The following is a 56306-nucleotide window of genomic DNA, read 5'->3' as shown; positions in this document are numbered from 1 at the left end:
ATCGCACTGCGTCGGATCGGTGAGATCGCAGGGGATGACGATCGCTTCGGTGCCGGCCGCGCGGACATCGCCGGCAACCGGTTCGATGGCCGCGGTGTCACGGCCGATGAGCGCGAGGCGCGCGCCTTCCATGGCGAAGGCGCGGCTGATGGCGGCGCCCATTCCCTTGGCGGGGCCGGTGATGACGCCGACCTTTCCCTTCAGGTTGAGTTGCATTGCGAGTGTCCCGGACTTGGCATCGATGGAAACGCGCTCCGCCACACGGACGGAGCGCGCGTTGCTCAGAACAGCTTGTGCGGCAGTTCCGAAGCCGGCGGCAGGAAGGCCGGCGTGAAGATCTCGTCGACCTTCGGCGTGCGTGGCAGGCTGTTGGCTTCGACCAGGATGTCGATCGACTTCTTCAGGCGATCCATGTCGACATTGCCGAGGCCGATCTTGGCGATCTCCGGATGGTTCATCTCGTCCGTGAGCGTCGCGTCGAAGCGTTCACGCTCGACCGGAATCTTGATCAGCGGCTCACGCTTGGCGACGGCGGCGACGGCGGCGTCCGGATCCTTCAGCGCGTCCTTGAGGCCTTTGTTGATGGCGCGGATCAGGCCCTTCACGGCTTCCGGATTGTCCTTCGCCAGCTTCTTGGAGACGATGATGGCATTGGAGTAGAGGTCCATGCCGTAATCGCCGTAGTTGATGTAGCGCAGCTTGTCGTCGCCGACGCCGATCAGCTTGGCCGAGAAGCGGATGGTGTTGACGTAGCCGAACACGCCGTCGACTTGGCCCTGCATGAGCATCTGCTCGCGCAGGTTCGGCTGCATGTTGGTCACGTTGACCTTGCTGCAATCGATCTTGGTGATCTTGCAAAGGGCAGGGAACAGCTTGAGCGCACCGTCATTGGCCGCGCCGCCGAGCGTCTTGCCCTCGAAGTCCTTCGGCGTCTTGATTGGGCTGTCGGCCTTCACCGCGACGGTGAAGGGCGGGCGGTTGTACATCACATAGACGGCGATCGGCGCGTCGTCCGGCTTCTTGGCGGCGAGTTCGATCAGCGCGTTCACGTCGCCGAACGCCACGTCATAAGTGCCGTTGGCGACCAACGGCACGCCGGCGCCCGAGCCGTTGCCCTGGTCCATGACGACCTCGAGGCCCTCGGCTTTGAAGTAGCCGCGATCGTCGGCAAGGAAGAACCAGCCCTGGGGGCCCTGATACTTCCAGTTCAGCACCATCTTCAGTTTGGTCGTCGCCGCCGCCGGGGCGCTGAGCGCCACCGGAATACAAAGCGTGGCGGCCAAAGCCAGCAGGCCGTTGCGAAACAGCTTCATGAGAGAGGCTCCCGAGGATTTAGAGACGTGATTGGGTCCGGCTGGTGCAGAAAACTGTTGCCTCATTTCTAGGCGGGGTACGCCGATGACGCGGTCATGGGGCATCCGAGAATCCTGCAAGTATCTGTAGGAATGTAAGTTTCCGCTCTTGGGCGGACCGGAAGGACCCTGCTGTGCAAGCCCTGTGCCTTTCCCCCATATCGCGCCGCAGCAGAACCCTAGCGGGCGCGAGTGCATCAATCTGCCGCTAAAAATTTGCTAGAGTGGTGCCGAAAAGGCAGCGCTCGAAAAATGGACGCTTGAAATGAAGCACTTGCGAATTTTCCACTATGTCGACGAGGTCGCGCGCTGTGGATCGATCCGCAAAGCGGCCGAACAGCTCAACGTCACCTCATCGGCGGTCAACCGGCGCATTCTCGATCTCGAGGAGGAACTCGGCGAACCGATCTTCGAGCGGCGTGCGCGCGGCGTGCGACTCACGGCGGCCGGTGAGGTTTTCATCAACTTCGTGCGCGAGCACGAGGGCGATGTGGAGCGCATGAAGTCGCAGATCGAGGACCTCAAGGGGTTGCGCCGCGGTACGGTGCGTTTCGCCTGCAGCCAGGCCTTGGCCCACGACTTCCTGCCGCGCGAGGTCGCTGCGTTTCGCAAGCAATACGCGTCGGTCAGTTTCGACGTGAAGGTGCTCGATCACGAGAGAGCGGTGGCGGCGCTCGCGGCCTACGACGTCGATCTGTTGTTAGTCTTCAGGCCGCCCTACCTCGCCAACCTCCAGCCGCTGATGACGCTCGAGCAGCGGTTGGTGGCGATTATGCACGAGCGCCATCCCTTGGCGGAGAAGAAGACGTTGCGTCTGCGCGACTGTCTGCGTTATCCAGTGGCGCTGCCCGAGCGCGGCTTCGGCGGACGCCAACTGCTCGATGAGTTCTGCGCGCGGAGCGGTCTACGCTTCCAGATCGCGGCCGAGTCCAATTCCTTTGAATTTCTGCGCAGCCTCATCGGCCACGGTGACCTGATCACGTTTCAGATCCAGATCGGTGCGCCGGCGGAGAACGATAAATTCGGCATGGTTACGCGCGACATCGACGATCGCGATCTACCGACGGCCAATCTCGTGCTCGGCCAGCTGCGCGGACGCAATCTGCCGGTACCCACCGCGGTATTTGCGGACCGGTTGGCGCGCTCGCTCGAGGCGGCGCGCGCGAAGATCGGCGTTTGAGGCGTTCGGTGGCTGGAACTGCCCGGCTGTGGCTGGCGCCTGCTACGCCAGCATAGCGTCGTGCCTGTCACACCGGCGTCATTGAGAGCGATGACTTTGCCTCCCTCGCTCCTCCATCGCAAAGTCGCCGATGAATTTCTCCCAGCGGTTCTCGTTCTTGTTTTCGGCGCCGAGCTTCGACGCCGACGATCTTGAAGGCCTGCGTGTCCAACAGATCATGGCCGCGATCGAGCGGCTCGGCTTCGAGGTCGTACGCGCACGCCGGATCGAGGACGCCGAAATCGCCGTCCAGACCGATGCGGCGATCGGTTGTCTGGTCGTCGATTGGGGAAAGAAGGGCCTTGAGGGCAAGGCGGCGTCGCTCATCAATGTCATGCGCCGGCGCGGGCTGGAAATGCCCATCGTGTTGCTGGTGCGGCGCGCGCGTTTCGAGGACGTGCCGGTCGAGGTGCTAGACTTCATTGACGGTTATGTCTTCCTCGCCGAGGAGACGCCGGAGTTCATCGCCCGCAATCTCGTCAGCCGACTCACGCAATACGCGGAGACGCTGAAGACGCCATTCTTCGGCGCCTTGGTCGATTATGCCGAAGAGGGCAATCAACTCTGGACCTGCCCGGGGCACAATGGCGGCGTATTTTACAGCCGCAGCCCAATCGGCCGCATTTTCAAGGAACATCTCGGCGACGCGGTCTTCCGCGACGATCTCGACAACTCCATCCTCGAACTCGGCGATCTGCTCACGCACGAAGGCCCCGCGTTGCGGGCGCAAAAGGAGGCTGCCGCCATCTTCAAGGCGGAGCGCACGTACTTCGTCCTCAACGGCACGTCGGCATCCAATAAGATCTCGCTGTCGGCGTTGATCGCCGATGGCGATCTCGTGCTGTTCGACCGCAACAATCACAAGGCGGCGCATCATGGCGCGCTGCTGCTCGGCGGCGGCATCCCGATCTATCTGCCGACCGACCGCAACGCCCACGGTTTGATTGGGCCGATCGACGTCGCGGCGCTGGATGAGAACGCGATCCGCGAGGCCATCCGCGCCAATCCGTTGGTCAAGGATCCCGAGGCGTGGCGGAAGCCGAGGCCGTTCCGCGCCGCGGTCATCGAGCAATGCACCTATGACGGCACGATCTACAGCGCGCAGGAGATCCTCGCGCGCATCGGGCCGCTGTGTGACTACATCCTGTTCGATGAAGCCTGGGCCAGCTTCATGGCCTTCCATCCGATCTATGCCGGCCGTTTCGCCATGGGGCTCCAGGGGCTCGACGATGCCTCGCCCGGCATCATCGCGACGCAATCCACGCATAAGCAGTTGGCGAGTTTCTCGCAAGCCTCGCAGATCCACATTAAGGATAGCCATATCCGTGGGCAGCGACGGCGTGTCGAACACCGTCGCTTCAACGAGAGCTTCCTTCAGCACGCCTCGACGTCGCCGTTCTACCCACTGTTCGCCTCTCTCGACGTCGGCGCGCAGATGATGAAAGGGCGGTCTGGCGAGGTTCTGTGGGACGACACGATCCGGCTCGGCATTGAACTGCGCAAGAAGCTGCGCGCGGTGCAGCGCGAGTTCGAGCGCAAGGAGCAGGACCCGGCGCGGCGCTGGTTCTTCGATCCGTTCGTGCCGGACGTCGTGCGGCTGCCCGACGCGGCGCGAGAGGGCGGCGTGCACGAAGTCGCTTGGGAGAGCGTGTCGACCGATGCGCTGGCGAGCCACGCGCACTTTTGGGAATTCGCGCCGGGCGCCGCGTGGCACGGCTTCAAGTCCGCGGCGCCCGGATTTGCCATCACCGATCCGAACAAGTTGACGCTGCTCACGCCGGGCTTCAACCGCTCCACCGGAGAATATGAAGCGCACGGCATCCCCGCGCCGATCGTCGCGCAATTCCTGCGCGAGAACCGCGTGGTGCCGGAGAAGAACGATCTCAATTCGTTGCTGTTCCTGCTCACGCCGGGGGTCGAGGCCAGCAAGGCCGGGACTCTGGTCAGCACGCTGGTCGCCTTCAAGCGGCTGCACGACGACAACGTTCTGCTCGATCAAGCCATCCACGAATTCGTCGCCGTCCGGCCCAAGCGCTATCGCGGCGTGCGGCTGCGCGACCTCTGCACCGAAATGCATTCGTTCTTCCGCTCGTGCGGTGTCAGCGCCTTGCAGCAGGCGCAATTCGCCGCCGAGCATCTACCGGAGCCGGCGATGACGCCCTACGAAGCGGGGCGGGAACTTGTCCGCAACAATGTCGACTATCTGCCGATCGACGAGATCGAAGGGCGCATCGCCGCCACCTTGTTCGTCGTTTATCCGCCCGGCATTGCGACCATCGTCCCCGGCGAGCGGCTCGGCCCAAAGGCGCGGCCGATGATCGACTATCTCAAGACGTTCGAGCGCAGCAGCAATCTGTTCCCCGGCTTCGACACCGAGATTCAAGGGCTCTATCGCGAAGTCGACGCGGCCGGAAACACCCGGTTCTATACCTATGTCGTCCGCGAATAGGTCGCGGCAACGGCTCGCATGACGCCGACTGCGCCGCCGATCACCGTGCGTCCGTCACGGGACGACGATGTCGACGCGATGCTGGCGATCTATCGCCACCATATCGCGCGCGGCGTCGATCCGCGTTACGCGCATGAGAGCGAGCCGATGCAGCCGGACGATATCAAGCGCCGGCGCAAGACCATGCGCAAGAACCGCCTGCCGCATGTCGTGGCCGATCGCGGCGGCGTCGTGGTCGGCTACGCCTATGCGGTGATGTTCCGGCGCCGGCCGGCCTATCGCTTCACGGTGAAGCATTCGATCTACGTGCATCCCGACCACCTGCATGCCGGCATCGGCCGGATGCTGCTCAGCGCCATCGTCGATGCCTGCGCTGCTGCCGGATACCGGCAGATGATCGGCTATATCGATGCGGCGAACGAGCCGTCGCTCCGGCTGCATGAGGCTGCCGGCTTCCAGCGCGTCGGGTATCTGCCGTCGGTTGGCTACAAGTTCGGCCACTGGACCGACGTGGTCATGGTCCAGCGCTCGCTTGGGTCCGGCGGCGCGTCGGCGCCCGATGTCTGGCCGACCGCGCCGGCGGGCGATGATTAGATCGCCGACAGGCCTTCAGCTCTTGGCCGCGGCCATCACAAGCATGGTCAGCCACTCGACGGCTGCCGCGGGCTTTTCCGAGCCTTCCCGCTCGATCGTGACGTCATAGCGGATCGAGATCTGCCCACCGCCGCGGTGGCTCAACTCCGCGAGCACAAAACGGCCGCGCAGGCGCGAATTGACCGGCACCGGCGAGACGAAACGGACGCGATCGAAGCCGTAATTGATGTTCATGGCGGCGCCGCGGATCGTCGGCACGGCTTCGTAGGACATGGTCGAGATCAGCGACAGAACGAGCATGCCGTGGGCGATGGTCGAGCCGAATGGCGTCTGCGCCGCTCGCGCGGGGTCGACATGGATGAACTGGTGGTCGTCGGTGACGTCGGCGAACGTGTCGATGAGGCTCTGATCGATCGTGCGCCATGACGACACACCGATTTCCTGACCGACGCGGCCGCTATACTCGTCCAGATCGATTTCCTGTGCCATGCGGCCCCATCATTGCAAACGCCGGAACCCGGATCCGGCGCGGCACAGATACAGGGCCGCGGCGGCGCTGTCAGCCACGGCTAAGGTAGCAACCTCCGCGCGCATCCTTGGAAATAAAACCCGCTTTCATGGGCGTCCCGCCTGCGGCATAAGGCACGGCAGACAACGGAGGCAGCATTGAGCGTCGAGATCAATAAGCAGGGCGATGTCGCGGTCATCACCATCAACAATCCGGCGGTGAATGCGCTTGGGCATGCTGTCCGGGCCGGGATCGCCGATCAGATCGCCGCCGCCAACGCCGACGCCGCCGTTGCTGCCATCGTGCTGACCGGCGCCGGGCGCTTTTTCAGCGCGGGCGCGGACATCAGCGAGTTCGGTAAGGCCTCGCAGGAGCCGATCCTGCCGGCCGTATGCCAGGCGATCGAGGACTCGGCCAAGCCGGTTGTCGCGGCGCTTCCCGGTCCGGCGCTCGGCGGCGGCTGCGAGCTGACGCTGTCCTGCCATGCGCGCATCGCGCTGGCGACCGCCGAAGTCGGGCTGCCGGAGGTCAAGCTGGGGCTCATTCCCGGCGCCGGCGGCACGCAGCGCCTGCCGCGCCTGATCGGCGCCAAGGCCGCGTTCGCCATTATGCTCGACGGCGAGCCGCTCAAGGCCAAGAAAGCGCTCGACGCCGGCATCCTCGATGCCGTGGTCGAGAGCGATGTGGTTGCCGCCGCCGTCGCCCATGCGCGCAGCCTTGCCGGCAAGCCCCTGCGCCGCACGGGCGCCCTGACGATCCCGGCCGAGCAGCGCGAGGCCTTCGAAGCCGCGGCCACGGCCGCGCTCAAGAAGGATCCGGAATCGCCGAACGTGCCGGCGCTGGTCGATTGCGTGCGCGCGGCCTTCGACAAGCCGTTCGCCGAGGCGATGGCGTTCGAGCGCGAGCAATTCGTGAAGCTGCTCAAGAACGAGCGTTCGATCGCGCTGCGCCATGTGTTCTTCGCCGAGCGCGGCGCCGCGCGCGTTGCCGATGCGCCGAAGGACACCAAGGCGCGGAATGTCGGCAAGGTCGCGATCATCGGCGCGGGCACCATGGGTGGCGGCATCGCCATGTCCTTCGTCGCCGCCGGCGTGCCGGTGATCCTGATCGAGAACGATAAGGAAGCGCTGGAGCGCGGCGTGTCGCGCGTCGCCGGCAATTACGACTTCTCGGTCTCGCGCGGCAGCATGACCGAAGCACGCAAGGCCGAGCTCATGGGCCGCATCGATGGCCGAGTCGGTCTCGAGGCGGCCGCCGATGCCGACCTCGTCATCGAGGCCGTGTTCGAGGAGATGACGGTCAAGAAGGACGTGTTCGGCAAGCTCGACAAGATCGCCAAGAAGGGCGCGATCCTCGCCACCAACACGTCTTATCTGAATGTGGATGACATCGCCGCGGCGACGGCGCGCCCCGCCGATGTGGTCGGCCTGCACTTCTTCAGCCCGGCCAATGTGATGAAGCTCCTGGAGATCGTGCGCGCCAAGCACACCGCCCCGGACGTGCTGGTGACGGCGGTCGCGCTCGCGCGCAAGATCGGCAAGATGCCGGTGGTCGTCGGCAACTGCCACGGCTTCGTCGGCAACCGCATGCTGGCGCGCCGCTCGCAGCAGGTGGAGCGGCTGCTGACCGAAGGGGCGCTGCCGCAGCAGGTCGATGCCGCGCTCAGGACCTTCGGTTTCCGCATGGGGCCGTGCGCCATGAGCGATCTCGCCGGCCTCGACATCAGCTGGCGCATGCGCAAGGCCACGGGGCAGAAGGCGCCGGTCGCCGACGCTTTGTGCGAAGCCGGCCGCTTCGGGCAGAAGGCGGGCCGTGGCTATTACCTCTATCAGGATGGCCGCACGCCGACGCCGGATCCGGAAGTCGAGCAGTTGCTGGCGAAGGTGTCGGCGGCGCAGGGCGTCACGCGCCGCGCCATCAGCGAGGAAGAGATCACGCAGCGGCTGATCTATCCGATGATCAACGAAGGCACGCGCATCCTGGCCGAAGGCATCGCCGCGCGGTCGGCCGACATCGATGTCGTCTGGGTGCACGGCTACAATTTTCCGCGCTGGCGCGGCGGGCCGATGCACTATGCCGACCAGGTCGGCTTGAAGCACATCGCCGAGCGTCTCGAAGCCTACAGCAAGGCGACGGGCGACGAGAGCCTGGCGCCGGCGCCGTTGCTGCGTGAACTCGCGGACAAGGGCGGTTCTTTCGCCAAGGGAACGCCGGGCGGCTGACGGCGGGGCGGCGCTAGCCCCTCGCTTCAAGCGAGGCGAGGAATCGGTTGCATGGCGGACATGGTTCGGGACATCCAGGGCGTGCGCGTGCTTATTTGCGCGAACGATGGCCCGCCTCTGTCGCAGGAACGCGACGCCAATGCATTCATGAGCGCGGCCTGGGAGCAGAATGCGGCCCTGGTGGCGATCCCGACGTCGCGGCTGACGGACGATTTCTTTCGTCTCAGCACCCGCCTCGCGGGCAGCGTGATCCAGAAGTTCGTCAACTACCAAGTCCGCTTGGCGGTTGTCGGCGATATCTCGGCGTGGGTCGATGCGAGCGCCGCGTTTCGCGATTTCGTCTATGAAGCAAACAACGGGCAGGCCGTCTGGTTCGTCAACGATCTCGCAGGGCTTGATCGCTTGCTTTCATTGCGGAAAGCCTAGGCTCAGGACCTAAGAGTCCCTAGCTCGCACCATGTGCGGCGATCGAGATATTTTCCCAGTCCTTCCAGGTCTTGATGCGCTGTTCGTACGCATCCTTGAACCGCGGAATCGTGGTGGCCCCGAGAACAAGACGAAGCGGTGGCTGCTCGGCGTCGACGACCTTCAGAATCGCGGCGGCGGTTGCGGCCGGATCGCCCTGGTCGGAGGGTTTGAACCCAGCGCGGATAGCCTGACGGACGCCATCATAGGCATCGATGCCGGACGCAAATTTCACTGAGGCCCCAAAGCCTGTCGCAAAACTTCCCGGCTCGATGATCGTGACCTTGATTCCGAGACCTGCCACCTCGCCCGCCAATGCTTCGGAAAGGGCCTCCACGGCAAACTTCGTTGCGGTGTAGGCGCCCCCGGTCGGGAAACTGAGGATGCCACCAATGCTCGAGACCGTCAGGATGTGCCCGGCCGCCTGTTGCCGGAGAATCGGCAAAACGGCTTGAATGACCGACAGCGTCCCAAACACGTTTGTCTCGAAGTTTGCCTTTGCGGCATCGATGTCGAGCTCCTCGATCGCCCCCATGTAGCCATAACCGGCAGCGCTGATCACGACATCGATCCGACCGAAGTGTCGGTGGGCCGCGGTGACGGTGTTGAAGACGGCGGAACGATCGGTGACGTCGAGCGACTGCGCCAGGACATTGTCGCCATAGGCTTCGACCAGATCTGCAAGATCATCGACATTCCGGGCTGTGGCCACGACCTTGTCGCCACGGGCAAGCGCCGCCTCGGACCATATGCGGCCAAAGCCACGCGACGCTCCTGTCACGAACCAGATTTTTTCCCGCGACATTTCCAACTCTCTCGTTATAATTTCGCACTCAGTGCGATAATATTTACACTGAGTGCGATAATGTCAAGTCCCGCTTGGATGAGGGTCGAATGATGGACGGGAAGCCCGAGGGCTTGCGCGAGCGCAAGCGCAAGGAGACCCTCGAGCGGATCGCTCGCACGGGGCTGACGCTCTTCATCGAGAACGGCTATGACGAGACGACGCTGGAGGCCATTGCCGCGGCAGCGGGAATTTCTCGCAGAACGTTCTTTTATTACTTCAAATCGAAAGAAGATGTGCTGCTGGCGCATGACCGCAGCAACTTCATGGAAGTCCTGCGGCCCGCCATCCTTGCCGAGCCATCGGACACAAGGCCTATCGACGTAGCACGCAAATGTCTGCTGGCCTTCGCCTCACAATACGAAACGAAAGAGTCAATTATAGTCGATCGGCTGCTTCGCTCGACCGAGGCCCTGCGATTGCGCAAGGAAGCTCATTTTGTTGAGTTCGAGCATGAGCTCGCGGAAATATTTTATACGAAATGGCCGGCGGCGGAGCGCCGTGACAGTCTTCGTGTCGCGGCGATGCTTGTGATGGGAACGCTACGCTTGGCGCTCGACGCTTGGCGCGAGAAGGGCGGCAAGAGGTCGCTGGCCGGCCAGATCGCCCGCAGCTTCGACCTCCTCGAAAGTCTTATGTCACCGGTTCCATAAAGTCCTGGTTTGACGGGGCCGAGCCTATTCATTCCGCGACAAGAGACTATTCGAAGCCGAACAGTCTAGCCGGGTTCTCGACCAGCATCTTGTGCCGCGTCGTCTCGTCCGGGGCGATCTCAGCGATGAGGTCGACCAGCTCGCCGTCGTTCGGCACGGCGAAGTGGTTGGGATGCGGCCAGTCCGAGCCCCACACCACGCGTTCGGGCGCGTGTTGCGCCAGCGCGCGCGGAAACGCGATGGCGTCCGCATAAGGATAAGGCTGATGTTTGGTGATGCGGTCGGTACCGGAGAGTTTGACCCACACATTGTCGCGGTCGAGGAGGCGCTTGAGCGCGGTGAAGGCCTTGCCATCCAGACCTTCGGCTATGTCGATGCGGCCGATGTGGTCGATCACCACCGGCGCGTCGATCGAGGTGATAAAGTCGTATTGCTCCAGCACGCCCTCGCCGCCGACATGAATGGCGATATGCCAGCCGAGCGGCGCCACCTTGGCGATGATCGCCCGAATATCGTCGTACGGCATCGGCTTGCCGAGGTGTGAGAAGAAATGGAAGCGGACGCCGCAGATGCCGCCGGCGTCGAGCCGTTCGATCTCGGCCTGCGGCGTCGTGGGTTGCAAAAGAGCGACGCCGCGATAGCGCCCGGGCGCGGCGGCAATCAGGTCGAGCACCACGGCATGGTCGCTGCCATGGAATGCCGATTGCACGAAGACACCGCGTTCGAAGCCGAGCAGCTTATGCAGGGCGAACAACTCCGCCTTTGGCGCGTCGTGCGGCGTGGAGGTACGGTTCTCGGCAAAGGGAAAAATCGCCTGCGGCCCGAACACATGGAAATGCGAGTCGCAGGCGTGCGGCGGCGGGATGAATCGCGGCTTTTTCGGATTGCGGTCGTGTGACGGAGAGGCAGGAGCTTGGGACGTGGCGATCATCTTTGTTTCTCGTGTCAAAACGCGTCTCACCGTTCGTCCCCGCGCATGCGGGGACCCAGGGCCGCATGCGCAAACTCTGCGTTCCTGGCTCTGGCTTGCGCGGGAACGAACGGAGTATGCGGTGGTGTTATGAGCCACGCTCTTAGTCGCAGCGCGCGGTCATGCCGCCATCGACCACGATCTCGGTGCCGGTGACGAAGCGCGCCTCGTCCGAGGCGAGGAACAAGGCGGCGTAAGCGGTGTCGCGGCCGTCGCCCATGAAGCCGAGCGGGATGCGCGATACGCGCGTTTTCAAGAGCGTATCGACGTCGCCGCCGGTGCGCTGGCCCGCGAGCCGCGCTTCTACCATCGGCGTGTGCATCTGCCCGGGTACGACCGTGTTCACGCGGATGCCCTTGCTTGCATACTGTACGGCGGTGACGCGCGAAAAATGGATGATGCCGGCCTTGGCGGCGGCGTAGCCGACCTGCGGCGAGCCAGTGAAACGCAGGCCCGAGGTCGACGAGGTGTTCACGATGGCGCCGCCGCCTTGCGCGACCATCACGGGGATCACGCGATGGCAGGCGAGATAGACGCTCTTGAGATTGAAATCGATCTGCCGGTCCCACGCTTCTTCGGCGAGTTCGGCGGCGCCGCCGGGCGCAGAGCCACCGACATTGTTCACGAGAATATCGACGCGGCCGTATTTCTCGCGGCAGGCACCGACCATCTTGGCCACCTGGGCATCGTCGAGAACGTCGCAGGCATATGTCGTGATGTCGGCGGCGGTGCCGGCGAGGGCCACGGTCTCAAGCATCGAGTCCGGATTCTTGTCGACCGCGAACACCTTGGCGCCTTCCTGCGCAAAGATGACGGCGGCCGCGCGCCCGTTGCCCCAGCCGGGGCCGACACAGCCGGCCCCGGTGATGAGCGCGATTTTGCCGTCGAGGCGACCAACCATTATTTGCTGGTCTCGACGCCCGCGTCCTTGATGACCTTCGCCCACTTCTTGGTTTCGCTGTCGATGAAATCGCGGAAGTGTTCCGGGCTGTCGCCGACCAGCTCGGCGCCTTGCAGCTTCATCTTTTCGATGACGTCCGGATCCTTCATCGCCTGGACCGCCGCTTTGTTGAGCGTGGCGATGATCTGCGGCGGCGTCTTTGCCGGCGCGACCATGCCGTACCAGTTCTCGGTCTGAAGGTTCGGCATGCCGACTTCGGTCGTCGTCGGCACGTCTTGCGCGCTCGGGGCCCGGTGGGGCGCGCCGATCGCGATCGGCTTGAGGTTGCCGGCCTTGATCTGAGGCAGCAGCACCGGCAGATCGAGGAACACCATCTCGACCTGGCCGCCGACGAGGTCGTTTACGGCGGGCGCCGCGCCGCGATAGGGCACGTGCGCGATCTGAATGCCGGCGGTCAGCTTGAACAACTCGCCTGCCAGGTGCGGCAGGCTGCCCGGACCCGACGAGGCAAAATTGAGTTTGCCGGGTTTCGATTTCGCGAGCGCCACCAGCTCCGCCATGTTGTTGGCCGGCACGTTCTTCGCGACGACCAGCATCTCCGGCACGGTGGCGACGAGCGTCACGGGCGCGAGATCCTTGAGCGTCTCGTAGGCGACCTTCTCCATGCTCGGCGAGATGGCCAGCGCACCGGCGCTGGAGACCGCGATGGTGTAGCCGTCGGGTGCCGCCTTGGCGACGAAGTCGGTGCCGAGCACGCCGCCCTGGCCGCCGCGGTTGTCGATGACCACGGTCTGTTTGAGAATTTCCGACATCTTCTGGCCGACGGTGCGGGCGATGATGTCGTTCGGGCCGCCGGGCGGGAAGGGAACGATCAGCCGGATCGGCTTGTTGGGAAAGTCCTGCGCGGCCGCAAGCGATGGCCCCGCCAGCATGCTCAATCCGATCAGTAGCAGTTTCAAGGCGCGCATGGTTCGTCCTCCCTCGAAGCGCGGCGTAAGGCCGCCGCTGTTGCGCTTTTCAGATGCACCATAGATGACCCGCCCGTCCGAATGAAGTTGACGGCCGATACTTTCTCGGCATGGCGATCTGAGGGGGCCTGGAAGCAGGTGCTTTGCCGCGATCAGCAGAGCTGCGCGCCGGCCCACACTTTGTCCCGCACCAAAGCGCGGCAGACTTCGTGCATCAGCAGGCTTGCTTCCTGCGTCAGCTTCGGCAGCGTCGTGTCGCGCAGCGTCACGATGGTCACCTGCGTGGACAAGGTTGGCCGCAGGATTGGATAGGCCGAGAGCTGCTTGCGTGCCAGTTCGTCCTGCACGGCCGCATAAGTGAGGATGGTGTAGCCGAGGCCCTTCTCGACCAGGGCTTTGGCGAAGGCGACGCTGTCCGCCTCGATCTTGATGCGCAGGCGCACACCGTGCTCGAGCGCGGCGTGTTCAACCAAGCGCCGGTTGTTGTGCGCCATGTTCGGCAGGATGAGCGGCAGATCGCCAAGATCGCGGATGCGGTAGCTCGCCGGCGGCTTGCGCTTGCTGGCAAGGTGCGGCGGCGGGCCGATGACGAACATGCGTTCGGTGACGATCGGGCTGATATTCAAGGCTTCCAGATGCGGCGGATTGTGCAGGATGGCCACATCGATGCGCTTCTCGATCAGCCATTCCTGCAGCGACGACGTGACGCCCTCGCGCATGTGCAGCGTCGTGCGCGGCCAGGCTTGGTGGAAGCTCTCGACGAAAGGCGGGATGAGGAGTCGCCCGGCCGCCGGCGGTACGCCGACGGTGATGCGGCCGCCGTCATGCGCGCGATTGCCGCGGATTTCCTCGCCGGTCTCGTGCACCAGCCGCGTGATTTCCTCGGCGCGCTCCAGCAGCAGTGCGCCGGCCGTGGACAGGCGTACGCCGCGCCCGTGGCGCGCGAACAGCGGCACGCCGAGTTCGTGTTCGAGTTTCTTGATCTGCCGGCTCAACGCCGGCTGTGCCAGGCGGAGCTCGGTGGCGGCACGGCTGACGCTGCCGGCCCGCGCGACGCGCATGAAGTTTCGCAGCTCGCGCAATTCCATTTCGGACCCCGCCCAGAAGCTATACTTTCATGGCATAGCTTAGGGCAAATGCGCGCGCGGCAAAAGCCGGAGGCGGCGGGGCAGGCGATCGAGATAGTGCGGGCGGCATGAAGCCGCCCGCGTTGTGCTAGGTCAGTCGACGCGGGCGCCGGAGTCCTTGACGACTTTGCCCCACTTGGCCGTTTCAGCCTTGAGGAAGTCGCCAAAGGCGTCGCCGCTGACGTTGCCTGGCTCGGCGCCGAGATCGGCGAGCTTCTTTGCCATGTCGGGATTCTGCAGCGCCTTTTCGACGCCGGCGATGATGGTCTTCGTCACATCCGCAGGCGTTGCCGCCGGCGCGACGAGGCCGAACCAGGCCGTGGCTTCGAAGCCGGGCACGCCCGCTTCGATCATCGTCGGCAGCTCCGGGAACAGCTTCGAGCGCGTCGCGCTGGCGACGGCGAGCGCGCGCACCGTACCGGCGGCGACCTGCGGCTTCATTGCCGGCATGTTGTCGAACATCATCGGGATGTGGCCGGCGATCAGGTCGTTCATGGCCGGCGCGGCGCCGCGATATGGCACGTGCACGATGTCGATCTTGGCGAGGTCCTTCAGCAACTCGCCGGCCAGATGGTTGGTCGAGCCGTTGCCGGACGAACCGAAGTTGATCTTGCCCGGCTGCTTCTTGGCGAGGGCGATAAGCTCGGCGACCGTTTTCGCTTCGACCTTGGGATTGACCGCAAGCACGATCGGCACCGAGGCGATCAGTGCGATCGGCTTGAGGTCCTTGGCCGGATCGTAATTGAGCTTGCTGTACAGCGTCTGGTTGACGACCAGCGGACCGGGCGCGGCGAGCAACAGCGTGTAGCCGTCGGCCGCGGCACGGGCGACCACTTCAGCGCCGACATTGCCGCCGGCGCCGGCGCGGTTCTCGACGACGACGGGCTGGCCCCATTGCTCGGTCAGGTTCTGCGCCAAGAGCCGCGCGATGACATCGTTCGACCCGCCGGCCGGGAAGGGTACGACGATGCGCACGGAACGCTCCGGAAAGGCGGCCTGGGCGGAGCTGGGAAGACCGAGCGGCGCGAGCGCCAGAACGGCCAGCGAGGCGAGGAGAGTGCGACGGAGCATGGCGTTCCCTTATCGATTAATTGCAGATCATCGATTTTAATTGACAGTTTCGGACCCTGGCGTCAAATCGGGCCTCGGTCGATGCCTAAAGGAGCCTTAAGTGAACGAGGCCGCGAATTATTCCGCTGAGCTGCAACATACGTTGCAGTGTGCGATGCAAAACAAGCGAGCCTCCCGATGAATGCCGAGACGGTGCGGCCGATGCACGCATGTCCAGGACCCGATCGTCATCCAAAGGTGCCGGCGTTCAAAATGCCGCGCGGCGCTTGCGATACGCACGTCCACGTGTTCGGGCCGCAGGCGCAGTTTCCGTTCAGCCCGCAGCGCAGTTACACACCGGAAGACTGCACTTACGAAGACCTTACCCAATTGCATAAGACGCTGGGCATCGACCGCGTTGTCATCGTCCATGGGGGGGCGCACGGCACCGACAACAGTGTGACGCTCGCCGCGCTCGATCGCGATCCCATCCGTCAGCGTGGTGTTGCGGTGATTCCGTCCGGCCTGCCGCGCGCCGAGCTCGAAGACATGCACCGGCGCGGCATGCGCGGCTGCCGTATGTCGACCGTGGTGTCGGGCGGCGCGAGTTTCATGCATCTCGAGAGGCTTTCTGCGGAGACCTTCGATCTCGGCTGGCATCTGGTGCTGCACTTCAACAAGTCGAGCGAACTCGTCGATGTCGCGCCGCAGCTTGAAAAGGTGCGCAGCAATTTCGTGCTCGACCACCTCGCGCGCATCACCGGGGCAGAAGGCGTCGGCTCGCTGGCGTTCAAGGCGCTGATGAGCCTGCTCGACACGGACCGTTGCTGGGTCAAGCTCGCCAGCCTCTACCGCCTTTCGTCCGAGCCTTACCCGCATCGCGACATGCTGCCGATGATCGAGAAGGTGGTGGCGGCGCGCCCGGACCGGATCCTGTGGGGCTCGAACTGGCCGCATCCGATCTGCCCAGTGGCGATGCCGAACGACGGCGATCTGGTCGATCTTATTCCGCTGTGGTTTCCCGACGCAGGGACGCAGCATCTTGCGCTGGTCGAGAATCCGGCGGAATTGTATGGTTTCGGTCCCGTGGGGGCGTGAGCGATGGCTGAGACGCGTAATCCGGTGGTGCCGGCATCGACGACCTTGTCGTCGAGCCTGGTCGCTCGTTTGCGTGAGTCCATCATGAGCGGCGATCTGACCCCCGGCTCGAAACTCAATCTCGACCGCATGCGCGAGTCCTATGGCGTCAGTCTCAGCCCCTTGCGCGAAGCGCTATGCCGGCTGGAGAGCGAGGGCCTCGTCACTATTCTCGACCAGCGCGGTTATCGTGTCGCGCCGGTGTCGCCCGCGAACCTCGCCGAAGTCATCCGGCTGCGTGTCGAGCTCGAGAGCATGGCGCTGAAGGAAGCGATGCAACACGGCGACACGGCCTGGGAGGGCCGGATCGTCGCGGCCCTGCATCAGCTCAACCGCTGCAAGCGGGGCGCACGTTCCGCCGAAGAACAGGAGGTCTGGGAAACGGCGCACCGGACTTACCATGCCGAATTGATCTCGGCCTGCGGCATGCCGCTGCTGCGCCAGTTCTGCGCCACGCTGCACGATCAAAGCGACCGCTATCGTCGCATTTTTCTGAAGAAGCATGCGCCCGACCGAGACGTTCCGGCCGAGCATGCGGCGATTGCCGACGCCGTGATCGGCCGCCGCGTGCGCGAGGCGACACATCTATTGCGCGATCATATCGAACGCACCGGCCGTAACGTGCAGGCCGCGCTTAGCGACGCCTGACGGCCAGTTTTCATAATCAGACATAACGGGCGTTCGGCGGTCATGCTGCGGCGTGCATTGCGCCGTCGCGACGAACGCCGTATTGATGGCGTCAATAAATAAAACATCTGCGGAGGAATCGATGCTGAGGAGCGTGACGGCCGTTGCCGCCGTGATTTTTGCCGTCTCGACGGTGCAGGCGCAGACTTACCCCGATCGGCCGGTGCATGTGTATGTCGGCTACGCCGCCGGCAGCGGCCCCGATATCCAGGCACGCACGGTGTCGCAAGCGCTCGGCACGGCGTTGGGCCAATCGTTCATCGTCGAGAATCGCACCGGCGCCAATGGCACGATTGCCGCGCGGGCGGTCGTGCAGGCCGCGCCTGACGGGTATACGATGCTGTTCTCGTCATCCTCCATTGCGCCGACGCCCTACATCTACAAAAATCTCGGATACAACCTTCTTACCGATCTCAAGCCGGTTGCCACGATCGGCGAGCTCGACGGCGTTTTCATGCTGGTCGACGCCAAGTCGCCGTTCAAGTCGGTGCCGGAGCTTATCGACTACGCCAAGAAGAATCGCGTTCTCTATGGTTCACCGGGCGTTGGCAACGAACTGCATCTGAAGGCCGAGCTGTTCAACCAGCAGGCCGGTATCAAGATGGAACATGTGCCGTATAAGGGCGCCTCGGAAGTGATGACTGGGCTTCTCAGTGGCGCGGTGCAGGTGATGTTCGTCACGCCGCCGTCGGTGATGGGCTTGCTGAAGGAGGGCCGTGTGCGGGCTTTGGCCTTCACGGGTACGAAGCCATTCGCCGCTTTTCCCGACGTGCCGCTGATGTCGAAATATCTGCCGAACTATGTCAGCGGTTCGTGGGGCATGTTCTTCGCGCCAGCAAAGACGCCGGATGCGATCGTCGACAAGCTCAACGCCGCGATCCATGCCGCGCTGCTCAAGCCGGAGGTCGCGGCGATCATGCAACGGGATGGCTATATGCCGGATACCCGGAATGCGGCGGCCACTCAGGCCTTCTTCCGCCAGAAGGTCGAGGATACCGCGGCGACCGTGAAGGCCGCAGGCATCGTCCCGCAGTAGCCGGCGCGTCACGCCCGGCCTTGGGCCAGGCATCCACGTTTCTCGACGTGTTCAAGGCACGTGGATGGCAACGGAAATCGGGCGTGCCCGATTTCCGCATATTGAATCCGGCCAGTCGGGAAGCCCGACTTGCTGCGACAAGCCCGGCTATGACGGCGAGGGTCAGCCCTCCGCGTGCAGCGGCTTTCCATTTGCCGTCACCGGCTTGGCGCTGACCAATACGAAGGCGATAGTGCAGACGTCCGGGCCGCGGTTCACCCAGTTGTGGATCGTGCCGCGCTGTACCAGGACATCGCCGGCCTTCAGCGTCACCACGACGCCATCGTCGAGCTCCATATCGATCGATCCTTCGATGACCACGGCATAATCGATCGAGTCGGTGCGGTGGTTGCGCGGTGTCACGCCCGGCTCGTAGCGCACGATGCGGAACACGGTGCCGTTGTCGACGGTGGTTTTGAACGAGGCCTTGGTCGGGTCGTTGAAGCCGTCATTGTCGACCGGAAAGCCCTTGGTCGACCACACGACACAGGACGATGCGCCCGGCCGGTTGGAGATGACATTGCTGGCCATTTCGTCGACCTCGACCTTGGCGCGGCCGTCGCTCGTATGGCCGGTGACAACCCGGCGAATCTGCAGGCTCATATCGCTTCCTTCCTAGGGCTTCTTGGTTAGTTGGTTTCGACGCGGTTGAGGAACGCGGCGAATATCTTGGCCAGTTTCGGCTCGGCATCGCGCCATTCCTGGCGGTCCCATTCCTGGCGGAGGTTGTCGTCCGAACGCCGTTCGACGACGTCTTCATGCAGCTCGCTGTTCGGAATGAGCCGCGCCGCCTTGCGGGCAGTGACCGGCGTATGGATCACGTCGTTGCCGGCGACGAGGCAGGCCGGCGCCTTGATGGCATTGAGGTCGGCCTCGCTGGCGCCGACGATCGGCAGCTTGGCCGATTCCAGGAATTTGGCACGCCATTTCGTCATCACGTCGATGAAGGAATTGACGTCTTGCGTCAGCAGGCGCTCCTTGTTCGACGGCCGGGCCGTGATGCACTCGGCGAAGTGCTCGCTGTCGGCGATCGCCTGCATGCCACCCGCGCGGGCGAGCTTGATGTACTGGCCGTAGTAGTTTTCCGACAGTTTATCCACGGCCTCCTGGCCGCCGGTCAGGCGCCACAGCAACAGGCCGCGCAGGCCGTCGGGATGCCGCATGGCATACATAATCGCGAGCCGCGCCCCGGCCGATGAGCCGCCGACATACATCGGCAAGGCGCCGAGTTGTTTGCCGAGTTCGTAAAGGTCGTCGGCCCAGACTTCGTGTTCGGAGCCCGAGCCGTCGAACGCGACATCGGACGCGCCGCAATTGCGGCGGTCGTGCAGCAGGACGCGGTAGCCGTTGGCGGCAATGGCCTTGGACAGGTCGACCAGTTCGCCGTAAGGGCGGCGGCTGCCAGGGGTCAAGGCGATGAAAGGGCCCCCATCGCCGATGATTGCGTAGTTGATGCGAACGCCGCGAACGAGCGCTTCAGGCATTTCCACTCCCGACCTGTTATAAGCGTTATTGTCAGGAAGCTTTCTGCAACAACGCGAGCAAGCCGGCAAGCAACTGCCGCGGGTTAGGGGGGCAGCCGGAGATGTGCAGGTCGACCGGCACCACATCCTTGACGCCGCCCTCGACCGCGTAGCTGCCGGCGAAGAGGCCGCCGTCGGCAGCGCAGCCGCCGACGGCCACCACCCATTTCGGATCGGGCGTCGCCTCGTAGGTGCGTCGAAGTGCGTCGCGCATATTCTTGGTGACCGGGCCGGTGACCATCAGCACGTCGGCGTGACGCGGCGAGGCGACGAAGCGTAGGCCGAAGCGCTCGAGATCGTAGAAGGCATTGCTCAACGCGTGAATTTCCAGCTCGCAGCCGTTGCAGGAGCCGGCATCGACCTGGCGGATCGATAGCGAGCGGCCGAGACGCGCGCGCGCGGTCCGGTCGAGGCTCGCGGCCAATTCTTTGAGTGCCGCTTCGTCCGGCGCCGGCGGCGCTTCGGTCAGGGGGCCATGCAGGCTGTCGAGCAATGTCCGGCGCATAGCCTATTTCTCCGCTCGTCCCTGCGCGCAGACATCGGGTGTTCTCGATGTCTGCCATACTAAGTGCCCAAGTCGGTAACAGCCAATTTGGGTTGGAGACCTAGAGGCCACGAACTCAGGCGGTGCAAGGAAGAGCTGGATTCCCGCTTTCGCGGGAATGAGCGGAGTGTGTTGCTCGGCCTTCATTACAGATCGTGCCCCGAATAAGAGCAGTTGAACGATTTATTGCAGAGCGGGAAGTCGGCGACGATGTTGCCTTCGATCGCGGTTTCCAAGAGCGGCCACTGGAACCAGGATGCATCGCGCACATGGCAGCGCGCCACGCGGCCGGCATCGTCGAGCCGCAGCCACACCAGCACGTCGCCGCGGAAAGCTTCGGTCATCGCCAAGCCTTCGCAAGCGCCCTTGGGCTCGACCGTCGTCGCGAGCGGGCCGTCCGGCAAACGGTCGATGATCTGTTCGATCAGCTTGAGGCTCTGTTCGACTTCGAGAATGCGAATCCAGACGCGTGCATTGACGTCGCCGTCCTCGCGCACCGGCACGTCGAAATTCAGCACGTCATAGGGCGCGTAGCGCAGCGCGCGCCGCGCATCATAGGCGCGGCCGGAGGCGCGGCCGACATAGCCGCCGGCGCCGAACTGCCGTGCGTAGTCCGGTTTGACGATGCCGGTGGTGACGGTGCGGTCCTGCAGCGACGCGGTGTTGTCGTAGAGCGCGACCAGGCGCGGGAACACATCGCGGATCGTGGCGAGCAGGCTCCGTAACGCGGTGATGCCGTCCGGCGCGATATCGCGGGCGACGCCGCCCGGCACGATGACGTCGCGCATCAGCCGGTGGCCGAAGCAGGCGTCCGCCGCGCGCAAGGTGCGCTCGCGTAAGACGCCCATATGCGCCAGCATCAGGGCGAAAGCGGCGTCGTTGCAGATGGCGCCGATGTCGCCGAGATGGTTGGCGAGGCGTTCGAGCTCGGCCATCAGGGCGCGCAAGTAAGCGGCGCGCGGCGGCGCCTCGGTCTGCAAGGCTTGCTCGGTGGCGAGCGCGAAGGCGTAAGCGTAAGCCACCGTGCTGTCGCCGGAAGTGCGGCCGGCGAGCTTGGCCGCCTGCGCCAGGCTCGCGCCCTGCATCAGGCCTTCGATGCCTTTGTGCACATAGCCGAGGCGCTGCTCGAGCCGCACCACGTGTTCGCCATTGGCGGTGAAGCGGAAGTGTCCGGGCTCTATGATGCCGGCATGCACCGGGCCGACGGCGATCTCGTGCAGGCCTTCGCCTTCGACGGGGAGGAATTGATAAGGCACGGCGGGCGTTGCCGGCGTACGCGCGCCGAGCGGCTGCGCCACCTCCCAGAACCCTAGGTCCAACCACGGCCGGCTGTCGATCGCGCCATCGGCCTTGAGGCCGAACAGGCTGCCGATGGCCCGCTCCAGCCGGATGGCCGGCGGATGTTTGGCGCCGACGCTGGGGAAGCGGCCATCGCGGCACGTGTAGCTGATGACGGAAATGTCGCTGTCGTCTTGGCTCGTTGCCATCAGCACGTCGCCGCCATCGGCCCAGAGGCCGAGCAAGGTCGTGCTGCCGTCGGCCAGGCGGTCGATCGCTTCGCGCCAGCCTTCTTCGGTCACTTCAATGCGGGCGTGGATCATGCCGTCACCCCAACAACCGTGCGACGTTCTCGAAGCCCGACACCAGCGCCGGCGGCAGATAGATGCCGGCGCAGGCGACGATACCGAGATGCGCGAACAGCGGCACGTAGGACGCATGCGCCGGCCCCGTCGGCCCGCGCGGCGCGCCGAAGGCAACCTGACTCAATCGCAGGAACAAGCCGCCGAGCGCGATCAGGATGCCGAGGCCGAGCAGCACCGCCAGCACCGGTTCGCGCGCGAAGGTCGACGACACCACCAGGAATTCGCTCATGAAGATGCCGAGCGGCGGCAGGCCGGCGATCGCCACCACGCCGGCGACGAGGCTCCAGCCGAGCACCGGATGCGTCACGGTGAGGCCGCCGAGATCGGCGATCTTCTGCGTGCCCTTGACCTGCGCGATGTGGCCGACCGCATAGAAGATCGCCGACTTGGTCAGCGAATGCATGGTCATGTGCAACAGGCCGGCGAAGTTGGCGAGCGGCCCGCCCATGCCGAACGCGAACACGATGATGCCCATGTGCTCGATCGATGAATAGGCGAACAGCCGTTTGATGTCGCGGCGGCGATACAGCATGAAGGCGGCGAACAAGCAGGAGATTAGCCCCATGGTCACCATCAGCGGCCCGGGCGCGATCGCCGCGGGGGCCAGCGCCAGCAGCATCTTGAAGCGCAGCAAGGCGTAGAGCGCGACGTTGAGCAGGAGGCCGGACAGCACCGCCGAGATCGGCGTCGGGCCTTCGGCATGGGCGTCGGGCAGCCAGGCATGGAGCGGCGCGAGGCCGACTTTGGTGCCGTAACCGAGCAGCAGAAAGACGAAGGCGACGTTCAGCAGCGGCGCGTCGAACTTCGCGGCGTGCTGCACCAGATTGGTCCACACCATGGCGCCGAGGCCTTCGCCAATCACCGGGCCCGCCGCCATATAGATGAGGATGGTGCCGAACAGAGCGAGGGCGATGCCGACGCTGCCGAGGATGAAGTATTTCCACGCCGCTTCCAGCGCCTCGTGCGTGCGGTAGATGCCGACCATCAGCACGGTGGTCAGCGTCGCCATTTCGATCGCCACCCACATCAGGCCAATATTGTTGGCGGTGAGCGCGAGGTTCATCGCGAACATCAGCACCTGATACATCGCGTGATAGAAGCGCAGGAAATTCGGCGTCAGCCGGCCGATCTCGATCTCATGGCCGATATAGCTCGCGCTGAACATCGAGGTCGTGAAGGCGACGAAGGTCGTCAGCACGATGAATATCTTGTTGAGGTCGTCGAGCAGCAGATAGTCGCCCGAGGTCGGCTGGACGACGAACAGCGACAGTGAGGTCAGGAACGTGAGCAGCGCCGCGACGACGTTCAGCCGCGCCGTCAGGCGATAGCCGGGCAGAATGGCAAGCACCGCCGCCGAGACCGCGGGGATGACGAGCAGGGCGGTAAGCGCGTCGAAAGTCATCGGCGCTCTCCCCGGAAGCGGTCGAGCGCCTGCACGTCGACGGTGTCGAAGCGCTCGCGGATGCGGAACAGGAAGATGCCGATGACGATGAAGGCGATCAGCACCGAGAAGGCGACGCTGATCTCGACGACGAGCGGCATGCCCTTGGCGCCGGTCGCGGCCAGCACGAGACCGTTTTCCAGCGACATGAAGCCGATCACCTGGGAGACGGCATTGCGCCGCGTCACCATCATCAAGAGGCCGAGCAGCACGACGGACAGCGCAAAAGCAAGATCCTCGCGCGCCAGCGGATCGGCCTCGGCGGTGACGCGCAGCATCACCACCATCGACAGCGCGACGAGCCCGATGCCGGCGAGCATGGCGAGGCCGACGCCGACCACATTGTCGATCTCGCGGTGGATGCCGAGCTTGATGACGATGCGCCGCAGCGCGACGGGAATGATGATGGCCTTGAAGACGAGGGCGATCACCGCGGTGATGTAGAGGTGCGGCGCGTGCTGCACATAAGCCTGCCAGGCGACGGAGGCGGTCAGCACCAAGGCATGCACGGCGAAGGTATTGATCAGCGCCGACAGCCGGTCCTGGTAGAGCTGCAGGAAGCTCACCAGCACCAAGGAGCCGGCCAGCATATGCGCGATATCGAAGGAGATGCCGTGCATCAGAAGCTCCTCGACACAAAGCGCAGCAGCGTCGCCAGCAGCGCCAGCATCAAGGCGGCGCCGAGGAACTCCGGCACGCGGAAGACGCGCATCTTGGCGATCGACGTCTCGAACACCGCGAGCAGGAAGCCGCCGGCGGCGAGCTTGGCGGCATAAGCGCCGACACCGAGCAGCAGCAAGCCGGCGTTGGCGTCGGCGCCGCCGATGCCCCACGGCGCGAACAGGCAGGCGATCAGCGACACATACAAGAGAAGCTTGAGCATCGCCGACAATTCGATCAGCGCCAGATGCCGGCCGGAATATTCCAGCACCATGGCCTCGTGCACCATGGTCAGTTCGAGATGCGTTGCCGGGTTGTCGACCGGAATGCGCGCGTTCTCGGCAATGGCGACGATGACCAGCGCGATCAGGCCGAGGCCGAGCGACACGCGCAGGCCGACCTCGGGCGAGTTCATGAAGGCCGCCATGGTGGAGAGCTGCGTCGAGCCGGCGATCAGCGCGATGGCGAAGACGATCATCAGCATGGCCGGCTCGGCGAGCGAGGCGATCATCACCTCGCGGCTCGAGCCGATGCCGCCGAAGGCGGTGCCGACATCCATGCCGGCGAGCGCCAGGAAGAAGCGCGCGCTGCCGAGCAGCGCGATGATGGCAATGAGATCGGCGGTCCAGGAGAACATCAGGCCGCTGCGGAAAGTCGGTACCAGCGACGCCGCGACCCAGGTGGCGGCGAAGATGAGATAGGGGATGGCGCGGAACAGCCAGGAGGCGTTGTCCGCCAGCACCACGTCCTTGCGCAGGAGGCGGATGAGATCGCGGTAAGGCTGCAGCAGCGACGGGCCCTGCCGGCGCATCAGCCGCGCTTTCACCTTGCGCACAAAGCCTGTGAGCAGCGGCGCCAGGAGCAGCACCAGCAGCATCTGCGCGCCCTGGAAGGCGAAATCGGCGATCACGGCCATATCGCGAGCACCAGAAGAAGCAGCACGAGCGCGCCAAAGACGAGCGAGAGATAGCGGCGGATGGTGAGGAACTGCAGCAGGTTCAGCCGCTCGGCGGCAAAGGCGACGAAGGCCGCGATCGGCGCATAGAGCGCGTCCCAAACGGGATCGCGCAGCGTCACGGTGAGCCGCGCGGGCGCGGTCGAGCCGGGCGGCGGCATCTCGCCCGTCTCGCGCGCGCTGAAAATGAGCGTGCCGAACACGCGGCGGATCGGTTGCGCGAAGCTGTCGGCGGAATATTGCGTGCGGGGGCCGGCGTCCGGATAGCCGCAGCCCCAGGCCGGGCCGCGGCGGATCTTGTCGGAGGCGAGGCGGTGAATGGCGAAGGCGCCGAGCACGCCGCTCACCGTCATGAACACGAAGACGAGGAGGCCGTTATAGGAGCTGCGGCTCTCAGCGATCGGTACGATCGACAGCCATTCGATGCTGCCTTGCGCCGGCATGGGATGGCCGACCACCATCTGCGTCACCGGCGCCAAGCCATCGATGAACAGTCCGGGCAGGATACCGGCGACGAAACACAGCGCGGCCAGCGCGTACATCGCGGCGAGCGAATTGCTGTCGGTCTCGTGCGCCGCGACGGCGGCATCGGAGCGCGGGCGGCCGAGGAAGGCGATGCCGAAGACGCGCACGAAGCAGGCGGCGGCGAGTGCGGCCGATAGCGCGAGCAGCGCCCCGACGGCCGGCACCATCAGCTTCAAGCCCCAGGAGGGAAGCTGCGGGCTCAGCAGAATGGCCTGGAACGTCAGCCACTCGGAGACGAAACCGTTGAGCGGTGGCAAGGCCGAGATGGCCGTGGCGCCGATCAGGACCACGAAGGCTGTCTGCGGCATGCGGTGGATGAGGCCGCCGAGCTTTTCCAGATCGCGCTCGCCGGTCGCGGCGAGCACGGCACCGGCGCCGCAGAACAACAGGTTCTTAAACAGAGAGTGGTTGAAGACGTGCAGCAGCGCCGCGGTGAAGGCGAGCGCGGCAGCCGCCTCCATCGCATGCGCCTTGAACGCCAGGGCGAGGCCCAAGGCCACGAAGACGATGCCGATATTCTCGATGGTCGAGTAAGCGAGCACGCGTTTGAGGTCGCGCTGCATCAGGGCATACAGCACACCCATCACCGCGCTTGCTGCGCCGAGCGCCAGCACCGGCATGCTCCACCACCACGCGGGCGCGCCGACGAGATCGAAGACGATGCGGATGAAGCCATAGACCGCGACCTTCGTCATCACGCCGCTCATGAGCGCGGAGACGTGGCTGGGCGCGGCCGGATGCGCGAGTGGCAGCCAGGCGTGCAGCGGCACGAGGCCGGCCTTCGAGCCGGCGCCGAGCAGCGCCAGGATCAGCACCAGCGCGGCAATGCCTGTTGAGGGATGCGCCGCGCGGATCGTGTCGAAGTCATAGGCGCCGCTGCCTCCGGCCAATAAGCCGAAGGTAAGCAGCAGCATCAAGGTGCCGAAGCCCGCCATCAGCAGATAGACGAAGCCGGCGCGCAGATTCTCGGGTTCGCGATGATGCGCGATGACCAAGGCCCAGGAGGTGAGCGACATCACTTCCCAGGCGACGAGGAAAGAGAAGGCATCGGCTGCGAGTAGCACGATGTTCATGCCGGCGAGATAGGCCGGGTAGAACGGCAGGATGCGGGCCGGCTCTTCCTCGTGGCGGCCATAGCCGAGCGCGAACAGGCTTGCGGCCGCGCCACCGAGATTGATCACCAGCAGGAAGAAGGCGGAGAGCGCGTCGATGCGGAAATGCGCGCCGAGCCAGGGCAGGCCGAGCGGCAGCGTGACGGCGGCCGCGGGACCGTGGCCGAGCAGGACCAGCAGCGCGATGATCGCAAGCGCAAGGGTCAAGAGCAGCGAGGCGCCGTAGACGATGATCGAGGCCCGCGCCGACGCACCCAACGCGATGGCCAATGGCGCAAGCACCAGCAGGGCCAGCACGCATTCGAGCGCGGTGACGACCATCAGGGCCTCCGTGCGCTCCGGTTGGGCCGCGGACACTCCGTTGTTCCGGGAGCTGAGCGGAGCGAGGCTGCCTGGACTTCATAACCCGCAGCGCTGCGGCGTATGGACTGCGGTTCCGGCCCATCCGGCCGTCCCGCAATGACGAACGAAGAATGTCGGGTCGGCGTCATTTCAACCTCACCCCGCGTCCGCCGCCGGTTGAGTTCGCGCCTTCGCCGATCAGCTCTATGCCGCCAGCCGCCAGCGCGTCGACAAGCTTCATCAGCGAGTCGACGTTACCGCGCACGACGCCTTCGGACGATTCCATCCGCTGAATGGTCGGCAGGGACAGTCCGGCCAGCGCGGCCAATTGGCGCTGGTCGATCCCGAGCAACGCGCGCGCTGCGCGCATCTGGGCACCGGTTATCATGTTTAAAACATCAGTATCGATAGCTGAGGGCTAGCTACTGATGGATACTGCCGGGTCGCGCGCGGCGCAAGTGCCTACGATTTTACCGCTTCGGCGCCTTGGCATCGAGCCGCTTCTGCAGCCGCTCCAGCTGCACGACCGCGCGCTCGTGCGTGCCGGCGCCGATCACTTCCTGCTCGTCGTGCGCGGTCACGTCGAATTCGATGCGCCGTCCGTCCACCTTGGTCACGACCGCCTCGGCGGTGACTTCGTGGCCGACCGGCGTCGCGGCGAGATGCTTGATGTTGACGACGGTACCGACGACGCTCTCGCCGGGCTCGAGATAATCGCGCACGGCGTTGAGCGCCGCGTTCTCCATGATGGTCACCATCATGGGTGTCGCGAACACCTGCGGCAACACGGCATCCTTGAACTGGTTGGCGAGATGCGCGGGTGTCACCTTCAGCGTGTAGGTGCCCTTGGCCCCCAGTGGTATCGGACGCATTACTCAACTCCTTGCCTTGGGCACGTGATTGATCGCCGGCGCCAAGATCACTAGCACGATTCCGCACAGCCCTATCGGCAGGAACGCGAAGGCGCCCATGCCGGAGAGGTCCCAGGCCATGCCGGAAATGACGGGCACGATCACCGCGCAGCTGTAGCTGACGGTGAACATGGCGGCGGTGACGCGGTGCACGTCGTCCGGCGGGCTGAGTAAGGGCGGCAGCGCCAGCGCGAGGACGAGAATGGTGGCGCAGGTGAAGCCGATCAGCGCGGCGGCCGCGACCACCCACAATCCGGTGCCGAACACGATGCCGGCGACGCCAACGACCGCGAGCAGTCCGCTCACGACGTAGGGCCAAGCCTTGCCTTCGACCCGGCCCGCGACGGCGAGCAGCAGGAATGAGGCCGGCAGCTGCCCGATGTTGAGCGCGGCGAGGGCGCCGCTGATCCATTCGCCCTGGCCGTGCGAGGTCAGATAATTGGGGATGAACGCGTTAGTGGAGAAATACATCGCGTTGACGGTGCCGAGCATGAAGCCGAGGCGCCAGATGAGCCCCTTGCGCCAATCGGGCCACCAGCGCCGGCCCGGTGCGCCGGCGTTGCCCTCCGGCGTCCGCGGCGCGAACAGGAGCACCAGCAGGACGATCAAGAAGATGGGCGCACTCCACACCGCAAAGGCCCACTGCCAGGTGCCGACCAGCGGCAAGACGACGGGCAGCATCAATGACACCGGCAACACTTCGCCGATCAGCAGCCCGTTGGTGTAGACGGCGGTGGCAAAGCCGATATGGGTCGGCGTCCAGGCGCGCACCGTCGACGGCATCGTCACCTGCATGATGGCGACGCCGGCGCCGGTCACGATCGTCATGGCGTAGAGCCAGGCGATATCCGGCAGAAGTCCACGCAAGGCGCCGCCGAGCGCGGTCAGCAGCAGACCGACGATCAGCGCCGTGCGCAGCCCGAGCCGCGCGATCAACAGCGAGCCCGGCACGGCGGCGACCGCCAGCAGCATCGATGGCAGGCCGGTGAGAATGCCGATCTGCGTGGCGTTGAGATTGAGCTCGTCGTGGATGAGCGGGAGGACCGGCGGCACCGCGAGAATGGTGAGCCGCAGGGTATTGCCCACGAGCCAGAGGAGAAGCAAGGAGAGGATGATGCGTGCCCGCGGCGCAAGGCCGCCGGCACCGGCAATAGCGGAACCCGACATTTCGATAACGTTCTATGATTGACCCGACAAAAACTGGCAGTTCCGAATAACATAGGCTAAGGCGCCGCGCACGGCATTCGCGCCACCCGAGGGCGGCGGAGCACTGCGGAGAGCGGACCATTCCGACCGAGAACACCCGGATTTACGCGATCGGCGACATTCACGGCCGGCTCGATCTGCTCGACCGCGCCATCGCCGCGATCCGGCGCGACGTGGACGCGCATGGCAGCGATGCGCTGACCGTCACTTTGGGCGACTATGTCGACCGCGGACCGGACTCGTGCGGCGTGATCGAGCGGCTGGCCGCCAATCCGTTTCCGACGCCTTACGTCGCGCTGCGCGGCAACCACGAGGCGATGCTCGTCGACTTTCTCGTTGATCCGGAAGCGGGACGGCACTGGCGCAGCCAGGGCGGCGCGGAGACGTTGCGGTCGTACGGCGTCGCGGCGCGCACGCCGCTGATCGGCCGCAACGACATTCAGGTGGCCGAGCGTCTGCGCCGCGCGATGCCGCCATCGCACGGCAGCTTTCTAAAGGCGATGCGGTGTTCGTTCAGCTTCGGCGGTTATTTTCTGTGCCATGCCGGCGTGCGGCCGGGCATACCGCTCGATGCCCAGCGCGATGTGGACCTGATGTGGATCCGCAACGAGTTTCTCACCTCGACGGCGAGCTTCGGCAAGATCGTCGTGCACGGCCATACGCCGGTGCCGGTGCCGGAAGTCATGAGCAACCGCATCAATATCGACACCGGCGCCGTGAGGACGGGACGATTGACTTGCGTCGTGCTGGAGCCGAAGGGCTGTCGGTTTCTGATTGTTTGAAGTTTGAGAGGCGACGTGTCTGTCGTCCCGGGCGACCGAGCGCTTGCGCAGGAGACCCGGGACCCATACGCCACCGTATATCGAGAGGGCACGGCCTATGGGTCCCCGCTTTCGCGGGGACGACACCAAAATGCGATGGATGATTTCAGCTCATCGCGACGTGCGTTACCTGTACGCTCACGCCGCCTGACGCTGCACTGTCGATGGCAAGGGCAACGGCTTGTTGGCGCTGTCTTTGAACTCGACCGTCATGAACACCATCTCGCGGTCGCCGAGATTTTCGAGATCGTGCACCTTGAACTCGCCGAGGCCATAGGTCTCGTGGCGGGTTTCGCCCGGTACATAGGTGTACTCGACGGTGGTGCCGTCATGCACGTGCTGGCGGCCGCGTCCGCCCGAGACCGACGTCCAGAAGTAATCGAGCACGTGGCGATGGAAACCGATGCGCTCGCCCGGCGCCAGACGGATGATCCAGACGCGCGTGCGCTCGTTCTCCGACAGCAACGTCGAGCCGACGCACGGATTGGGATTCTTCGCCTCGCGCGCGAATTCGGCGGCGATGTCGGCGGGCCAGTCGGCCTTGCTTTTCGCCTCGGCCGCCTTGTCGATCATGGTCATGGCCATGGTATTTCCTCCAGTGCATTTCCTTTTGATGTGTACAATAATAGCAGCAACAACAAGTCGAGGAAACGCCAATGCCCGAATCCGGTTCGAGGCGCGCGGTCATTATCGGCGGCTCGATGAGCGGCCTGCTGACAGGCCTGTTGCTGCGTCGCAGTGGTTGGGACGTCGACATTTTTGAACGCGTCGAAACCGAGCTGTCCGGTCGGGGCGCGGGGATTGTGGCGCAGCCGGAACTCATTGAGCGGCTGAAAGGGCTCGGATTGCCGACCGAGGGGCTCGGCGTGCACATCGTCGGCCGCAAGATTCTCGATCGGACTGGTGAGGTGGTCGAGGAGTTCGCGTGTCCCCAGGTCACGACGGCGTGGGAGCGCGTTTATCGGCTGCTGCGCGACGCTTTTCCGGCGGCGCACTATCATCGGGGCCGGGGCCTCGCCACCCTTGCCCAGACGCCGCAGGCCGTTACCGCTTATTTTTCGAATGGCGAAACGGTGTCGGCCGACCTGCTGGTCGGCGCCGACGGCATTCGGTCGACCGTGCGCGGGCAATGTCTGCCCGACGTCGGCCCCCGCTACGCCGGCTACACCGCTTGGCGCGCGCTGCTGCATGAGCACGATTTTCCGCCAGACGTGCATCGCGAGGTCTTCGCCTTCATGGCGTTCGGTCTGCCGCCGGGCGAACAGTTCCTCGGCTATCCGGTAGCCGGTCCGGACAACGACGTGCGGCCAGGCCATCGCCGTTACAACGTCATCTGGTACCGGCCGGCCGACGAGGCCTCGAAGCTGAAGTGGCTGCTCACGGACGACCGTGGCGTGACGCATGCGATCTCGATTCCGCCGCCGCTCATTCGCCGCGACGCGATTGCCGAAATGCATGACGCGGCGGAGCGGCTGCTGGCGCCGCAGCTCAGACAGATCGTTCGTCTGATCAAGGAGCCGATCCTGCAGCCGATCTACGATCTGGAATCGTCGCAGATGGCGTTCGGCCGTGTCGCCATACTCGGCGACGCCGCTTTCGTCGCGCGGCCGCACGTCGGCGCGGGCGTCGCCAAGGCGGCGGACGACGCCGGCGCATTGACCGATGCGTTGACGCAAGAGGCCGACGTTCCTGCCGCGCTCAAGCGTTTCGAGCGCGCCCGTCTTGCCGAGAACCATCGCATCATCAATTACGCCCGCCACCTCGGCTCGTATTTGCAGGCGACGCGTACCGAGGAAGAGCAGGCGCGCGCCGGCCGTCACAGCACCAACAAGGCGGTGATCAAGGAGACGGCGACGCTGGATTTTCTGCACGCGTAATCTACGCGGATGCCTTTGCGCGCGGTGCTTGGGCCTCTTTGCCTCTGTCATCGCCCGCGCAGGCGGGCGATCCAGTACGCCGCGGGGTTTGTGGGTATCCGAGGCGCTTGTGTTTGCTGGATGCCCCGCTTTCGCGGGGCATGACAGTCGGAGTGCTGATTGACGAAGCATATGTTGCGCGGTCATTGCCGGGCATAGCCCGTCGAAGACGGGAGTGAACGCCCTTATGACCCGGCAATCCATAAGGCTGTGCCGCGCGTAAGGCCGTACGAGCGGCTCTCGTTCGCGGCAGATCATCATGGATGCGGGGGGCAAGCCCGCGCATGACCGTGGAGAGGCTTACAACCCCAGTACCTTGCGGATGTTGCCGCCGGCAAGCTCCGCCCGCGTCCAGTCGTCGAAGCTCTCGACGGAGTTGAGATGCCCGATCGGGTCGTATTCGAGCATGTCGAACGGGTAGTCCGTGCCCATGATGACATGCTCGACGCCGAAGGTCTTCACCAGCGCCTCGAGCTGATCGGGCGTGAAGACGACGGTGTCGACATAGACCTGCTTGAGATAGGTCGTCGGCGGCTTGGGCAGGTTGCCGTGGCAGTCGGAGCGTGCGCCCCAGGCATGATCGATGCGGCCTGAATAGGCGCCGAGATAGCCGCCGCCATGCATGGCGAATATCTTGAGTTTCGGATGGCGCTCCAGAACGCCGTCGAAGATCAGATAGTGCAGGGCCAGCGTCGTCTCGAACGGATTGCCGACGATATTGTTGAAATAGAAGCGCGATAGCCGCTGGCCCTCGGTGAAGCCGTTGGGGTGGATAATGACCAGCGTGCCGAGCTCCTCGGCCTTCTTCCAGAACGGCGCGAAGGCGGGGTCGGACAGCTCCTTGCCGTGCACATTGGTGAGGATCTCGACAGCCTTGAAGCCGAGCTTGGTAACGCAGCGCTCGAGCTCCTTGGCGGCTTCGTTGCCGTCCTGCATCGGCACGGTGCCGGCCGGGATGAAGCGGTCCTTGTGGCGCGAGACGAATTCGGCGACGCCATCATTGATCATCTGCGCGGCCGGAACGGCATGTTCGATCGCCACCGTGTGATACAATTGCGGGGGCGGCGGCATCACCAACTGCATATCGACGCCCATTTCGTCCATGATCTTGAACCGCACGTCGTAGCCGGTCATGGCGCCGCGGATGTCGCCTTCCTGTTTGGCATTCAACTCCTTGGTCTCGGCGTTGGAGAAATGCGCCAGAGGAATGGTCGAGAGGTCGAGATGCGGCTTGATGTACTCGGCCGCGCGCGGCACGGCGATGTGGCTGTGCGCGTCGATGGTGGTCGACTTCGGCCGGTGCTCGCGCCCGGGCTTGCCGTGTTTGCGGGCCGCGGTGTTGGCGTATTTGTTCCAGAGCTTGGTCATTGCGTCTCTTCCTGATTCCTGAACTCTACCCTCGTCCTGAGGAGGCGGCGAAGCCGCCGTCTCGAAGGACGAGGCCTATTTCGTTCGTCCTCGTCCTTCCAGACGCGGCGCTAGTCGCCGCTCCGCGGGACGAGGGAAAGAGCTAAAACACCCCCAGATGCTGCTGCAGATCGACACCATCCTTGGTCAGTTGAGACGGCGTCGATAGCACGGCGACCTGCCCGGTGTTGAGGATGACGATGTCATCGGCGACATCGAACACCAATTGCGGGTTCTGTTCCACTAGCACGATCGACAGGCCGCTTTCCTTCAGCTTGCGGATGGTGGCCATCACTTCGCCGACGATCTGGGGCGCCAGGCCCTCGGATGGCTCGTCCATCAACAAGACGCGCGGATTGCCCATCAGCGCCCGGCCGATGGCCAGCATCTGCTGCTCGCCGCCGGAGAGGTGCGCCGCCATCTGCTCGCGCCGCTCATTCAACCGTGGAAACATGGAGAATACCGTATCGATACTCCAGGCTGGGTGTTTGGCGTCGATGGGCTTCTTCGCGGCGACGATGAGGTTCTCACGCACGGTGAGGCTGCGGAAGATGCGGCGCCCTTGCGGCACCAGCGCGAGCCCGCGCAGCGCGATCTGCTCGGGCGACAAGCCGCCGACCGGCTCCCCGAACACGCTGATCGTGCCGCGGCGGGGCGGGAGCAGCCCCATGGCGACATTCATGCAGGTCGACTTGCCGGCGCCGTTACGGCCGAGCAGACCCAGCATACGGGCCTCGCCGAGCTCGAACGAGATGTCTTGCAGCACGTGGCTGTCGCCGTAGTAGGCGTCGACATGGGACAGCGAGAGAGCGTTAGTGGCCAAGGTAGACCTCCCGCGTGCGCGGATCGGCGACGACCTCGCCGCGCGTGCCTTCGACGATCACGGCGCCGAAATGCAGTAGCGTGATGCGCTCGGCGAACTCCAGCGCCACGTCCATGTTGTGTTCGATCATCACCATGGTAACGTCGCGCGGAATGGCCATCAGCAGCCGGTGCACATCCTGCCGCTCGTCGATCGACAGGCCGGCAAAAGGCTCGTCAAGCAATAGCACCTTGGGCTTCTGTGCCAGTGCCATCGCGATCTCGACGCGGCGGCGCTCGCCGTAGGAGGTTTGGGCCAGCGGACGGTCGGCGATATGGCCGAGGCCGACCTGCTCGAGCGCGGCCCGCGCCTGCTCGGTGAGGTGACTTTGGCGCTTGATGTCGATCAGTGGATTCCAGCGCAATGGCGATAGCCCGAGCAGTGCCAGCGTCACGTTGTGAACGATGGTGTTGCGAGCGAACAAAGTGATGATCTGATAGGTGCGCGCCATGCCGAGGTGCGGCCGCTGGCGCGAGGGCAGGCGGGTGATGTCCTGGCCGTTCAGCATTACCCTGCCGGAATCGGGCACCAACTCGCCGGTGATCAGATTGAACAGCGTGGTCTTGCCGGCGCCGTTCGGACCGATGATCAGCCGCCGCTCGCCCGGCTCAATCGTCAGATTGACGCCCTTGGTGACGTGCAGTCCGCCGAACGACTTGCGCAAGTCGGAGACGACGAGGGCGCTCATGGTGCCGGCCCCGCTTTGCCGTTTTTGCGTGAACGCGTCATCAGCCGCCACAGCCGCACGCTGCCCGGTACGATGCCTTCGGGCATCAGGATGACGATGGCGACGAAGATAGCCCCGAGCAGGAAATTCCAGCGCTCGATGAAGCCGCTCACCACGGTTTTGACCACCACCACCAAGCCGGCGCCGACGACGGGTCCGAGGATCGTGCCGGGACCGCCGGAAATCACCATGAGCAGCACCTCGGCCGAGGAGGTGAGCGACAAGGTCTGCGGGCTGATGAACTGCGTGTAATAGACGAACAAGATCGCCGACACGCTGGTGAGCAGACCGGACAACAGGCACGCCCAGAAGCGGATCGCCAGCACGTGATAACCGAGCGCGTTCATGCGGCGCGGCTGGTCGCGCGTGCCCATCAACGCTGCGCCGAAAGGCGAGCGCACGAACACCGCCATCGCCGCGATCGCCAGCAGGAAGACGACCAGCGTCGTGTAGTAGAAGGTGACCGGGCTCGACAGCGGATAGCCGAATGGCGCCGGCCGGCTGGTGACGTTGATGCCGTTATCGCCGCCGGTGAGGCTGATCCAGCGATAGGCAAGACCCCAGAGGATTTGACCCAGCGCCAAGGTGATCATGATAAAGCCGATGCCGGTCGAGCGCAGCGACAGCAGGGCGAAGATCGCCGTGGCGATGACGCCGATAATGAGCGCAACGATGATCGATGCCATATGTCCGAAGCCGAGCTGCAACATGTAGCCGACGGCATAAGCCGAAACGCCGAATAGCGCGGCGTGACCGAGAGACACCAGGCCGGCATAGCCGACCAGCACGTTCAGCCCGAGCGCGAAAATGGCGTAAAATAGGATCTGACTGCCGACATTGATGTAGTAAACGCCGGGCATCCAATAGGGCAGAGCCGCGAGCGCGACGAAGGCGACAAGAAGGGCAAGGTTGCGCGCGCTCACGGAACGTGCCTCCCGAACAGGCCTTGCGGGCGCAGCAGCAGCACCAGCAGCATCGGCAGGAACAGCACGAAGTAAGCGAGTTCCGGGAATAGCGCCTGGCCGAAGTTATAGATGAAGCCGATGATCAGGCTGCCGACGAAGGCGCCCAGCAGGCTGCCGGTGCCGCCGAGAATGACGACCACCAGCGCCAGAGGCAGCATATCCTGGTCGAGGCCCGGATAGACCGACAGCATGGGCGCGCCGATGATGCCGCCGAAACTTGCAAGGCCGGCGCCGAGCGCAAAGACGATGGTGAAGAGCTGCGAGACGCGGATGCCGACCACGCGCGCCATGTCCGGATCGTCGACGCCGGCGCGGATCATGGCGCCGAGCCGCGTGCGCTCGAGCAGCAGCCAGAGTGCGACGGCGACAATGACGGCAACGACGATGATGGCGAGACGGTAGAGCGGGAAAGCAATGCTGCCCAGACGGACGAAGCCGCCAAGCCCCTCCGGCGCGGCGACGTTGAGCGGGTCGCCGCCCCAAACCATCAAACAGAAGTCGGCCACCATGAAGGAGATGCCGAGCGTCACCAGCACCTGCGCCAGCTGATCGCCAGGTAGCCGCCGCAGCAACAGGCGCTCGATCAGCGCGCCGAATGCGGCGACGATCAGCGCCGCAAGCACGGCGGCGGCCCAGAAGTTGATCTTGATGCTGACGAAGCCGACCAGGAACGTGGCGCCAATATAGGCGCCCAGCATGTACAGCGAGCCGTGCGTCAGGTTGGGAATGCGCATCAAGCCGAAGATGAGCGCGAAGCCAGCCGAAAGCAGAAACAACAGCCCACCGAACGTGATGCTATTGACGGTGAGCGATACCCAGAAATTCATTCGTGGTTCGTCTCGGCTGGCTTTTTGCTGTCGTTCCGGGACGCCGCGCAGCGGGCCCGGAATCCATACGCCGCAGCGCTGGTGGTTATGGATTCCGGGCTCGCGGCCATCGGCCGCGCCCGGAATGATGGAAGTGGACGACGCGCGCCCATCTCCCCGTAGAGCGCTACGACTTCAGCGGCGGGTAGTTGCGGCTGTAGACCGGCTTCGCCAGGAAGTCCTTCTCGTCGTAGTTCCAGAACTGGCTGACGTTCTCGTAGGTCTTGACCGTCTTGTTGACGAGTTTGCCGTTCGCCTTCTCGACGCGGCGAATGAAGAAGTTGCCGACGACATTGCCGAGATGGTCGAACTTGATCGGGCCGCGCGGCGTGTCCTTGAGCTCGACAGCGCGTAGCGCCTTGACGAAGGCCTCCTTGTCGTCGGCCTTGCCGCCGGCAGCCTGCAGGCCGGCATCGACCACTTGCGCGGCGACGTAGAGACCGGCGGCGTAGAAGCCGGGATCGACGCTGTAGTCCTTCTGCATCGCGGCGACGAAGCGCTTGTTGCTGTCGTTGCCGTAGTCGAGCGTATAGGGGCACGAGCTGTACATGCCGATCGCTTCGTCGCCGAACGAGCGCATCAAGGCGTCGTCGCCGCCCGTTTCGCCAGTCACGACGGGGTATTTCAGGCCGGCTGCGGCATAGGTCTTCATGAAGCGCAGCGGGTTCGAGCCGGCAAAGCCCTGACACACGCCGTCGCAGTCGGCGATTTGCGCCACGAACGGTGTGTAATCGGGCGTCACCAGCGGCGGCCAGATCTTGTTGACGATCTTGCCACCCGCGGCTTCGAAGGTCTGCTGGAAGCCGCCCATCTGTTCATGGCCGAAGGCGAAGTCTTCCGACACCGTGATGATGCGCTTCAACTTCAGTTCTTTGGCCGCGAAGTCGGCCATCGGATGCATGGCTTGGGCGGAGGTCGCGGAGGGGCGCAGGAAGTAGGGGTTGGGCCGGCGCTGCGTCATATCCTCGGCACCGGCGAGGCTGAGCATCGGCGTCTTCTGCTCTTTGATGTAGTCGGTGATCGCGAGAAGCTCGAATGCGGCAAGCGGCCCGAGGATGGCGTCGACCTTGTCGCGCTCGACCAGTTCCTGAGCCTTGGTCTTGGTGCCCGCAGGGTTGCCGCCGGTGTCGGCAGAGATGAACTCAACTTTTCGCCCAGCGAAAGTGTAGTTCTTCTCCTTCAAGTAAGTGACGACACCTTGCTCCATCTGGATCCCGCCTTGCGCCAGCGGTCCGGTTTTCACCGTCAGCAAGCCGAGTTTGAAGGGCGCGCTTTGCGCGATGGCCGGCGCCGGAAATTTGAATGTGGCGAGCGCAGCGCCGGCCGCAGTGGCGCCCATGAACGTGCGGCGAGAGAACCTGCGATTCATATTAAGTTCCTCCCTGTGCGCCCTATCGGGCTATGGCTTATGCGGTCTTATGTGGTGGCCGTCAGTTTCGAGCGGCGCGACCGTGGCGTTTCCCCGCACATCATCGGTCAGACGCTTCAGCAATGTAAAGATGAATGTGTTGCTTGTTCTGTGTGCAGATGCAGGTACCGGACGCAACCAATCGCTGATGCAGTGCAGCACCACTGCGGTGTGTAAGGAATCAAATGCCGAGGTAACTCGACTTGATCTGTTCGTTCGCAAGCAGGTTTTGCGGCGTGCCCGAGTACACCACTTGGCCCTTGCTCATCACGTGAACGTAATCGACAAGCTTGAGCGCGAGATGCGCGCTTTGCTCGACCAGCAGAATGGACAGACCTTGTTCCTTCAGCTTGCCGATGGCCTCCCAAAGTCCCTGAATGATGATCGGTGCTAGGCCTTCGGACGGCTCGTCCATAATCAAACAATCGGGGTTGGTCATCAGAGCACGGCCGATGGCGAGCATCTGCTGTTCGCCGCCGGACAACGTCTTGGCGCGCTGGTTGCGCCGCTCATGCAGCCGCGGAAATAGCGCATAGACGCGTTCGAGGGTCCAACCGTGCCGTTCAGGGGAACGCTCGGCTACCAACAGGTTCTCCTCCACGCCGAGTGTGGGGAAGACGCGCCGGCCTTGCGGCACAAGGCCCATGCCGCTGCGCACGGTCTCGAAGGAGGATTGTCGGCTGATCTCCTCGCCCTTGAATACGACAGAGCCGCGACGCGGCGGATTGAAGCCGACGATTGAGTTCACGAGCGTTGTCTTGCCGACGCCGTTACGGCCGAGCAGGCCAAGAATCTGACCTTGCTCGAGCTTGAGCGACAGTCCTTGCAGGACATAGGCGTCGCCGTAATAAGTGTGGATGTCATTGACTTCGAGAATGGCGGCCATGGGTCAACCGGTCCCCAGGTAGATTTCCTGGACGCGCGCGCTCGTGTGAATCTGCTCGGGCGTACCGGTCTCCAGCACTTGGCCGAAGTGCAGCACGGAAATGTGCGAGGCGACGTCGAACACGACGTCCATATCGTGCTCGATCAGCAAGATCGCGAGGTTGGAATCGAGCTTCATCAGGAACTTCGCCATCTCGACCGATTCACCGGAGGAAAGACCCGCTGCCGGCTCGTCGAGCAGCAGCACTTTTGGATCGCTGGCCAGGCCGAGTACGATCTCGAGCTGGCGCTGTTCGCCATGCGAGAGGTTGCGCACTTCGACATCCTTGCGATCGATAAAGTCGACCTGCTCCAACAGCGTGTGGGCTTTCTCATAGACATCTTTGTAAGACGACAGAAAGCGCCACATCACGAACTTGCTCGGCCGCAGCCCTTTGATCGCCAGGAGCACGTTGTCGAGCACGGTCAGCTTGGGAAACAGGCTGGTGACCTGGAAGGTGCGCGCCATTCCCATCGCCGTGCGCCTGTGGCTCGGCCAGGTGGTGACGTCGCGGCCATAAAGCAGGATCTCGCCCGAGGTTACCGGATGAATGCCGGTGATGAGATTGAACAGCGTGGTTTTGCCGGCGCCGTTGGGGCCGATGATCGCCTGCCGGTCGCCCGGCATGATGCGCAACGATACCGAGCGTGTCGCCTGCAGCCCGCCGAAGCTCTTGCACAGCGATTTCAGTTCGAGAACCGGTACGTCGCCGCTTGCCGATGATGTCATGGTCACGCCCTGCTTGAGGGAGAACGCCGGGGCCGAACCGGGCCCCGGCGCGCCGTCGGTCATTCGCAGAACTTGCAGGGCGGGAAGTCGCGGCTGTAGAGCGGCTGCGCCAGGAATTTGTCCTTGCCGTAGGTCCAGAATTGGCTGACCTTCGGATAAGTGTGGATGACCGTGTTCCACAGCTCGTCCTTGTCGTAGCCGAACATCTTCTTCTTCTCGACCTTCTTGATGTAGACGTTTTCGACGGGATTGCGCATGTCGTCGAGTTCGACTGGGCCGCGCGGCGCGTCGATCTTGATGCTTCCCATCACCTTGATGAACTCGTCCGCGCCGGGATATTTGCCGCCTGCCTTCTTGATCGCCGCGTCGAGCCACATCGCGGTCGAGTAATTGTTTTCCGAGTAGTAGCCCGGCACTTTGCCGAACTTGGCGCGATAGGCCGTGACGAAAGCTTGGTTGGCGGGTGTGTCGATCGCTGCACTGTAGTGCAAGGCGGAAATGTCGCCGATCACTTCGTCGCCCATGAAGGGAAGCACGAACTCGTCATAGCTTACGCCGCTGCCGACGATCGGCGTCTTGATGCCCGAGCCGCGCAACTGCTTGGGGAACTGCAGCGCGCCGGGGCCGACCATGACGGTGAAGATGGCATCGGCCTTCTTGATGGTCGGAATGTAGGGGCCGAAGTCCTTGGTGTTGAGCGGCACCCACACCTTCTGGATCACCTTGCCGCCACAGTCCTCGAACGCCTTCTGGAATCCGCCGGTGACCTCGTAGCCGAAGGCATAGTCGGCGGCGACGACGGCGACGGTCTTGAAGCCATTATCGCAGGCCCATTGACCGAGCGCGTGGTGCGGCAGCGACGAGGTCCAGCTCGTCCGCATGAAGTAAGGATATTTGTCGAGTTGCCGTTGCGTGAGATCGTCGGCGGACGCCGTCGAGGAGATGTACAGCGTCTTTTCGGCGGTGCTGACCGGCGCGAGCGCATAGCCGGTCGACGCCAGCAGGCCTCCGACCACCATGTGCACCTTGTCCTGAAGGATCAGCTTCTTGGCCTTGGTGACGGCGGCGTCGGGCTTTCCTTGGTTGTCCTCGACGATGAACTTGACGTCCATGCCGCCGAGCTTGTTGCCATGCTGCTCCAGATAAAGCTGGAAGCCGTCCACCATGTCCTTGCCGATCTGGGCGAAGATGCCGGTGGTCGGCGCGATGAAGCCGATGCGCAGTTCTTCAGCGCTGGCTGTCGCCGTGAGGCCTAGCGCGATGCTGGTGCCGACCAGCGTCGGCATGAGCCGGCGTTGCCACGTCTTGGTCATTTCTTTCCTCCCGTTGTTGCCGCTCCTTCCTGAGTCAAATCAGGAGGGCTTCGATGCCAGTTCCTTGGTCGCGATTTTGGCCGAGGCTTCTGTTGGCCGGCCTTTGAAACGTTGCCGTAGGAGCGCGGGGATGCCCATCAGCCCCATCGGCAGGTAGAGAATGGTGAGAACGTAAACGCCGCCGAGGACGTACTGCCACCAGGGCACCAGCGTGGAGAGGTACTCGCGCAGCCCGAACACAATGCCAGCGCCCAGGATCGCGCCGACCAAGGTGCCGGCCCCGCCCAGCACGACCATCAGCAGCGAGTCCACCGACGTGGTGAGCACCACGGTTTCCGGACTGACGTGGCCATTGGTATGCGCCCACAGCACGCCGGACAGGCCGCCGAAGCCGCCGGCGATGATGAATGCAATGTATTTGTGCAGCCACGTATTGTAGCCGAGGATCTGCATGCGCAATTCGCGTTCGCGGATGCCCTCCAGGCTGCGGCCGAAGGGCGAGCGCACGAGCACGTAGAGCATGAACAGCGAAGCCGCGAAAAACGCGAAGACGAGATAGAAGAACGTCACGTCGTCGGAGAGATCGAGACCGAAATTCGGACGGCCGGTCATGTTGATGCCGTTGTCGCCGCCGGTGAGCGAATTCCAGCGATAGGCAAGGCCCCATACACATTGGCCGAGCGCCAGCGTGATCATCAGGAAATAGACGCCGGTGGCGCGGATCGCGAAGAGGCCGAACAGCGCCGCGAGCGCAGAACCGATCAGAATGCCGAGTAGAACGACGATCCAGAAATCCCAGCCGAGGCCGAACTGCAGCTTGGTGGCGAGCACGGCGGTGAGATAAGCGCCGACGCCGAAATAGGCTGCCTGGCCCATGGACGAAAGGCCGGTGAAGCCGAGCAGCAAATCGACGCTCATGGCCAGGATGGCGAAGGCCATGGCGCGCGTCGCGAGCAGCACGACGAACGAGCCGGAGTGCGGCACGATATAGAGCAACGCAAGCAGCGCGACGATCACCGCCAGGATTTTGGCTTTTTGGCCGGTCATGCGTGTCACTCTCTACCGAACAGGCCCACCGGTTTGATCGCCAGGATCAAGACCATCGGGGCATACAGCGTGAAGTAAGACAGCTCCGGAAATAGTGCTTTGCCAAAGTTGTCGGCGAGCCCGACGGCGAGGGCGCCGATGGCGGCGCCGCCGAGAGAGCCCATACCGCCGATGATGACCACGGCGAAAGCGAGCGGCAGCATCTCGAAATCGAGGCCTGGATAAACGCCGAGGAAGGCGCCGCCGATGACGCCGCCGAGCGCCGCGAGGAAGGCACCAAGGGCGAAGATGAACATCGAAATGCGGTTAGTGTCGATGCCGATGCCGCGCGCCATCTGCGCGTCGTCGACGGTGGCGCGCACCGCCGCGCCCATGCGTGTCTTTTCCATCGCCAGCCAGAGGGCAATTCCGATGACGACGGCCATTGCGATCATGAACACGCGATAAAGCGGCACGTACATGCCGGCGATCTGAACACTGCGGGTCAGTTCGGCGGGCGGGTTGATATCCATGTTATTGCCGCCCCAGATATCGAGGGCGGCTTGCTGGAACAGAAAGGCGAAGCCGACGGTCAGCAGCACTTGCCGCAGCACGTCATTTTCGATGGGCACGACGGCGATCCGGCTGAGCAATGCATAAGCGGCGAGGGCGGCGACGATCGCGATCAGGACGAACTGCGGCCAGACGCCGCCGATGATTTGCGGCGCGCGCGTATTGATCGCGAGACTGACAAGCACGCCGATGCCGACAGCAATGACGGCGTTGCGCAGCCATTCGAGACCGGCGGAGCGCAGAAACAGCCGCTCCATCGCGACACCAATCAGCGCGACAGCCAGCGCCGCGACAGGCAACGACAGGGCCCACGAGCCCGTAGCCCAGATGACGGAGAGGGCGATGTAGCCGCCCCAGAGGAAGTAAGCGCCGTGCGACAGATTGACGATGCGCATGACGCCGAAGATGAGCGACAGGCCGCTGCCGACGAGAAACAGCAAGGCGCCATAGGATACGCCGTTGAATATCTGGACGATCCAGAACTGCGTATTCATCCCCCCTTGGGTCCTTCTCGTTTTTTATCGAAGGTTGGACAAAGCTTACCTCAGCTTCGCGGCGTGTGAACCCACAAAATCATTTTCCGTCGCATAAACCGCGCTTTCTTGGTTGCATACGAGATCCTTTCGCGTGGACGCGTTGCACCGCCGCTAACGTCGCGTGCGCTTCGGTATGCGTCCGTCCTTCTTTGTCGGAATGACCGGCAGCAGTAGATAGGATGATTTCACGCTGCTGAATGTCAGCGTGGTCGTTCCATTAAATAGTGCCGGTGGCCGGTCGCGTGGATCGTCGTGCAGAAACGGTCCGCAGCCTTTCAGCTCGTTTTTGAAGTTCGAAAGCTTACCGCCGGTGCCGCCGCCATACTCGTAGTCTTTACCGCGCACGGAGAGTGCAATGCGGTAGCCGACGGGAACGACGATCGACGTCGGCCATATTTCGATATCGAGCTCGACGGTTTGACCGCTCTTCAGCGGCTGCTTCTCGTCGTGCGTATGATAGGGCCGGTAGGGCAGCGACAGTTTCTTGTCGAGCTTGCGATGCGATGCGCGTAGCCAGCCTTGGGCGACCGGTGTGTGCGGATCGATGGCGCCTTGAAATACGATCTCCTTCATGTCGCCGGAGAAAACGCGAAGCACGACGAAAAAGTCGGCATCGGGCGTCGACGACGAGGCGAACAGCTTGAGCGCGGAAGGGCCGGTGATCTCCGTCTCGTGCGCCAGCGGCGGCGTCAGAAAGGTGAGGCCGTCGCCCATAGCTGCAAAGCTCAAGCGTGCATTGCCGGTCGGCTTCTTGGTCGACAGCGCCATCGATTTGGGATCGAGATAGAACTTGGTCCATCTCGTGCGCTTGAGCGGCCACTCGTTTTCAGCGCGTCCAACGAACTTCTCACCCGGGTGCCGCACTTGCAGCAGCACTTTCGGCTTCTTCGACCAGCCAGTGTCCTTGCCGTGCAGGAACCGGTCAAAGAACTTGAGCTGCTGTTCGCGACCATAGTCCGTATAGAAATGCGTCCAATGCTCGATGCCGTGCGCCTCTAGCCATTTCTCTTTGGACGCGGCGCGTGCGAAGCCTTCGAAATTGCCGCGGGGGTGCAGGCCCTGACCGCCCCAATTGGCGGCGGAGAATACCGGCACGGTGATCTTGTCCCACTGTGGCGAGCGGGCCTTATGATAGTCATCATCGAGCGGATGCGAGGCGATCGCGGCGCCGAAGTCGGCGCGGTTCTTCGCGAGCTCTTCTTCGGACAAGGTCTCGGGCCCGCATACGAGCTCGCCATGCACGCGGCTATGTTTGCCGCGCTCGCCGGCGCCGTACTGCACGGTTTTCACCTGCATGTCGTACCAGTTCTCCCAGAAGGTCGAGAGAATGCCGCCATGGTGGGTCATGTCGCGATACCAGTCGGCGGCGCCTTCCCACACACAGATGGCGGCGAGGTGGGGCGGCTGCAGCGAAGCCACATGCCATTGATTGATGCCGTAGTAGGAAATGCCGTTAAGACCGACTTTGCCGTTCGACCAGGGCTGTGCGCCGGCCCATTCAATGCAGTCGTAGAAGTCTTTCGTTTCGCGCGGTGAAAAATGATCGATGAAGCCGGGCGAGCAGCCCGTGCCACGCGAGTCGACTCGCACGCAGACGTAGTCGTGCGGAACCCATTTCTCGGGATCGACCACTTCCCAATTCTGATACTTGTTGGTGGAACCGGCAGTGACGTCGGGATGCTTATCGACCATGCGCTGCCAGGCGCTCGGATAGCCATCCTGGAAAGCGAGATTCTTGGCGTAGGGTCCGTACGTGAGGATGACCGGATAGCGCCCGTCTTTCACCGGGCGAAAGACGTCGGCGCGCAGCACCAACCCGTCGTCCATCGTGATCGGCACGTTCCAATCGACGTGCATACCATCACGGATCTCCGATCGCTCTTCGAGCGCGGGCATCGCGGGCCTCCCTGTTATTTTCTATTTTCAGGGAGGCTACAGAGTGTTGGTAGATAAGCGCAAGACTCACTTGTCATGGCCGGGAGTCACCCGGCCATCTTGGTTGATGGGTACGGCGCGATCCTACGCGCGGTCACCGGGACATAACGGCGTTTACGCCCGTCGTCGACGGCAAAACAGCGTCAGCGCTTTGCTGCGCGCTTGCCCTTCGCGCGTTTCACCTTCCCCTGCTTTTCCAGCACGGCGCACACCGCGGCGGTGTCCTGCATGCCGTAGCCCTCCTTCTGGGCGCGGCGGTAGACCGGCTTGGTCGCATCGAACAATGGTGTCGGTACGCGGATGGCCTTGGCAAAATCGCCGATGACCTGCATGTCCTTGTCCCAGACGTCGATCTTCATCGTAACGTCGTCGTATTTGCCTTTGACCATCATCGGCGCGCGCAGTTCGAACACGCGCGAATTGCCGGCGCCTGATTTGATAAGGTCGAAGATCACCTGCGGTGGCAGGCCGGCCTTCATGCCGAGCACCATCGCTTCGGCGCTGGCCACATTATTGATGGCGACCAGTAGGTTCGCCACATACTTCATGCGGCTGCCATTGCCGAACGCCCCAACGTCGTAGACATGGCGGCCGAAGGCCTGCAGCGCTGGTTTGATCTTGCGGATCGAGGCGCTGTCGCCGCTCGCATAAAAGACGAGGTCGCGTGCCGCGGCCTGCGCCCCGGTGCCGCTTACCGGCGTGTCGAGCATTATATGACCGGCCTTGCCGAGGATCTTCTCGGCCTTTTCCTTGTCCGAGATCGCGAAGGTGCTCATTTCTACGACGATCTTGCGTGGGAGCTTCAAGGCGGCGATGGCCCGCGCGGTATCGATCAGGGCCTGCGGCTTGGGCAGGCTGGTCAGAATGATCGGCGCCTTCTCGGCCACATCGATGGCGCTCGAGGCGATCTCGACACCGGCGCGTTGCGCCTCGCGCCGGCGGGGAGCACTGACATCGTAGCCGACCACGCGCCAACCGGCCGCCGCCAGATTCCTGGCGAAAGAGCCGCCCATAATGCCAAGCCCGATAACGCCGATGGTGCCTTTGGTCTTCCTCTTCGCGGCCATTTTTTCTCCCCTTCGCAATGCGCGCTGACTTTGTGATTTGTCATATGCGCTCTTCGACCGTTCTGTCGAGTGGCATACTTTCATGGCGCATCGCGATCGCCTATCGTTGCCGCGAAAATATGCCGGGAGGACACATGAAGATCGGTGTTGCAGGACTGGGTGCAATGGGCGCCGCGATCGCGGCGCGCCTGATCGACGTCGGCCATCAAGTGAGCGTATGGAATCGCTCGGACGACAAAGCAAAGCCTTTGGTGGATGCGGGTGCGACGGTGGCGGCCAGCCCGGCCGCGCTCGCCGATGGCTGCGATACGGTGATCACCATGCTTACCGACGGACCGGCGCTTGATGCCGTTTATGAGGGCCCGGGTGGGCTGCTGTCCGGCAACGTGAAGGACAAGCTTTTCATCGACATGAGCACGGTGCCGCCGAAAGTGTCGATTGATCTCGCTGCCAAGGTACGTGGTGCCGGCGCGGCCTTCGTCGAATGTCCGGTCGGAGGGTCCACTGCTCCGGCGCGGCAAGGCAAGCTGCTCGGCTTGATGGGTGGTGAGCCGGCGGACGCGGCGCGGGCGAAACCGATCATGGAACAGCTTTGCCGGCGAGTGGAACATTGCGGTCCTGTCGGCAGCGGCGCTGCGATGAAGCTCGCGATCAACCTGCCGCTGATGGTGGCGTGGCAGGCCTATGGCGAGGCCTTCGCCATCGCGCGTACCGTCGGTTGGGAGCCCAAGCGCCTGCTCGATCTGTTCGTCGAGAGCAACGGTGCCAACAACGCGCTGAAGATGCGTGCCGACATGATCGTCACCATGTTGGAGGGCCGGGACCCGGGCGCGACGACTTTCTCCATTGCCAATGGGGTGAAGGATCTGCGCACCATGGTGGAAACCGGCGAGGCGTTCGGCGCCGACATGCGCGCGACCAAGGCGGCGCTGTCCGGTTTTGAGGACGCCGTACAACAAGGCAATAGCGGTCAAGACGGCTCGCGCATGGCGGTGTATTGGGCGGATCGGGGGCGGTGAGGCCCGTCACCGACGTGCGGGCGCGTGAGGGTGACGGATCGATGCCACGGGCATAGGAGCGTTCAAAATGAAACTCTTTTCCTTCTGGCGGTCGCTGGCCACCTTCCGTGTCCGCATCGCGCTCAATCTCAAGGGCATCGCGCCCGACGAGATTGTCGAGATCAACCTCGTCAAGGGTGATCAGCGCGGCGACGCCTTCCGGAAAGTCAACCCGATGATGGCTATCCCCGCCTTGGTCGAGGACGACGGCACCGTGCTGTTCGAGTCGCTTGCCATTCTCGAGTATCTCGACGAGACGCATCCGAACCCGCCGCTCTTGCCGAAAGAGCCGAAAGCACGCGCCCGCGCGCGGGCCCTGGCGCAGATTTGTGCCTGCGATACGCATCCGTTGATCGTGCCGCGCGTGCGCGAATTTCTTGCCGATGAGTACAAGATCGACGAAGCTGGCGTGTTGAATTGGGGGCACCACTGGCACACCCAATCGCTCGTCGCACTGGAGGCACATCTCAATTCGCCGCAGACGGGGCGCTATTGCCAGGGCGACCAGGTGACCGTCGCCGATATATGCCTCGCCGGGCAGGCGGTGGGCGCTTCGTACTTCAAGCGTGACCTGGCGCCATATCCGACCGTGAAACGCATTGTCGACGAACTGTTCACAATCGACGCGTTCGTGCGGGCGCATCCGCTGAAGCAGCCTGGCGCGCCGCAAAGCGTGTAGGCGCGCTCAGCGTGTCTGGATTGCCCCTTCGAGATCGGAGCCCTTGGTCTCCGGTGTCACGATGATCGCGTAGGCGGCCAGTGCCGCGTAGAGCATCACCAGCGCGCCGATATAATAGTAGGCGTGCTGGATGCCGTAGGCGTTGAGGAATAGGCCGGCGATGATCGGGATCAGGCCCCCGCCATAGACCTGCGACAGTTGATAAGCGGCGCTGGCGCCCGACGCGCGATACTGCGTCGGAAAGTTCTCGGTGTAGAAGGTTGGGATTGCCCCATAGCCGAAGCCGAAAACGAAACCAAAACCGATGACTTCGGCAACGGTGGCCAGCAGGAAGTTGCCGGTATTCACGAACGAAAAGTACGGGATCGCGAAGACGAACAACACGGCGGACGAGACCAGAAGCACCGTGCGGCGATTGAGCCGGTCGGCGAGGAGCGAGCCGACGATCATGAATAGCAACATGAACGCAGCCGCGATGAGGCCGATCAGTTCGGGCGTTGTACCCTTGAAGCCCGCAGCCTTCATATAGCCGGTGCCGAACACAAAATAGAGAAAGAAGGCGCCGCTGAACATCGCATTGACGAGCGAGGTTCGCAGGATGGTGCCCGGCATCTCGCGCCAGACCTGGCGTGCGGGAGATGAGAGCACGGCGGCTTTCGATTTGTGGCGTTCGAACACGAAGCTATCCGTGGTGCGCGTGCGAATGATCAATCCGACGATCGCCACCAGGAAGCCGACAACAAAGAAGATGCGCCAGCCCCAGCCGTTGAACGCTTCGGGCGACATCAACGAGCGGACGGCAATGACAGAGCCGAAGCCGAGCAAAAGCCCGATCGGTATCGCGAAGCCGACCCAGGCACCCCAGAACGCACGGTACTTGGAATGCGCTGCCTGCTCAACGACCCAGGTTGAGGCTGTGCCGAATTCCGCACCGAAACTGATACCCTGCAGAAACCGAAACAACAGAAGGAGCACAGGCGCGGTGATTCCGATGCTGTCGTAGGTCGGCGTCAGGCCGATTGCGAGCGTGCTGAGGCCCATCATTACCAGCGCATAAACCAGCGCGTTCTTGCGGCCGTTCCGGTCAGCGATATGTCCGAAGATGAAGGCGCCGATCGGCCTGATGATTATGCCGAAGCCGTAAACGCCGATCGCCGCGGCGACCGCGGCGAGGCCCGGCAGTTTGAAAAAGACGTTACCCCACACCGTGGCGGCGATGATGCCGGTGATGAGGTAGTCGTATTGCTCGATGACGGAGCCAATAATACTGGCGAGCGCTACGCGATAGATCTGATGGTTGTCTGGCGTGCCGGCGGAGGTTGGAGAGGCAGCGCTCATGGCTGGGTCCTTTGCCCTGTTCAACTGAGCTCAGCCTCCGAAGTTCCGAGCCGGGAACTAAGAAAAGACGGCAATCACGGTTCTTGGGAGAGGATCGACGCCGGGCACATGCCTGCTATGTGCGGCGGCGCCGAGGAGGGTTTAGCCGGCCGATCGCGCGATCCCAGACCGTCTGGATGTGTTCCAACTGCTTCTCGAACCGGTCTAAGAACAGTTGCGCCTGGGTAGACAGCGTTCGGCGCGTCGGCTGGATCACCACGAAGTCAGCGTACAAAGAAGGGCTGACGATCGGATTGACGATTAGCTCGCCGCCACCAATGTCGTTGACCGAGATGAGGCTCGGCAGCACGGCCATCCAGTCAGACCGGGCAACGAATTCCAATGTGCCGATCATGGCATCGAGTTCGAGCATCGCAGCGACTTCGACGCCGTTGCTCTGGAAGTAAGTCTCGAGATTGCGCCGCCGTATATTGCCGGGACCGGGCACGACCAACTTGAGCGGTTTGCACTTGGCCAGACGCACGGGCGAGAGCGGGGTCATACCGCTGCGCTTGCCGGACACCAGCATTTCTCGGTCACGCACCAGAAGGCGTGACTTCAAGCCGATCGTGCCTTCGAATGCCGGTACGACGGCGAAGTCGAGCGCGTCTTCGAGCACCATCTGCGTCAGCACGGCGCTGTAGCCCTCCACAATATGCAAGCGCACATCCGGATAGCGCGGCACAAAGTCATCGAGGACCGGCGCCAGCACAGCGCGGGTGAAGGTTGGCATCAGGCCAATGCGCAGATCGCCGGTGACCTGGCCAGCGAGGGCGCGCGCTTCCTCCGCGGCCTGGTCCAGCGCGCCGACCGCCTCCACGCAGCGCTTGTAGTAGCGGAGGCCAGCGGGCGTCGGTGTCACTCTGCCGGCAGCGCGTTCAAACAGCTTGGTCTTGAGGGTGCGCTCGACCATCGCCACGTGTTGCGAGATGCCGGACTGCGTCGCGTTTTCACGCGCCGCCGCGCGCGTGAAGGAGCCTTCCTCGCACACAGCGATGACGGCGCGGATCTGGCGCAACGACATTTTGGACATCGGTCTTCACCCAACCCGGCCGGGGCGAGGCCGCTCCACGTCGGCGCCCGCACTCGGAATGACAGTATTAAAAAAGATAATCCGGGCGCCAAGATTATATTATTTTATCTGCCGCCGCCACGGCGGTAGCTTGGGCTCAAAGAGGCGGTCTCCAAGACCCATACCCAAGGAGCACAGGCGTGAAACTCGGCTTCTTCACTATGCCGATCCATCCGCTCGACAAGGACTGGCGGCAGTCCTTGCGGGAGGATCGTGAGGCTTTCGTGCTGGCCGATGAACTCGGCTTCGTCGAGGGCTATTGCGGTGAGCACGTCACCGATCGCGCCGAGAACATCACCTCTTGTGCGATGTTCATCGCGAGTCTGGTCGATACGACCAAGCGCATCAAACTCGGCACCGGCACCATCAACATGCCGAACAGCCATCCCGCCGCGGTGGCGGGGCAGATCGCGATGCTCGATCACATGCTGGACGGTCGCTTCATCTTCGGCATCAGCCCCGGCGGCCTGCTCTCAGACGCGGAGATCTTCGGTAATCTCGGCGCCGACCGCAATGCCATGTTCTTGGAGGCGATCAATCAGGTGCTCGCAATCTGGACCAGCGAGCCGCCCTATAATCTCAAAGGCAAATTCTGGAACATCAGCGTCGAACGGCAGTTCATCCCCGAACTCGGCCAAGGCTATGTCGGCAAACCGCTGCAGCGGCCGCATCCGCCGATCGTCGTCACCGCGGTGGCGCCGTTTTCGAAGGGCGTGACGGAGGCCGCCGCGCGCGGCTGGGATCCGATCTCAGCCAATTTCCTCATGCCGCAATGGGTGAAGAGCCATTGGCCGAAATACGTCGAGGGCTGTGAGCGGGCCGGGCGTCCGGCAGATCCGGCCAATTGGCGCGTGGCGCGATCAATCTTTGTCGCCGACGATGAGAAGACAGCCAAGGCCTACGCGACCGATCCGAAGGGACCGTATCGCTATTATTACAGCCAGCTTTTCACCAAGTTGAAAATGAACGGTCGCATCGAGCTGTTCAAGAGTCATCGCGATCAGCCCGACGATGAGGTGACGCTCGATTACGTATGCGATCAGCTCATCACCTACGGAACACCGGAGAAGGTGGCCGACGAGCTTCTCAAGTATCGTGAAGCAGTCGGCGACTTCGGCACCTTGCTTTATGCCGGCAAAGATTGGAAAGATCGCGACCTCGGCCGGCGCTCGATGATCCTTTTGGCCGAGAAGGTCCTTCCCAAAGTCAACGCAGCGCTCAAGCGATGAGTCGTCCCCGCGTTTTCGTCACGCAACCGATCGCCGAGAGCGCGCTCGCGCGTCTGCGCGCGCGCGCCGACGTCGAGGTCAACGAGGACTCGAGCAAGATCATCCCGAAGGACCGGCTTATCGACGGGGTCAGGCGCGCCGATATTCTGATGCCGCGCCTGCACGACGTCGTCGATCGCGAGGTTCTCACGGCCAATCCAGATCTCAAGGCCGTGTCTTCGATGAACATCACCCAGGACAACATCGACCTTGCGGCCGCGACGGAACTCGGCATTCCGGTAACCAACATCACGGCGATGGTCACCGACGCCACGGCCGATATCGCGTTTGGGCTGCTGCTTGCCGCCGCGCGCAATATCGCGCTCGGCGACAAACTGTTTCGGCAGGGGGTCTATCCGGGCTCGCAATCCAACCATCTTGCCGGCTATGCCGTGAGCGGCAAGACGCTCGGCCTTGTCGGATTCGGCCGCATTGGCCAAGCCGTTGCCCGTCGCGGGCGCGGCTTCGGCATGAACATTATTTATTGCGATCCGCGCCGGTTGCCGGCCGAAGAGGAGGCGAAATGCGAGGCGCGGCACATGTCTTTCGAGGACGTGTTGCGTGAGGCCGATTTCATCTCGCTGCATCCGCAACTCTCGCCAGAGACGCGGCATCTGATGAGCGACGCCCAGTTTGCGCTGATGAAGAAGACGGCCTTCATCATCAACACCGCACGCGGGCCCGTGATCGAGGAGGCCGCATTGGTACGGGCGCTCCAGGCCAAGGAGATCGCCGGCGCGGGCCTCGACGTCTACGAGTTCGAGCCCAGGGTGGCGCCTGAGCTGGTTGCCATGCCGAACGTGGTGTTGACGCCGCACCTCGGCAGCGGCGTCCTTGAGCTGCGTGAGACGATGGCGCATGTCGTGGTCGACAACACCATCGCACTGATCGACGGCACGCCGCCGGTGAGCTGCTTCAACCCACAGGTGTTGAGGAAGTTGTTCTAGCCTCAGCCTCATCCTGCGGAGCCTGCCGACGCGAAGCGCAGGAAGGCGTCTCGAAGGATGGGCCGCCCTCGTCCCTCGAGACACGCGGACTTCGACCGCTCCTCAGGATGAGGGCGGTCTTGGCGCGGTCCGAGGGGCTACTCCGCTGTCCAGCCGCCATCCACGACCAGCGATGCTCCCGTCATCAACGCGGCGGCATCGCTCGCCAGGAACACGATGGCGCCGGTCAGGTCCTCGAGCTGGCCAAGGCGGCCGAGCTTGATGCGCTTGAGCGTGTCCTCGCGGAAAGCCTGGTTCTGGAAGAATGGCCGGGTCATCGGCGTCTCGATGAAGGTCGGGGCGATGCTGTTGACGCGGATCTTATGCGGCGCGAGGTCGATCGCCATCGCTTTGGTGAAGCCTTCCATCGCATGCTTGGTGGCGCAGTACACGGTGCGCGTCGGTCCACCCACGTGTCCCATCTGCGACGACATATTGATGATTGCGCCGGGCTTGCCCGCTTCGACGAGCTTACGCGCCACCGCCTGCGCGACGAAATAGGCGGCGCGCACATTGAGCGAGAATACGAAATCGAAATCCTCGACCTTCACGTCGACGAACGGCGCCGGCTTGTTGGTGCCGGCATTGTTGACGAGGATATCGAATGGCGCCCGCGCGGCGATCGCCTGCTTCACGGCGTCGATGTCGCGCACGTCGAGCGTCAATATGTCGGCCTGTTGCCCGCGCGCACGGATCGCCTCGGCCGCTTGCTCGATTTCTCCGGTCGTGCGTGAGGCGAGCGTGACATGCGCGCCGGCGTCGGCCAAAGCGCTCGCGGCGGCGAGTCCAATGCCGCGGCCGGCGCCGGTCACCAGAGCCCGGCGGCCGTCGAGGCGGAAGGAGGGCGTGCGGGTCAGCTCCATGAAAACCTCAGCGCGGCGGCAGGCTGGCGTAATAGTCGGCGATGGCGCGCATTTCCTGCTCGGTCATATGCCGGCTCATGTAACGCATCTCCTTGTGCGGCCGCTTGCCGGAGTGGAAAGCTTGCAGTTGGTTGTAGAGATAGTCCCGCTGCTGGCCGGCGAGATGCGGCACGTCTTTGTCCTTCGCCACCCCGGCGTCGCCGTGGCAGAAGGCGCATTCCTTGATCAGATCGCGCACTTCGGCGGCGTGTGTGCTTGAACCCAAACCGAGCAAGACGAGCGTAGTGGTCGCGAGCGCGATGACCCGCCACTGGCCGCTGCCTGCTCCCTCCCCCCTTATGGGGGAGGGTTGGGGAGGGGACTTGCGCGCTGCAGGCGGCACTCGCATCACTCCGCCGCCTGTCCGTAGGGCACATTGCGTCCGCCGTAGCGGCGCACGCGAATGTTGGCCTGTTCGGCATGGCCGACGAAACCTTCCAGGATGCAGAGCCGCGAGCAGTACTCCCCGATCATGGCGCTCGCTTCGTCGGTCAGCACCTTTTGATAGGTGCAGGTCTTCATGAACTTACCGACCCACAGGCCGCCGGTGAACCGCGCGTTCTTCTTGGTCGGCAGGGTGTGATTGGTGCCGATCACCTTGTCGCCATAGGCGACGTTGGTGCGCGGCCCCAGAAACAGCGCGCCGTAGTTCTTCATATTGGCGAGGAAGTAGTCGGGGTCGCGCGTCATCACCTGCACGTGCTCGGAGGCGATGCGGTCGGCCTCGCGCACCATTTCATCCTGACTGTCGCAGACGATGACCTCGCCGTAGTCCTTCCAGGCCTGGCCGGCCGCGTCGGCCGTCGGCAGGATCGACAGCAGCCGTTCGACTTCGCTCATGGTATCGCGCGCGAGCTTTTCGGAATTGGTCAGCAGCACGGCGGGGGAGGTCGGGCCATGCTCGGCTTGGCCGAGCAGGTCGGTGGCGCAGATTTCGCCGTCGACACTGTCATCGGCGATGACCAGTGTTTCCGTCGGCCCCGCGAGAAGGTCGATGCCGACGCGGCCGAAAAGTTGGCGTTTGGCTTCCGCCACGTAAGCGTTGCCGGGGCCGACGATCATATCGACCGGCTGGACGGTCTCGGTGCCGAGCGCCATCGCGGCGACGGCCTGTACGCCGCCGAGCACGTAGATCTCGTCGGCGCCGCCGAAATGCATCGCGGCGACGATGGCCGGATGCGGCCCGCCCTTGAACGGCGGCGCACAGGCGATGATGCGCTTCACGCCGGCGACCTTGGCGGTGACGATCGACATATGTGCGGAGGCGACCATCGGATAGCGCCCGCCCGGCACATAGCAGCCAATGGCGTTGACCGGGATGTGCTTGTGGCCGAGCACGACGCCCGGCAATGTTTCCACTTCAAGGTCGAGCATGGTGTCGCGCTGCTTCTGCGCGAAGTTGCGGACCTGCGCCTGCGCGAATCTGATGTCGTCGAGGTCGCGCCTGGGCACTTGCGCGATTGCGTGCTCGATATCCTGCTCGCTCAGGCGGAAGCTCTGCGGCGACCAGCTGTCGAATTTCTCGGACAGGTCGCGAATGGCCGCGTCTTTCTTTTCCTCCACCTGCGCGAGGATGGTCTCGACCGTTTCGCGCACCTTGGCGTCCGCTGCCTTGATCGCGGTGGCATCCATTCCACGCTTGAGATAGCGGGCCATGGGAAGATCTCCTTTGCTTTCTTAATCCTTCCCTGAAAGGGGACGGTGGCTGCGAGCTGCAGCGAGCAGCCGGGTGGGGTCGGTGAGCTGTTAAAGTGCCGCACCCGGCTCGCCATAGCGCGTTCAAGACACGCGTAAACGCGCTTAAGGCTCGCCACCCTCCCCCGCAAGCGGGGGAGGGATAAGAGTCGCTACTTGATTGCCTGCGGGTTGATCGGCGAGCCGGTGCCGCCGGTGATGATCAGCGGCGGACCGCAGAAGAAGAACTCGTAGACGCCGTCCTGCTCGCAGTCCTCGGCAAGCTCCTTCAGATAGAAGATCTCGCCCATGCACAGGCCCATAGCTGGGATCACTACCCAGTGCCAGGGTTGGTTCGCTTCGGTGGTCTCGTTCGGTCGTACTTCGACGCCCCAGGTATCGGTGCAGATCGCGGCGATCTGCTTATCTTGCGACCAGTAGCAGTTTTCGAATTTGACGCCCGGCGCGTCGCCGCCCGCATAGCCGCCCCACTCGCCTTCGGCGAGGCATCGCTCCATCTGACCGGTGCGGACGATGACGAAGTCGCCTTTGCGGATCTCGACGTTCTGTTGCTTGGCGCATTTGTCGAGCTCATCGTTCGAGATGCTCTCGCCGTCCTGCATCCATTTCACCTTTCGAAAGCGCGCGATGTCGAGCAACACGCCGCGGCCGATCATCTTGTTCTTCGAGTGCTCGATGCCGAGCACCGACAAGCCACGGGCATCGATCAGCTTGGCGTCGTGGCCGTTATAGGCCTTGTCCTCATAGAAAATGTGGCCGAGCGCATCCCAATGAGTCGCGCCTTGGACGCAGAGCATTATTGTGTCGTCCGCATAACGGATCTTGTTCCAGTCCTGCTGGCCGGCGATCGCATCCGTGCCGGTAGCCAGCATCTGGTGGATCGGGTTGAAACGGCCACCAAACAGACCGGTCTGCGGCCCCGTTCTGTCGAGCGGGATACCGAGCGCGAACACTTTGCCGGTGCGGATCAGGCTGGCAGCCTTGACGATATCCTCCGGGGTGACGTGGTTCAGGGTGCCGATATGGTCGTCTTTACCCCAGCGGCCCCAGTTGGAGAGCTTTTTGGAGGCTTCTTCGATCGCCTGTCTGCCGACCTTGATGTTCATGCAG

At 63.7% G+C, this 56306-nt stretch carries 54 protein-coding genes and 1 pseudogene (1 of these 55 running past the window's edge); 15 read left to right on the top strand and 40 right to left on the bottom strand.

Features of this window, described 5'->3' with window-relative positions:
- Positions 1-216, bottom strand: partial view of an SDR family NAD(P)-dependent oxidoreductase gene (locus DW352_RS13255; RefSeq protein WP_115691769.1) — the 5' portion only. Its footprint begins 576 nt before the window's first position; 216 of the gene's 792 nt are visible here — the first part of the coding sequence; it begins with the start codon at positions 214-216; its stop codon lies off the left edge, out of view.
- 65 nt (positions 217-281) lie between these two features.
- Entirely contained in the window at positions 282-1313 is a 1032-nt protein-coding gene (locus DW352_RS13250) for an ABC transporter substrate-binding protein (protein WP_115691768.1), read from the bottom strand.
- Positions 1314-1617: 304 nt separating this feature from the next.
- Between DW352_RS13250 and DW352_RS13245 the strand changes: the two genes are divergently transcribed.
- The 3 genes from DW352_RS13245 to DW352_RS13235 all read left to right on the top strand — a co-directional run bounded on the left by DW352_RS13245 (position 1618) and on the right by DW352_RS13235 (position 5614).
- Positions 1618-2532, top strand: coding sequence for a LysR family transcriptional regulator (locus DW352_RS13245; RefSeq protein ID WP_115691767.1), 915 nt, complete (start codon positions 1618-1620; stop codon positions 2530-2532).
- A 130-nt stretch (positions 2533-2662) separates the two neighbouring features.
- Complete coding sequence (locus DW352_RS13240) at positions 2663-5020, top strand: Orn/Lys/Arg family decarboxylase (protein WP_115691766.1); 2358 nt, start codon at positions 2663-2665, stop codon at positions 5018-5020.
- 18 nt (positions 5021-5038) lie between these two features.
- Positions 5039-5614 carry a GNAT family N-acetyltransferase gene (locus DW352_RS13235; protein WP_115691765.1) on the top strand — a complete coding sequence of 192 codons (576 nt, stop codon included), beginning with the start codon at positions 5039-5041 and terminating at the stop codon, positions 5612-5614.
- A gap of 15 nt (positions 5615-5629) precedes the next feature.
- Here the strand turns inward: DW352_RS13235 and DW352_RS13230 are convergent, their stop codons facing one another.
- Positions 5630-6103, bottom strand: coding sequence for a MaoC family dehydratase (locus DW352_RS13230; protein WP_115691764.1), 474 nt, complete (start codon positions 6101-6103; stop codon positions 5630-5632).
- A gap of 177 nt (positions 6104-6280) precedes the next feature.
- Between DW352_RS13230 and DW352_RS13225 the strand changes: the two genes are divergently transcribed.
- Together DW352_RS13225 and DW352_RS13220 are read left to right on the top strand one after the other, a co-directional pair.
- Positions 6281-8344, top strand: coding sequence for a 3-hydroxyacyl-CoA dehydrogenase NAD-binding domain-containing protein (locus DW352_RS13225; RefSeq protein WP_115691763.1), 2064 nt, complete (start codon positions 6281-6283; stop codon positions 8342-8344).
- Positions 8345-8395: 51 nt separating this feature from the next.
- Positions 8396-8770 (top strand): DUF4180 domain-containing protein, encoded by a 375-nt coding sequence (locus tag DW352_RS13220; RefSeq protein ID WP_115691762.1) that lies wholly within the window; start codon positions 8396-8398, stop codon positions 8768-8770.
- A gap of 19 nt (positions 8771-8789) precedes the next feature.
- On the opposite strand, the gene DW352_RS13215 is transcribed toward DW352_RS13220, so the two are convergent.
- Complete coding sequence (locus tag DW352_RS13215) at positions 8790-9614, bottom strand: SDR family NAD(P)-dependent oxidoreductase (protein ID WP_115691761.1); 825 nt, start codon at positions 9612-9614, stop codon at positions 8790-8792.
- 89 nt (positions 9615-9703) lie between these two features.
- On the opposite strand from DW352_RS13215, the gene DW352_RS13210 reads away from it, so the two are divergent.
- On the top strand, positions 9704-10306 hold the full coding sequence (locus tag DW352_RS13210) for a TetR/AcrR family transcriptional regulator (protein WP_115691760.1): 603 nt from the start codon (positions 9704-9706) through the stop codon (positions 10304-10306).
- Between the two features lie 46 nt (positions 10307-10352).
- Here the strand turns inward: DW352_RS13210 and DW352_RS13205 are convergent, their stop codons facing one another.
- The 5 genes from DW352_RS13205 to DW352_RS13185 form a co-directional block, all read right to left on the bottom strand.
- On the bottom strand, positions 10353-11237 hold the full coding sequence (locus DW352_RS13205) for an amidohydrolase family protein (RefSeq protein ID WP_115691759.1): 885 nt from the start codon (positions 11235-11237) through the stop codon (positions 10353-10355).
- 142 nt (positions 11238-11379) lie between these two features.
- The gene (locus tag DW352_RS13200; protein ID WP_115691758.1) at positions 11380-12177 is read right to left on the bottom strand and encodes an SDR family NAD(P)-dependent oxidoreductase; all 798 of its coding nucleotides are present in this window, start codon (positions 12175-12177) and stop codon (positions 11380-11382) included.
- A complete protein-coding gene (locus DW352_RS13195) occupies positions 12177-13145 on the bottom strand; it encodes a Bug family tripartite tricarboxylate transporter substrate binding protein (protein WP_115691757.1) in 969 nt (322 codons plus the stop codon). The genes DW352_RS13200 and DW352_RS13195 overlap by 1 nt, the downstream gene beginning before the upstream one ends.
- A 152-nt stretch (positions 13146-13297) precedes the next feature.
- Positions 13298-14233 carry a LysR family transcriptional regulator gene (locus tag DW352_RS13190; RefSeq protein ID WP_115691756.1) on the bottom strand — a complete coding sequence of 312 codons (936 nt, stop codon included), beginning with the start codon at positions 14231-14233 and terminating at the stop codon, positions 13298-13300.
- A 132-nt stretch (positions 14234-14365) separates the two neighbouring features.
- Positions 14366-15343, bottom strand: coding sequence for a Bug family tripartite tricarboxylate transporter substrate binding protein (locus DW352_RS13185; protein WP_115691755.1), 978 nt, complete (start codon positions 15341-15343; stop codon positions 14366-14368).
- A 177-nt stretch (positions 15344-15520) separates the two neighbouring features.
- Here DW352_RS13185 and DW352_RS13180 point away from each other — a divergent pair, with 177 nt between their 5' ends.
- The 3 genes from DW352_RS13180 to DW352_RS13170 all read left to right on the top strand — a co-directional run bounded on the left by DW352_RS13180 (position 15521) and on the right by DW352_RS13170 (position 18182).
- The gene (locus tag DW352_RS13180; RefSeq protein ID WP_115691754.1) at positions 15521-16420 is read left to right on the top strand and encodes an amidohydrolase family protein; all 900 of its coding nucleotides are present in this window, start codon (positions 15521-15523) and stop codon (positions 16418-16420) included.
- A gap of 3 nt (positions 16421-16423) precedes the next feature.
- Positions 16424-17107, top strand: a complete 684-nt coding sequence (locus DW352_RS13175; RefSeq protein WP_115691753.1) for a GntR family transcriptional regulator — start codon at positions 16424-16426, stop codon at positions 17105-17107.
- A 121-nt stretch (positions 17108-17228) separates the two neighbouring features.
- Entirely contained in the window at positions 17229-18182 is a 954-nt protein-coding gene (locus DW352_RS13170; RefSeq protein ID WP_162826939.1) for a Bug family tripartite tricarboxylate transporter substrate binding protein, read from the top strand.
- 162 nt (positions 18183-18344) lie between these two features.
- Here DW352_RS13170 and DW352_RS13165 read toward each other — a convergent pair whose 3' ends face one another.
- From DW352_RS13165 to DW352_RS13115, 11 genes are all read right to left on the bottom strand, one after another.
- Positions 18345-18824, bottom strand: coding sequence for a cupin domain-containing protein (locus DW352_RS13165; RefSeq protein ID WP_115691751.1), 480 nt, complete (start codon positions 18822-18824; stop codon positions 18345-18347).
- Between the two features lie 26 nt (positions 18825-18850).
- Complete coding sequence (locus DW352_RS13160) at positions 18851-19705, bottom strand: alpha/beta fold hydrolase (RefSeq protein WP_162826938.1); 855 nt, start codon at positions 19703-19705, stop codon at positions 18851-18853.
- A 31-nt stretch (positions 19706-19736) separates the two neighbouring features.
- Positions 19737-20249, bottom strand: coding sequence for an NADH-quinone oxidoreductase subunit B family protein (locus tag DW352_RS13155; RefSeq protein WP_115694406.1), 513 nt, complete (start codon positions 20247-20249; stop codon positions 19737-19739).
- Positions 20250-20434: 185 nt separating this feature from the next.
- The gene (locus tag DW352_RS13150; protein ID WP_115691749.1) at positions 20435-21889 is read right to left on the bottom strand and encodes a hydrogenase large subunit; all 1455 of its coding nucleotides are present in this window, start codon (positions 21887-21889) and stop codon (positions 20435-20437) included.
- A 4-nt stretch (positions 21890-21893) separates the two neighbouring features.
- Entirely contained in the window at positions 21894-23333 is a 1440-nt protein-coding gene (locus DW352_RS13145) for a hydrogenase 4 subunit F (protein ID WP_115691748.1), read from the bottom strand.
- Positions 23330-23992 carry a hydrogenase-4 component E gene (locus tag DW352_RS13140; RefSeq protein WP_115691747.1) on the bottom strand — a complete coding sequence of 221 codons (663 nt, stop codon included), beginning with the start codon at positions 23990-23992 and terminating at the stop codon, positions 23330-23332. Before DW352_RS13140 ends, DW352_RS13145 begins: the two co-directional genes overlap by 4 nt.
- Complete coding sequence (locus DW352_RS13135) at positions 23992-24948, bottom strand: respiratory chain complex I subunit 1 family protein (RefSeq protein ID WP_115691746.1); 957 nt, start codon at positions 24946-24948, stop codon at positions 23992-23994. The genes DW352_RS13140 and DW352_RS13135 overlap by 1 nt, the downstream gene beginning before the upstream one ends.
- Complete coding sequence (gene hyfB / locus DW352_RS13130) at positions 24939-26945, bottom strand: hydrogenase 4 subunit B (RefSeq protein WP_115694405.1); 2007 nt, start codon at positions 26943-26945, stop codon at positions 24939-24941. Before hyfB ends, DW352_RS13135 begins: the two co-directional genes overlap by 10 nt.
- A 166-nt stretch (positions 26946-27111) precedes the next feature.
- On the bottom strand, positions 27112-27354 hold the full coding sequence (locus DW352_RS13125; protein ID WP_115691745.1) for a helix-turn-helix domain-containing protein: 243 nt from the start codon (positions 27352-27354) through the stop codon (positions 27112-27114).
- A gap of 82 nt (positions 27355-27436) precedes the next feature.
- On the bottom strand, positions 27437-27838 hold the full coding sequence (locus DW352_RS13120; protein WP_115691744.1) for a thioesterase family protein: 402 nt from the start codon (positions 27836-27838) through the stop codon (positions 27437-27439).
- Positions 27839-27841: 3 nt separating this feature from the next.
- Entirely contained in the window at positions 27842-29044 is a 1203-nt protein-coding gene (locus DW352_RS13115; RefSeq protein ID WP_115691743.1) for an MFS transporter, read from the bottom strand.
- 119 nt (positions 29045-29163) lie between these two features.
- On the opposite strand from DW352_RS13115, the gene DW352_RS13110 reads away from it, so the two are divergent.
- The gene (locus tag DW352_RS13110) at positions 29164-29865 is read left to right on the top strand and encodes a metallophosphoesterase family protein (RefSeq protein WP_115691742.1); all 702 of its coding nucleotides are present in this window, start codon (positions 29164-29166) and stop codon (positions 29863-29865) included.
- Positions 29866-30042: 177 nt separating this feature from the next.
- On the opposite strand, the gene DW352_RS13105 is transcribed toward DW352_RS13110, so the two are convergent.
- Positions 30043-30483: a cupin domain-containing protein gene (locus DW352_RS13105; protein ID WP_425374659.1), complete on the bottom strand. Its 441-nt coding sequence runs from the start codon at positions 30481-30483 to the stop codon at positions 30043-30045.
- Positions 30484-30560: 77 nt separating this feature from the next.
- Between DW352_RS13105 and DW352_RS13100 the strand changes: the two genes are divergently transcribed.
- Positions 30561-31781, top strand: coding sequence for an FAD binding domain-containing protein (locus DW352_RS13100; RefSeq protein ID WP_115691741.1), 1221 nt, complete (start codon positions 30561-30563; stop codon positions 31779-31781).
- 339 nt (positions 31782-32120) lie between these two features.
- Here DW352_RS13100 and DW352_RS13095 read toward each other — a convergent pair whose 3' ends face one another.
- The 13 genes and pseudogenes from DW352_RS13095 to DW352_RS13035 form a co-directional block, all read right to left on the bottom strand.
- Positions 32121-33188 carry an amidohydrolase family protein gene (locus tag DW352_RS13095; RefSeq protein ID WP_115691740.1) on the bottom strand — a complete coding sequence of 356 codons (1068 nt, stop codon included), beginning with the start codon at positions 33186-33188 and terminating at the stop codon, positions 32121-32123.
- A 142-nt stretch (positions 33189-33330) separates the two neighbouring features.
- Positions 33331-34050: an ABC transporter ATP-binding protein gene (locus DW352_RS13090; protein WP_245434435.1), complete on the bottom strand. Its 720-nt coding sequence runs from the start codon at positions 34048-34050 to the stop codon at positions 33331-33333.
- Positions 34040-34711: pseudogene (locus DW352_RS13085) on the bottom strand (ABC transporter ATP-binding protein); the annotation flags it as partial. The gene DW352_RS13090 and the pseudogene DW352_RS13085, both read right to left, overlap by 11 nt.
- A gap of 62 nt (positions 34712-34773) precedes the next feature.
- Positions 34774-35739 carry a branched-chain amino acid ABC transporter permease gene (locus DW352_RS13080; protein ID WP_210209979.1) on the bottom strand — a complete coding sequence of 322 codons (966 nt, stop codon included), beginning with the start codon at positions 35737-35739 and terminating at the stop codon, positions 34774-34776.
- Positions 35736-36608, bottom strand: a complete 873-nt coding sequence (locus DW352_RS13075; RefSeq protein ID WP_115691738.1) for a branched-chain amino acid ABC transporter permease — start codon at positions 36606-36608, stop codon at positions 35736-35738. The genes DW352_RS13080 and DW352_RS13075 overlap by 4 nt, the downstream gene beginning before the upstream one ends.
- Before the next feature lie 166 nt (positions 36609-36774).
- A complete protein-coding gene (locus DW352_RS13070) occupies positions 36775-38016 on the bottom strand; it encodes an ABC transporter substrate-binding protein (RefSeq protein ID WP_245434434.1) in 1242 nt (413 codons plus the stop codon).
- A 220-nt stretch (positions 38017-38236) separates the two neighbouring features.
- On the bottom strand, positions 38237-38941 hold the full coding sequence (locus tag DW352_RS13065) for an ABC transporter ATP-binding protein (RefSeq protein ID WP_210209978.1): 705 nt from the start codon (positions 38939-38941) through the stop codon (positions 38237-38239).
- A 3-nt stretch (positions 38942-38944) separates the two neighbouring features.
- On the bottom strand, positions 38945-39709 hold the full coding sequence (locus DW352_RS13060; RefSeq protein ID WP_115694400.1) for an ABC transporter ATP-binding protein: 765 nt from the start codon (positions 39707-39709) through the stop codon (positions 38945-38947).
- Positions 39710-39768: 59 nt separating this feature from the next.
- Entirely contained in the window at positions 39769-41022 is a 1254-nt protein-coding gene (locus DW352_RS13055; RefSeq protein ID WP_115691736.1) for an ABC transporter substrate-binding protein, read from the bottom strand.
- Positions 41023-41061: 39 nt separating this feature from the next.
- Positions 41062-42069 (bottom strand): branched-chain amino acid ABC transporter permease, encoded by a 1008-nt coding sequence (locus tag DW352_RS13050; RefSeq protein WP_162826937.1) that lies wholly within the window; start codon positions 42067-42069, stop codon positions 41062-41064.
- Between the two features lie 5 nt (positions 42070-42074).
- The gene (locus DW352_RS13045; protein WP_115691734.1) at positions 42075-43115 is read right to left on the bottom strand and encodes a branched-chain amino acid ABC transporter permease; all 1041 of its coding nucleotides are present in this window, start codon (positions 43113-43115) and stop codon (positions 42075-42077) included.
- Between the two features lie 153 nt (positions 43116-43268).
- Entirely contained in the window at positions 43269-45053 is a 1785-nt protein-coding gene (locus DW352_RS13040) for a CocE/NonD family hydrolase (protein WP_245434433.1), read from the bottom strand.
- Between the two features lie 182 nt (positions 45054-45235).
- Complete coding sequence (locus DW352_RS13035) at positions 45236-46159, bottom strand: NAD(P)-dependent oxidoreductase (protein WP_162826936.1); 924 nt, start codon at positions 46157-46159, stop codon at positions 45236-45238.
- A gap of 134 nt (positions 46160-46293) precedes the next feature.
- Here DW352_RS13035 and DW352_RS26785 point away from each other — a divergent pair, with 134 nt between their 5' ends.
- Positions 46294-47178: an NAD(P)-dependent oxidoreductase gene (locus tag DW352_RS26785; protein ID WP_162826935.1), complete on the top strand. Its 885-nt coding sequence runs from the start codon at positions 46294-46296 to the stop codon at positions 47176-47178.
- 67 nt (positions 47179-47245) lie between these two features.
- Positions 47246-47896: a maleylacetoacetate isomerase gene (gene maiA, locus DW352_RS13025; RefSeq protein WP_115691732.1), complete on the top strand. Its 651-nt coding sequence runs from the start codon at positions 47246-47248 to the stop codon at positions 47894-47896.
- A gap of 6 nt (positions 47897-47902) precedes the next feature.
- On the opposite strand, the gene DW352_RS13020 is transcribed toward maiA, so the two are convergent.
- On the bottom strand, positions 47903-49234 hold the full coding sequence (locus DW352_RS13020) for an MFS transporter (protein WP_115691731.1): 1332 nt from the start codon (positions 49232-49234) through the stop codon (positions 47903-47905).
- A gap of 115 nt (positions 49235-49349) precedes the next feature.
- Positions 49350-50306 carry a LysR family transcriptional regulator gene (locus DW352_RS13015; RefSeq protein WP_115691730.1) on the bottom strand — a complete coding sequence of 319 codons (957 nt, stop codon included), beginning with the start codon at positions 50304-50306 and terminating at the stop codon, positions 49350-49352.
- A 179-nt stretch (positions 50307-50485) separates the two neighbouring features.
- On the opposite strand from DW352_RS13015, the gene DW352_RS13010 reads away from it, so the two are divergent.
- Both DW352_RS13010 and DW352_RS13005 read left to right on the top strand, forming a co-directional pair.
- The gene (locus DW352_RS13010; RefSeq protein WP_115691729.1) at positions 50486-51574 is read left to right on the top strand and encodes an LLM class flavin-dependent oxidoreductase; all 1089 of its coding nucleotides are present in this window, start codon (positions 50486-50488) and stop codon (positions 51572-51574) included.
- Positions 51571-52560, top strand: coding sequence for a 2-hydroxyacid dehydrogenase (locus tag DW352_RS13005; protein ID WP_115691728.1), 990 nt, complete (start codon positions 51571-51573; stop codon positions 52558-52560). Before DW352_RS13010 ends, DW352_RS13005 begins: the two co-directional genes overlap by 4 nt.
- Before the next feature lie 137 nt (positions 52561-52697).
- Here the strand turns inward: DW352_RS13005 and DW352_RS13000 are convergent, their stop codons facing one another.
- The 4 genes from DW352_RS13000 to DW352_RS12985 all read right to left on the bottom strand — a co-directional run bounded on the left by DW352_RS13000 (position 52698) and on the right by DW352_RS12985 (position 56302).
- Positions 52698-53462: an SDR family NAD(P)-dependent oxidoreductase gene (locus DW352_RS13000; RefSeq protein ID WP_115691727.1), complete on the bottom strand. Its 765-nt coding sequence runs from the start codon at positions 53460-53462 to the stop codon at positions 52698-52700.
- Positions 53463-53469: 7 nt separating this feature from the next.
- The gene (locus DW352_RS27355) at positions 53470-53700 is read right to left on the bottom strand and encodes a c-type cytochrome (protein ID WP_245434432.1); all 231 of its coding nucleotides are present in this window, start codon (positions 53698-53700) and stop codon (positions 53470-53472) included.
- 149 nt (positions 53701-53849) lie between these two features.
- Positions 53850-55157 carry a histidinol dehydrogenase gene (gene hisD, locus DW352_RS12990; RefSeq protein WP_115691725.1) on the bottom strand — a complete coding sequence of 436 codons (1308 nt, stop codon included), beginning with the start codon at positions 55155-55157 and terminating at the stop codon, positions 53850-53852.
- Between the two features lie 191 nt (positions 55158-55348).
- The gene (locus DW352_RS12985; protein ID WP_245434431.1) at positions 55349-56302 is read right to left on the bottom strand and encodes a cyclase family protein; all 954 of its coding nucleotides are present in this window, start codon (positions 56300-56302) and stop codon (positions 55349-55351) included.
- Positions 56303-56306: the final 4 nt, after the last annotated feature.

The organism is Pseudolabrys taiwanensis (genome assembly GCF_003367395.1).
GTDB classification, from domain to species: domain Bacteria; phylum Pseudomonadota; class Alphaproteobacteria; order Rhizobiales; family Xanthobacteraceae; genus Pseudolabrys; species Pseudolabrys taiwanensis.
This window is presented reverse-complemented; position numbering and strand designations above follow the sequence as displayed.

Bases quoted from the DNA above. Each gene is read 5' to 3' on its own strand.
- DW352_RS13250 (WP_115691768.1), bottom strand. From the start codon at position 1,313: ATGAAGCTGTTTCGCAACGGCCTGCTGGCTTTGGCCGCCACGCTTTGT.
- DW352_RS13245 (WP_115691767.1), top strand. From the start codon at position 1,618: ATGAAGCACTTGCGAATTTTCCACTATGTCGACGAGGTCGCGCGCTGT.
- DW352_RS13240 (WP_115691766.1), top strand. From the start codon at position 2,663: ATGAATTTCTCCCAGCGGTTCTCGTTCTTGTTTTCGGCGCCGAGCTTC.
- DW352_RS13235 (WP_115691765.1), top strand. From the start codon at position 5,039: ATGACGCCGACTGCGCCGCCGATCACCGTGCGTCCGTCACGGGACGAC.
- DW352_RS13230 (WP_115691764.1), bottom strand. From the start codon at position 6,103: ATGGCACAGGAAATCGATCTGGACGAGTATAGCGGCCGCGTCGGTCAG.
- DW352_RS13220 (WP_115691762.1), top strand. From the start codon at position 8,396: ATGGCGGACATGGTTCGGGACATCCAGGGCGTGCGCGTGCTTATTTGC.
- DW352_RS13215 (WP_115691761.1), bottom strand. From the start codon at position 9,614: ATGTCGCGGGAAAAAATCTGGTTCGTGACAGGAGCGTCGCGTGGCTTT.
- DW352_RS13210 (WP_115691760.1), top strand. From the start codon at position 9,704: ATGATGGACGGGAAGCCCGAGGGCTTGCGCGAGCGCAAGCGCAAGGAG.
- DW352_RS13205 (WP_115691759.1), bottom strand. From the start codon at position 11,237: ATGATCGCCACGTCCCAAGCTCCTGCCTCTCCGTCACACGACCGCAAT.
- DW352_RS13200 (WP_115691758.1), bottom strand. From the start codon at position 12,177: ATGGTTGGTCGCCTCGACGGCAAAATCGCGCTCATCACCGGGGCCGGC.
- DW352_RS13195 (WP_115691757.1), bottom strand. From the start codon at position 13,145: ATGCGCGCCTTGAAACTGCTACTGATCGGATTGAGCATGCTGGCGGGG.
- DW352_RS13190 (WP_115691756.1), bottom strand. From the start codon at position 14,233: ATGGAATTGCGCGAGCTGCGAAACTTCATGCGCGTCGCGCGGGCCGGC.
- DW352_RS13185 (WP_115691755.1), bottom strand. From the start codon at position 15,343: ATGCTCCGTCGCACTCTCCTCGCCTCGCTGGCCGTTCTGGCGCTCGCG.
- DW352_RS13180 (WP_115691754.1), top strand. From the start codon at position 15,521: ATGAATGCCGAGACGGTGCGGCCGATGCACGCATGTCCAGGACCCGAT.
- DW352_RS13175 (WP_115691753.1), top strand. From the start codon at position 16,424: ATGGCTGAGACGCGTAATCCGGTGGTGCCGGCATCGACGACCTTGTCG.
- DW352_RS13170 (WP_162826939.1), top strand. From the start codon at position 17,229: ATGCTGAGGAGCGTGACGGCCGTTGCCGCCGTGATTTTTGCCGTCTCG.
- DW352_RS13165 (WP_115691751.1), bottom strand. From the start codon at position 18,824: ATGAGCCTGCAGATTCGCCGGGTTGTCACCGGCCATACGAGCGACGGC.
- DW352_RS13160 (WP_162826938.1), bottom strand. From the start codon at position 19,705: ATGCCTGAAGCGCTCGTTCGCGGCGTTCGCATCAACTACGCAATCATC.
- DW352_RS13155 (WP_115694406.1), bottom strand. From the start codon at position 20,249: ATGCGCCGGACATTGCTCGACAGCCTGCATGGCCCCCTGACCGAAGCG.
- DW352_RS13150 (WP_115691749.1), bottom strand. From the start codon at position 21,889: ATGATCCACGCCCGCATTGAAGTGACCGAAGAAGGCTGGCGCGAAGCG.
- DW352_RS13145 (WP_115691748.1), bottom strand. From the start codon at position 23,333: ATGACTTTCGACGCGCTTACCGCCCTGCTCGTCATCCCCGCGGTCTCG.
- DW352_RS13140 (WP_115691747.1), bottom strand. From the start codon at position 23,992: ATGCACGGCATCTCCTTCGATATCGCGCATATGCTGGCCGGCTCCTTG.
- DW352_RS13135 (WP_115691746.1), bottom strand. From the start codon at position 24,948: ATGGCCGTGATCGCCGATTTCGCCTTCCAGGGCGCGCAGATGCTGCTG.
- hyfB (WP_115694405.1), bottom strand. From the start codon at position 26,945: ATGGTCGTCACCGCGCTCGAATGCGTGCTGGCCCTGCTGGTGCTTGCG.
- DW352_RS13125 (WP_115691745.1), bottom strand. From the start codon at position 27,354: ATGATAACCGGTGCCCAGATGCGCGCAGCGCGCGCGTTGCTCGGGATC.
- DW352_RS13120 (WP_115691744.1), bottom strand. From the start codon at position 27,838: ATGCGTCCGATACCACTGGGGGCCAAGGGCACCTACACGCTGAAGGTG.
- DW352_RS13115 (WP_115691743.1), bottom strand. From the start codon at position 29,044: ATGTCGGGTTCCGCTATTGCCGGTGCCGGCGGCCTTGCGCCGCGGGCA.
- DW352_RS13105 (WP_425374659.1), bottom strand. From the start codon at position 30,483: ATGACCATGATCGACAAGGCGGCCGAGGCGAAAAGCAAGGCCGACTGG.
- DW352_RS13100 (WP_115691741.1), top strand. From the start codon at position 30,561: ATGCCCGAATCCGGTTCGAGGCGCGCGGTCATTATCGGCGGCTCGATG.
- DW352_RS13095 (WP_115691740.1), bottom strand. From the start codon at position 33,188: ATGACCAAGCTCTGGAACAAATACGCCAACACCGCGGCCCGCAAACAC.
- DW352_RS13075 (WP_115691738.1), bottom strand. From the start codon at position 36,608: ATGAATTTCTGGGTATCGCTCACCGTCAATAGCATCACGTTCGGTGGG.
- DW352_RS13070 (WP_245434434.1), bottom strand. From the start codon at position 38,016: ATGAATCGCAGGTTCTCTCGCCGCACGTTCATGGGCGCCACTGCGGCC.
- DW352_RS13065 (WP_210209978.1), bottom strand. From the start codon at position 38,941: ATGGCCGCCATTCTCGAAGTCAATGACATCCACACTTATTACGGCGAC.
- DW352_RS13060 (WP_115694400.1), bottom strand. From the start codon at position 39,709: ATGACATCATCGGCAAGCGGCGACGTACCGGTTCTCGAACTGAAATCG.
- DW352_RS13055 (WP_115691736.1), bottom strand. From the start codon at position 41,022: ATGACCAAGACGTGGCAACGCCGGCTCATGCCGACGCTGGTCGGCACC.
- DW352_RS13050 (WP_162826937.1), bottom strand. From the start codon at position 42,069: ATGACCGGCCAAAAAGCCAAAATCCTGGCGGTGATCGTCGCGCTGCTT.
- DW352_RS13045 (WP_115691734.1), bottom strand. From the start codon at position 43,115: ATGAATACGCAGTTCTGGATCGTCCAGATATTCAACGGCGTATCCTAT.
- DW352_RS13040 (WP_245434433.1), bottom strand. From the start codon at position 45,053: ATGCCCGCGCTCGAAGAGCGATCGGAGATCCGTGATGGTATGCACGTC.
- DW352_RS13035 (WP_162826936.1), bottom strand. From the start codon at position 46,159: ATGGCCGCGAAGAGGAAGACCAAAGGCACCATCGGCGTTATCGGGCTT.
- DW352_RS26785 (WP_162826935.1), top strand. From the start codon at position 46,294: ATGAAGATCGGTGTTGCAGGACTGGGTGCAATGGGCGCCGCGATCGCG.
- maiA (WP_115691732.1), top strand. From the start codon at position 47,246: ATGAAACTCTTTTCCTTCTGGCGGTCGCTGGCCACCTTCCGTGTCCGC.
- DW352_RS13020 (WP_115691731.1), bottom strand. From the start codon at position 49,234: ATGAGCGCTGCCTCTCCAACCTCCGCCGGCACGCCAGACAACCATCAG.
- DW352_RS13015 (WP_115691730.1), bottom strand. From the start codon at position 50,306: ATGTCCAAAATGTCGTTGCGCCAGATCCGCGCCGTCATCGCTGTGTGC.
- DW352_RS13005 (WP_115691728.1), top strand. From the start codon at position 51,571: ATGAGTCGTCCCCGCGTTTTCGTCACGCAACCGATCGCCGAGAGCGCG.
- DW352_RS13000 (WP_115691727.1), bottom strand. From the start codon at position 53,462: ATGGAGCTGACCCGCACGCCCTCCTTCCGCCTCGACGGCCGCCGGGCT.
- hisD (WP_115691725.1), bottom strand. From the start codon at position 55,157: ATGGCCCGCTATCTCAAGCGTGGAATGGATGCCACCGCGATCAAGGCA.
- DW352_RS12985 (WP_245434431.1), bottom strand. From the start codon at position 56,302: ATGAACATCAAGGTCGGCAGACAGGCGATCGAAGAAGCCTCCAAAAAG.